This is a genomic window from Streptomyces sp. NBC_01571, assembly GCF_026339875.1.
Taxonomy (GTDB): Bacteria; Actinomycetota; Actinomycetes; order Streptomycetales; family Streptomycetaceae; genus Streptomyces.
Map to the genome: position 1 here is coordinate 6,508,005 of NZ_JAPEPZ010000001.1, position 57,671 is coordinate 6,565,675.

48 protein-coding genes (2 of these 48 cut by a window edge) are annotated in these 57,671 nt (G+C 70.3%); 27 read left to right on the forward strand and 21 right to left on the reverse strand.

What is annotated here, in order from left to right:
- Both OHB41_RS29470 and OHB41_RS29475 read right to left on the reverse strand, forming a co-directional pair.
- A protein-coding gene (locus OHB41_RS29470; RefSeq protein ID WP_266701131.1) for a type II toxin-antitoxin system antitoxin crosses the window boundary here: on the reverse strand, positions 1–69 show its start. The gene continues 183 nt to the left of window position 1, outside the view; only the first 69 of its 252 coding nucleotides appear in the window; the start codon lies at positions 67–69; its stop codon lies off the left edge, out of view.
- Positions 66–1,037 (reverse strand): SPFH domain-containing protein, encoded by a 972-nt coding sequence (locus tag OHB41_RS29475; RefSeq protein WP_266701132.1) that lies wholly within the window; start codon positions 1,035–1,037, stop codon positions 66–68. The genes OHB41_RS29470 and OHB41_RS29475 overlap by 4 nt, the downstream gene beginning before the upstream one ends.
- 315 nt (positions 1,038–1,352) lie before the next feature.
- On the opposite strand from OHB41_RS29475, the gene OHB41_RS29480 reads away from it, so the two are divergent.
- Positions 1,353–3,656, forward strand: coding sequence for a transglycosylase domain-containing protein (locus OHB41_RS29480; protein WP_266701133.1), 2,304 nt, complete (start codon positions 1,353–1,355; stop codon positions 3,654–3,656).
- Positions 3,657–3,776: 120 nt separating this feature from the next.
- On the opposite strand, the gene OHB41_RS29485 is transcribed toward OHB41_RS29480, so the two are convergent.
- From OHB41_RS29485 to OHB41_RS29515, 7 genes are all read right to left on the reverse strand, one after another.
- Positions 3,777–5,240 (reverse strand): catalase, encoded by a 1,464-nt coding sequence (locus OHB41_RS29485; protein ID WP_266701134.1) that lies wholly within the window; start codon positions 5,238–5,240, stop codon positions 3,777–3,779.
- 168 nt (positions 5,241–5,408) lie between these two features.
- Positions 5,409–7,559 carry a SpoIIE family protein phosphatase gene (locus OHB41_RS29490; RefSeq protein ID WP_266701135.1) on the reverse strand — a complete coding sequence of 717 codons (2,151 nt, stop codon included), beginning with the start codon at positions 7,557–7,559 and terminating at the stop codon, positions 5,409–5,411.
- A 316-nt stretch (positions 7,560–7,875) separates the two neighbouring features.
- Positions 7,876–8,568: a cytidylyl-2-hydroxypropylphosphonate hydrolase gene (gene fomD / locus OHB41_RS29495; protein ID WP_266701136.1), complete on the reverse strand. Its 693-nt coding sequence runs from the start codon at positions 8,566–8,568 to the stop codon at positions 7,876–7,878.
- 115 nt (positions 8,569–8,683) lie between these two features.
- Positions 8,684–10,087 (reverse strand): class II fumarate hydratase, encoded by a 1,404-nt coding sequence (locus tag OHB41_RS29500; protein WP_266701137.1) that lies wholly within the window; start codon positions 10,085–10,087, stop codon positions 8,684–8,686.
- Between the two features lie 189 nt (positions 10,088–10,276).
- Positions 10,277–11,119, reverse strand: a complete 843-nt coding sequence (locus tag OHB41_RS29505; protein ID WP_266701138.1) for a helix-turn-helix domain-containing protein — start codon at positions 11,117–11,119, stop codon at positions 10,277–10,279.
- Between the two features lie 244 nt (positions 11,120–11,363).
- Positions 11,364–11,861 carry an SH3 domain-containing protein gene (locus OHB41_RS29510; RefSeq protein ID WP_266701139.1) on the reverse strand — a complete coding sequence of 166 codons (498 nt, stop codon included), beginning with the start codon at positions 11,859–11,861 and terminating at the stop codon, positions 11,364–11,366.
- A 297-nt stretch (positions 11,862–12,158) separates the two neighbouring features.
- The gene (locus tag OHB41_RS29515) at positions 12,159–13,826 is read right to left on the reverse strand and encodes a fumarate hydratase (protein WP_266701140.1); all 1,668 of its coding nucleotides are present in this window, start codon (positions 13,824–13,826) and stop codon (positions 12,159–12,161) included.
- A 231-nt stretch (positions 13,827–14,057) separates the two neighbouring features.
- Between OHB41_RS29515 and OHB41_RS29520 the strand changes: the two genes are divergently transcribed.
- Together OHB41_RS29520 and OHB41_RS29525 are read left to right on the forward strand one after the other, a co-directional pair.
- Entirely contained in the window at positions 14,058–14,750 is a 693-nt protein-coding gene (locus OHB41_RS29520; RefSeq protein WP_266701141.1) for a DUF1707 SHOCT-like domain-containing protein, read from the forward strand.
- 200 nt (positions 14,751–14,950) lie between these two features.
- Complete coding sequence (locus OHB41_RS29525; RefSeq protein ID WP_148010269.1) at positions 14,951–15,322, forward strand: WhiB family transcriptional regulator; 372 nt, start codon at positions 14,951–14,953, stop codon at positions 15,320–15,322.
- A 171-nt stretch (positions 15,323–15,493) separates the two neighbouring features.
- Here the strand turns inward: OHB41_RS29525 and glpX are convergent, their stop codons facing one another.
- Complete coding sequence (gene glpX, locus OHB41_RS29530) at positions 15,494–16,525, reverse strand: class II fructose-bisphosphatase (RefSeq protein WP_153288832.1); 1,032 nt, start codon at positions 16,523–16,525, stop codon at positions 15,494–15,496.
- A 125-nt stretch (positions 16,526–16,650) separates the two neighbouring features.
- Here glpX and OHB41_RS29535 point away from each other — a divergent pair, with 125 nt between their 5' ends.
- Entirely contained in the window at positions 16,651–17,169 is a 519-nt protein-coding gene (locus OHB41_RS29535) for a DUF4245 domain-containing protein (RefSeq protein ID WP_266701142.1), read from the forward strand.
- 150 nt (positions 17,170–17,319) lie between these two features.
- Here OHB41_RS29535 and OHB41_RS29540 read toward each other — a convergent pair whose 3' ends face one another.
- The 3 genes from OHB41_RS29540 to xseA form a co-directional block, all read right to left on the reverse strand.
- A complete protein-coding gene (locus tag OHB41_RS29540; protein WP_266701143.1) occupies positions 17,320–17,910 on the reverse strand; it encodes a malonic semialdehyde reductase in 591 nt (196 codons plus the stop codon).
- Between the two features lie 592 nt (positions 17,911–18,502).
- Positions 18,503–18,736, reverse strand: coding sequence for an exodeoxyribonuclease VII small subunit (locus OHB41_RS29545; protein ID WP_266701144.1), 234 nt, complete (start codon positions 18,734–18,736; stop codon positions 18,503–18,505).
- A gap of 9 nt (positions 18,737–18,745) precedes the next feature.
- On the reverse strand, positions 18,746–19,954 hold the full coding sequence (gene xseA, locus OHB41_RS29550; protein WP_266701145.1) for an exodeoxyribonuclease VII large subunit: 1,209 nt from the start codon (positions 19,952–19,954) through the stop codon (positions 18,746–18,748).
- A gap of 238 nt (positions 19,955–20,192) precedes the next feature.
- On the opposite strand from xseA, the gene OHB41_RS29555 reads away from it, so the two are divergent.
- A complete protein-coding gene (locus OHB41_RS29555; protein ID WP_266701146.1) occupies positions 20,193–21,242 on the forward strand; it encodes a 4-hydroxy-3-methylbut-2-enyl diphosphate reductase in 1,050 nt (349 codons plus the stop codon).
- A gap of 29 nt (positions 21,243–21,271) precedes the next feature.
- Positions 21,272–22,021: a polyphosphate--glucose phosphotransferase gene (gene ppgK, locus OHB41_RS29560; protein ID WP_266701147.1), complete on the forward strand. Its 750-nt coding sequence runs from the start codon at positions 21,272–21,274 to the stop codon at positions 22,019–22,021.
- A gap of 130 nt (positions 22,022–22,151) precedes the next feature.
- Here the strand turns inward: ppgK and OHB41_RS29565 are convergent, their stop codons facing one another.
- Positions 22,152–22,763, reverse strand: a complete 612-nt coding sequence (locus OHB41_RS29565) for a DUF6542 domain-containing protein (RefSeq protein WP_266701148.1) — start codon at positions 22,761–22,763, stop codon at positions 22,152–22,154.
- A gap of 175 nt (positions 22,764–22,938) precedes the next feature.
- Between OHB41_RS29565 and ychF the strand changes: the two genes are divergently transcribed.
- From ychF to OHB41_RS29580, 3 genes are all read left to right on the forward strand, one after another.
- A complete protein-coding gene (gene ychF, locus OHB41_RS29570) occupies positions 22,939–24,027 on the forward strand; it encodes a redox-regulated ATPase YchF (protein ID WP_266701149.1) in 1,089 nt (362 codons plus the stop codon).
- Between the two features lie 195 nt (positions 24,028–24,222).
- On the forward strand, positions 24,223–24,504 hold the full coding sequence (locus OHB41_RS29575) for a type II toxin-antitoxin system Phd/YefM family antitoxin (RefSeq protein WP_266701150.1): 282 nt from the start codon (positions 24,223–24,225) through the stop codon (positions 24,502–24,504).
- Complete coding sequence (locus OHB41_RS29580; protein ID WP_266701151.1) at positions 24,501–24,755, forward strand: Txe/YoeB family addiction module toxin; 255 nt, start codon at positions 24,501–24,503, stop codon at positions 24,753–24,755. The genes OHB41_RS29575 and OHB41_RS29580 overlap by 4 nt, the downstream gene beginning before the upstream one ends.
- A gap of 144 nt (positions 24,756–24,899) precedes the next feature.
- On the opposite strand, the gene OHB41_RS29585 is transcribed toward OHB41_RS29580, so the two are convergent.
- Together OHB41_RS29585 and OHB41_RS29590 are read right to left on the reverse strand one after the other, a co-directional pair.
- Positions 24,900–26,009 (reverse strand): pyridoxal-phosphate dependent enzyme, encoded by a 1,110-nt coding sequence (locus tag OHB41_RS29585; protein WP_266701152.1) that lies wholly within the window; start codon positions 26,007–26,009, stop codon positions 24,900–24,902.
- Between the two features lie 9 nt (positions 26,010–26,018).
- A complete protein-coding gene (locus OHB41_RS29590) occupies positions 26,019–27,248 on the reverse strand; it encodes a serpin family protein (RefSeq protein WP_266701153.1) in 1,230 nt (409 codons plus the stop codon).
- Between the two features lie 195 nt (positions 27,249–27,443).
- Between OHB41_RS29590 and OHB41_RS29595 the strand changes: the two genes are divergently transcribed.
- From OHB41_RS29595 to OHB41_RS29620, 6 genes are all read left to right on the forward strand, one after another.
- Entirely contained in the window at positions 27,444–28,631 is a 1,188-nt protein-coding gene (locus tag OHB41_RS29595) for a DUF4190 domain-containing protein (protein WP_266701154.1), read from the forward strand.
- A 147-nt stretch (positions 28,632–28,778) separates the two neighbouring features.
- On the forward strand, positions 28,779–29,531 hold the full coding sequence (locus OHB41_RS29600) for a GntR family transcriptional regulator (protein WP_266701155.1): 753 nt from the start codon (positions 28,779–28,781) through the stop codon (positions 29,529–29,531).
- A gap of 407 nt (positions 29,532–29,938) precedes the next feature.
- Entirely contained in the window at positions 29,939–30,121 is a 183-nt protein-coding gene (locus tag OHB41_RS29605) for an SPOR domain-containing protein (RefSeq protein ID WP_028804678.1), read from the forward strand.
- 65 nt (positions 30,122–30,186) lie between these two features.
- Positions 30,187–30,630: a (deoxy)nucleoside triphosphate pyrophosphohydrolase gene (locus tag OHB41_RS29610; protein ID WP_266701156.1), complete on the forward strand. Its 444-nt coding sequence runs from the start codon at positions 30,187–30,189 to the stop codon at positions 30,628–30,630.
- A 187-nt stretch (positions 30,631–30,817) separates the two neighbouring features.
- The gene (locus OHB41_RS29615; protein WP_266701157.1) at positions 30,818–31,249 is read left to right on the forward strand and encodes an ATP-binding protein; all 432 of its coding nucleotides are present in this window, start codon (positions 30,818–30,820) and stop codon (positions 31,247–31,249) included.
- A 422-nt stretch (positions 31,250–31,671) separates the two neighbouring features.
- A complete protein-coding gene (locus OHB41_RS29620) occupies positions 31,672–34,437 on the forward strand; it encodes a SpoIIE family protein phosphatase (RefSeq protein ID WP_266701158.1) in 2,766 nt (921 codons plus the stop codon).
- Here the strand turns inward: OHB41_RS29620 and OHB41_RS29625 are convergent.
- Positions 34,400–36,217 (reverse strand): hypothetical protein, encoded by a 1,818-nt coding sequence (locus tag OHB41_RS29625; RefSeq protein WP_266701159.1) that lies wholly within the window; start codon positions 36,215–36,217, stop codon positions 34,400–34,402. The genes OHB41_RS29620 and OHB41_RS29625 overlap by 38 nt on opposite strands.
- A 105-nt stretch (positions 36,218–36,322) precedes the next feature.
- On the opposite strand from OHB41_RS29625, the gene OHB41_RS29630 reads away from it, so the two are divergent.
- Together OHB41_RS29630 and OHB41_RS29635 are read left to right on the forward strand one after the other, a co-directional pair.
- Entirely contained in the window at positions 36,323–37,624 is a 1,302-nt protein-coding gene (locus OHB41_RS29630) for a glycoside hydrolase family 18 protein (protein WP_526024976.1), read from the forward strand.
- A 127-nt stretch (positions 37,625–37,751) separates the two neighbouring features.
- Entirely contained in the window at positions 37,752–38,057 is a 306-nt protein-coding gene (locus OHB41_RS29635; RefSeq protein WP_266701161.1) for a hypothetical protein, read from the forward strand.
- On the opposite strand, the gene OHB41_RS29640 is transcribed toward OHB41_RS29635, so the two are convergent.
- The 4 genes from OHB41_RS29640 to OHB41_RS29655 are packed head-to-tail and all read right to left on the reverse strand — an operon-like array spanning position 38,038 to position 41,877.
- Positions 38,038–38,808 (reverse strand): succinate dehydrogenase/fumarate reductase iron-sulfur subunit, encoded by a 771-nt coding sequence (locus tag OHB41_RS29640; RefSeq protein WP_266701162.1) that lies wholly within the window; start codon positions 38,806–38,808, stop codon positions 38,038–38,040. The two genes, OHB41_RS29635 and OHB41_RS29640, sit on opposite strands and share 20 nt — an antisense overlap.
- Positions 38,805–40,748, reverse strand: a complete 1,944-nt coding sequence (locus OHB41_RS29645; protein WP_266701163.1) for a fumarate reductase/succinate dehydrogenase flavoprotein subunit — start codon at positions 40,746–40,748, stop codon at positions 38,805–38,807. Before OHB41_RS29645 ends, OHB41_RS29640 begins: the two co-directional genes overlap by 4 nt.
- Complete coding sequence (sdhC, locus tag OHB41_RS29650) at positions 40,748–41,569, reverse strand: succinate dehydrogenase subunit SdhC (RefSeq protein ID WP_266701164.1); 822 nt, start codon at positions 41,567–41,569, stop codon at positions 40,748–40,750. Before sdhC ends, OHB41_RS29645 begins: the two co-directional genes overlap by 1 nt.
- A 20-nt stretch (positions 41,570–41,589) precedes the next feature.
- Positions 41,590–41,877 carry an Rv0250c family protein gene (locus tag OHB41_RS29655; protein WP_266701165.1) on the reverse strand — a complete coding sequence of 96 codons (288 nt, stop codon included), beginning with the start codon at positions 41,875–41,877 and terminating at the stop codon, positions 41,590–41,592.
- Positions 41,878–42,832: 955 nt separating this feature from the next.
- On the opposite strand from OHB41_RS29655, the gene OHB41_RS29660 reads away from it, so the two are divergent.
- The 10 genes from OHB41_RS29660 to OHB41_RS29705 all read left to right on the forward strand — a co-directional run.
- Complete coding sequence (locus tag OHB41_RS29660; protein ID WP_266701166.1) at positions 42,833–45,112, forward strand: ABC transporter family substrate-binding protein; 2,280 nt, start codon at positions 42,833–42,835, stop codon at positions 45,110–45,112.
- Between the two features lie 229 nt (positions 45,113–45,341).
- Positions 45,342–47,249 (forward strand): translational GTPase TypA, encoded by a 1,908-nt coding sequence (gene typA / locus OHB41_RS29665; protein WP_266701167.1) that lies wholly within the window; start codon positions 45,342–45,344, stop codon positions 47,247–47,249.
- 789 nt (positions 47,250–48,038) lie between these two features.
- Positions 48,039–49,661, forward strand: coding sequence for a peptide ABC transporter substrate-binding protein (locus tag OHB41_RS29670; RefSeq protein ID WP_266701168.1), 1,623 nt, complete (start codon positions 48,039–48,041; stop codon positions 49,659–49,661).
- 150 nt (positions 49,662–49,811) lie between these two features.
- Complete coding sequence (locus tag OHB41_RS29675) at positions 49,812–50,738, forward strand: ABC transporter permease (protein WP_266701169.1); 927 nt, start codon at positions 49,812–49,814, stop codon at positions 50,736–50,738.
- Positions 50,731–51,669, forward strand: a complete 939-nt coding sequence (locus OHB41_RS29680) for an ABC transporter permease (RefSeq protein WP_266701170.1) — start codon at positions 50,731–50,733, stop codon at positions 51,667–51,669. Before OHB41_RS29675 ends, OHB41_RS29680 begins: the two co-directional genes overlap by 8 nt.
- An 11-nt stretch (positions 51,670–51,680) precedes the next feature.
- Positions 51,681–52,742, forward strand: coding sequence for an ABC transporter ATP-binding protein (locus tag OHB41_RS29685; RefSeq protein WP_451288942.1), 1,062 nt, complete (start codon positions 51,681–51,683; stop codon positions 52,740–52,742).
- Complete coding sequence (locus OHB41_RS29690) at positions 52,735–53,883, forward strand: ABC transporter ATP-binding protein (RefSeq protein WP_266701171.1); 1,149 nt, start codon at positions 52,735–52,737, stop codon at positions 53,881–53,883. Before OHB41_RS29685 ends, OHB41_RS29690 begins: the two co-directional genes overlap by 8 nt.
- Positions 53,884–54,171: 288 nt before the next feature.
- Complete coding sequence (locus OHB41_RS29695; RefSeq protein ID WP_266701172.1) at positions 54,172–55,809, forward strand: peptide ABC transporter substrate-binding protein; 1,638 nt, start codon at positions 54,172–54,174, stop codon at positions 55,807–55,809.
- A gap of 63 nt (positions 55,810–55,872) precedes the next feature.
- Positions 55,873–56,796 (forward strand): ABC transporter permease, encoded by a 924-nt coding sequence (locus OHB41_RS29700; RefSeq protein WP_266701173.1) that lies wholly within the window; start codon positions 55,873–55,875, stop codon positions 56,794–56,796.
- Positions 56,789–57,671, forward strand: the 5' portion of a protein-coding gene (locus OHB41_RS29705; RefSeq protein ID WP_266701174.1) for an ABC transporter permease. The gene runs 101 nt beyond the window's last position; 883 of the gene's 984 nt are visible here — the first part of the coding sequence; the start codon lies at positions 56,789–56,791; the stop codon falls past the right edge of the window. Before OHB41_RS29700 ends, OHB41_RS29705 begins: the two co-directional genes overlap by 8 nt.

Below are 57,671 nucleotides of genomic sequence, written 5' to 3' on the forward strand. Positions count from 1 at the left end.
CAACAGCACCTGCTTGCGCTGCTGCGGCGGCCGCCGCTGCGCCCCCGCCGCCCCGGATTGCTCCGTCACTGGTAGAGGGACCCCGCGTTCAGGACCGGCTGCGGAGCCCGGTCACCGCACAGCACCACCATCAGGTTCGACACCATCGCCGCCTTCCGCTCCGAGTCCAGCTCGACGATGTCCCGCTCGGTGATCCGGGCGAGCGCCGCCTCGACCATCCCGACCGCACCGTCGACGATCTGCCGCCGTGCCGCCACGACCGCCCCCGCCTGCTGTCGCTGGAGCATCGCGGAGGCGATCTCGGGAGCGTACGCGAGATGCGTGAAGCGCGACTCGATGATGGAGACGCCGGCCGCGTCCACCCGCGCGCGCAGTTCGACGGCGAGCTTCTCGGTGATCTCCTCCGCGTTGCCGCGCAGGGAGAGCCCCTCCTCGTCGTGGGCGTCGTAGGGGTACTCGATCGCGATGTGCCGGACGGCCGCCTCGGTCTGGGTGGCGACGAACTCCAGGAAGTCGTCGACCTCGAAGCTGGCCTGCGCGGTGTCCTCGACCCGCCAGACCACGACCGCGGCGAGCTCGATCGGGTTGCCGTAGGCGTCGTTGACCTTGAGGACCGCGGTCTCGTGGTTGCGTACCCGGGTCGAGATCTTCACCCGGGAGGTGAAGGGGTTCACCCACCGCAGGCCGTCCTGACGGATCGTCCCCCGGTACCGCCCGAAGAGCTGGACGACCCGTGCCTCGCCCGGCGCCACCGTGTTCAGCCCGCACATCGCGACGAACGCGGCGAGGCCGACCAGGATGCCGGCGACGATCAGCGCCGCTTTGCCCCCGGCCGCGGTGACCGCCGTGGCGCCCACGATCATCGCGGCCCCGAGCAGCAGTCCGACCAGCCCGAGCAACAGCGCGAGTCCGCCGCCGATGCTGTGCGCGGCGAACTCCCGCACCCGTGGGGCCGGTATCGGCGGCACGTCGGCGACGGCTGCGGGGCCGGCGGTGGAGCCGCGGCCGGAATCGTTCGTGGAGTCGTGCGTGGACATGGTGGGCCCCCGTCTCGTATGCCTTAGCGTTTGAATAGCTAAGTGATAACACTTTACCCCGCACGGCAACCTTCCACTCCTCTCGTACGTCGGTTCTGGTGGGGCTGATGCGCATTGCGTGCTGATTGTCACGTCCGTGGAAGTGCCGATCGGCGGGACTTTGTCCCAGCACGTGGTGTTAGTTTGCTGAGCTGACCTCAGCGACGAACCTGTGTGCGGCATCAGAACGAACGCGGCGCGGGACGCGTGAGTGAACCCGGCAGGACACGCGTACAAGAGAGCGCGACCCGAGACCGAAGCGGAGCGGACGGAGCCATGGGACGAGCGGACGAGAGACGAGCGCGGCAGCGCGGTGGCCGTCGCGCCGCGGCCGGGGGCTCCTCCGGGACCAAGCCCCGCCGCAGCGGCATACGCAGGTTCCTGAACTGGAAGACGATCCTCGGCACGTTCCTGGGCTTCTGCCTGCTGGGCATGGGCGCCTTCCTCGTGCTCTACATGGTCGTGTCCATACCCCAGGGCAACGCGGCGGCGCAGCAGCAGAGCAACGTCTACAAGTACAGCGACGGTTCGACCCTGGCCCGTACCGGCAAGGTCAACCGCGAGATCGTGGGTCTGGACAAGGTGCCCAAGCCTGTCCAGCTGACCTTCGTCGCCGCGGAGAACAAGTCCTTCTACAAGGACTCCGGCGTCGACCTGCGCGGCACGGCCCGCGGTCTGCTGAACACCCTGTCCGGCAAGGGCAAGCAGGGTGGCTCGACGATCACCCAGCAGTACGTCAAGAACTACTACCTGACCCAGGACCAGACCGTCACGCGCAAGCTGAAGGAACTGGTCATCGCGCTGAAGGTGGACCGTCAGCAGACCAAGGACGACGTCCTCGCGGGCTACATCAACACCAGCTACTACGGCCGCAACTCGTACGGCATCCAGGCAGCGGCGCAGGCGTACTACGGCAGGGACGCGAGCGACCTCACGGTCGAGCAGGGCGCCTACCTCGCCTCGCTGCTGCAGGCCCCGAGCCAGTACGACTGGGGTGCCGCCACCGACACCGGCAAGCGGCTGGTCACGGCGCGCTGGAACTACACCCTCGACAACATGGTCGAGGAGGGGTGGCTGGACGCGGCCAAGCGTCAGGCCATGAAGTTCCCGGTGCCGCAGGACCCCAAGGGCGTCCCCGGTATGCAGGGACAGACCGGCTATCTCGTGGACGCGGCGAACAGCGCGCTGGCCAACCGGCTCGTCGCCCAGGGCTCCGCCGCGAACTACGAGGACGCCAAGGCGATCGTCGACGCGGGCGGCTGGACGATCACGCTCAACATCGACAAGAAGAAGCAGACGCAGCTGGAAGTCGCCGTCAAGACGAAGCTGAGCAGCAAGCTGGACGGGAAGAAGCGGCGGGTCGACGGTGACGTCGAGGCCGGCGCCGCGTCCGTCGACCCCAAGACGGGCAAGGTCGTCGCGATGTACGGCGGCGAGGACTACTTCAAGCACTACGTCAACAACGCGACCCGCCCGGACTACCAGCCGGCGTCCACCTTCAAGCCGCTCATCTTCGCCGCGGCCCTGGAGGAGCAGGCCAAGACGCAGGACGGTCAGGACATCACGGCGAACACGATGTACGACGGTACGAGCGGCCGTGCCGTCAAGGGCAGCACCATCGGATTCGCGCCGCCCAACGAGGACAACCAGAGCTACGGGCCCGTCACCGTCCAGACGGCGATGAACAAGTCCATCAACTCCGTCTTCGCGCAGATGGGCGTCGACGTCGGCATGGACAAGGTCCTCAAGGTCGCGGGCGACCTCGGGATGCACACGGAGAAGCTGCAGCCGGTGCCCGCGCAGACGCTCGGCTCCATGGGCGCGAGTCCGCTGGAGATGGCGGGGGCCTACGCGACCCTCGACAACCACGGACGCAAGGTCACCCCGGCCGTCGTCGCCTCGGCCGAGCACAAGGACCGTCCGGTCAGGTTCCCGAACCCGGTGGGCGGCCAGGTCATCAGCTCCGAGGCGGCCGACACGGTGACCTCGGTGCTCACCGGCGTGGTCAACGACGGTACGGCCCAGGTGTCGGTGGCGCAGGCGTCCGACCGCGACGGTCAGCAGGTCGCGGGCAAGACGGGTACGTCCGACAACAACAAGTCCGCCTGGTTCACCGGCTACACGCCCAACCTGGTCACCTCGGTCGGCCTCTTCGGCGAGGTCCCCAAGGACCGCAAGGACTCGAGCGGCAAGACGGTCAAGCAGGGCACCCAGGTGTCGCTGAAGGGCGCGGCGGGCGGCGGTCGTGTCAACGGCGGTGGCTTCCCCGCGCAGATCTGGGCCGCGTACACCTTCAACGCGATGGGCAGGGTCACCGCCTTCGACCTGAACACCACCCAGGGCGCGGCGATGGAACCGACCCCGAGCGACACGCCGAGCCAGACGCCGAGCGAGACGCCGTCGGAGACGCCGACCACCGAGAAACCGACGACCCGGCCGCCGACCACCAGCAGCCCGCCGACCAGGACGTCCGAGCCCCCGACCGCCCCGACGACGACGGCCCCGGTCTCTCCGAGCGGAACCCCGACCGGCGAGAACTCGACGGACCCGTTCAACCCGGACGACCAGCAGCGGCAATAGGCGAGCCGACAGGCTCACGGCTCACGAGAAGGGCGCCCGGTGAACCACCGGGCGCCCTTCCCTCTCGTACGGGACTCGTACGGGACCGCGATCCGCCGTCCGTCGCCGGAGGCGGCCGGTTCAGCCGCCGTTGACCTCCTTGGCGATCCGGTCGCCGATCTCCTTGTCGACGTTGCGCCAGTACTGGACCGCGCGGTCCAGGACCGGGCGGGACACGCCGGCCTTCAGGTGCCCGCTGACGTTCGACACGAGGCGGTCGCGGGCCGCGGCGTCGAGGACCTGGCGGACCATCGTGCCCGCCTGTCCCCAGTCGTCGTCCTCGCGGTGCGGCTTGTACGCCTCGCGCACCAGCTCACCGGCGGTCTGCCAGCTCGCCGGGTCGCCGAAGCGGGAGAAGTCGGCCGCGGGCCCGCCGTAGGAGTTGGGGGCGTACGGCCGGGCCGCGTTCGACGGCTCGTAGCGCATCGGCCCGTCCTTGGCGTACGAGTTCACCGGGGAGTGCGGCCGGTTCGGCGGCAGCTGGGTGTAGTTCGGGCCGATCCGGTACCGGTGGGTGTCCGGGTACGAGAACAGCCGGCCCAGCAGCATCTTGTCCGGCGAGGGGCCGATGCCCGGCACCAGGTTGGACGGTTCGAAGGCGGCCTGCTCGATGTGGATGAAGTAGTCCTCCGGATTCCTGTCCAGAGTCATCCGGCCGACGTCGATCAGCGGGTAGTCCGCGTGCGGCCAGACCTTGGTCAGGTCGAAGGGGTTGAAGCGGTAGTCCGCCGCGTCCTCGAACGGCATGATCTGGACCTTCAGGCTCCAGGTCGGCGCGTTCCCGGACTGGATCGACTCGAACAGGTCCCGGCGGTGCTTGTCCGCGTCCGACCCGGCCAGCTCGTCGGCCTCGGCCTGGGTGAGGAACTCGATCCCCTGGTCGGTCTTGAAGTGGTACTTGACCCAGAACCGCTCACCGGCACCGTTGATCCACATGTACGTGTGCGAGCTGTACCCGTTCATGTGGCGGTAGGTCTTCGGGACACCCCGGTCGCCCATCAGCCACGTCACCTGGTGCGCGGACTCGGGGGAGAGGGTCCAGAAGTCCCACTGCATGTCGTTGTCGCGCAGTCCCGTCACAGGGCTGCGCTTCTGCGAGCGGATGAAGTCCTGGAACTTGATCGTGTCACGGACGAAGAAGACCGGCGTGTTGTTGCCCACCATGTCGTAGTTGCCGTGCTCGGTGTAGAACTTCAGCGCGAAACCGCGGGGGTCGCGCCAGGTGTCGGGCGAACCCTGTTCGCCGGCGACAGTGGAGAACCGGGCCAGCATCTCGGTACGTTTGCCCGGCTGGAACAGGTCAGCCTTGGTGAACTGGCTGACATCATTGGTGACTTCGAAGAATCCGTACGCGCCGCTGCCCTTGGCGTGCACCACACGCTCGGGGACCCGCTCCCGGTTGAACTGGGCCATCTTCTCGATGAGGTAGTGGTCCTGGAGCAGAATCGGGCCGTCGGGGCCGACGGTCAGCGAGTGTTCGTCGCTCTCCACCGGAATTCCGACGTTGTTCGTGGTGTACGGAACCTTCTGGGGTGCCTGCGTCACGAGCGTCCTCCCGTCGAATAAGAGGCTCTTTAGGTCGCTTCGTCCACCCCAGCAGTCAACTCCGCCGACGGGATGTCGGCAACATCTGGACACGGTCCAGCTCTGGTCCGGTTCCGGAGCCTGTACCGAAACGGGCCGCCCCTGGGGTGAGGACCGGCGAGTACCCCCTCAGCCCCGGTTCAACTCGAACCAGACCACCTTTCCCGTGCTCAGCCTGGTCGCACCCCACCGTCTGGCCAGTTTGTTGACCAGGTAGAGGCCACGACCGCCCTCGTCCGTGGCGCGCGCCTGCCGCAGCCGCGGCAGCTGGGGCACGTCGTCGCCGACCTCGCAGCGCAGCACATCCGTCCGCAGCAGCCGCAGCGTCACGGGGCGCGAGGCGTAGCGGACGGCGTTGGTCACGACCTCGCTGACCAGCAGCTCGACGGAGTCGCTCATGTCCTCCATGCCCCAGCGGGAGAGCGCGCGGCGGGCGAGGCGCCGGGCCCGTCCGGGGGCCGCGTCCTCCGGCTCCAGGTACCAGTACGCCACGTCGCTCGGCGCGATCCCGTCGAAGCGGGCGGCGAGCAGCGCGATGTCGTCGTCCCGGTCGCCCGGACCGAGCATGTCCAGCACCTCGTCGCACAGGGCTTCGAGGGGCGGCGGATGGTCGGGTCCGGTCAGCTGCGCGGTGGCGGCGAGCTTCTCGCGCAGCTGTTCTATCCCGGTCCAGACGTCCCTGAGCCGGGACTCGACCAGACCGTCGGTGTAGAGCAGCAGAGTGGCCCCGGCGGGCGCGTCCAGCTCGACGGCCTCGAAGTCCACCCCTCCTACGCCGATGGGGGCACCCGGCGGCACCCGCAGCACCTCGGCCCGGCCGCCCAGGTGCAGCAGGACCGGTGGCGGATGGCCCGCGTTGGCGATGGTGATCCGGTGCGAGACCGGGTCGTAGACGGCGTACAGACAGGTCGCCATGCGGTCGGTGCCCAGCCGCTGCGCCTGTTCGTCCAGGTGGTGCAGCACCTCCTGCGGCGGCAGGTCGAGCCCGGCGAGGGTCTGCGCGGTCGTCCGTAGCTGGCCCATGATCGCGGCCGAGGTCATCGAGTGGCCCATGACGTCCCCGACGACCAGGGCGACACGGCTGCCCGGCAGCGGGATCGCGTCGTACCAGTCGCCGCCGACCCGTGCGGTCTCCGCGGCCGGCAGATAGCGGGACGCGAGCCGTACGCCCGTAGGCCGCGGCAGGGTCTCGGGCAGCATCGTGCGCTGCAGCTCGTCGGCGATGTAGGCCTCGCGGCCGTACAGCACCGCCTTGTCGATGCCGAGCGCGCTGTGCGTGGCGAGCTGGGCCGCGACGAGCAGGTCGTCGGGCTCGAAGGCCATCCGCTCGGGACGGCGCACGAAGAGCGCGGCCCCGATCACCCGGCGCCGCCCCCGCAGCGGAGCCAGGATCGCGCGCTGGCCGCTGGGCACGGCCAGCTCGTCGCCCAGCAGCTCGGGCAGCGCGGCCCGCGCGGCGGGCGCGTCCGCGAAGACGGGACGTACCCCGCGCAGCACCTCGGCCAGCGCGCCACCGGGACGCACCTCGCACAGCTCGGCCGTCATCGCCGACAGCTCGCTGGGCTCGGGCCGCAGCGCGGGCATGAAGCCGTTCTCGGTGTCGCGCTCCTCAGGGATCCGGTCGGTACGCCGCAGCCGCAGCACCAGGGGCCCGGTGGGCCGCTCGTCGCCGACCGGCAGCGGATCGCGCAGATAGACGAGGATCGCGTCCGAGAAGGTCGGCACGGTGGCGCGGCACAGACCCATCACGATCTCGTCGAGATCGATGCCGCGGGCGATGCGCCGGGTCGCCGCGCCCACGAAGCGCAGCCGGTCCCCGTCGCGCCGCATCGGCATCGGGCCCGCGTGCGGCAGGCCCTGCCCGGTACGCCGGTCCTTGCCGCCGCTCCCGGGCGCGCGGTCCTTGTCGACCGGCTGGGCCGGGATGCCCTCGGGCGCGGGGCGCGGGCGGTGCGGATCGGGCTCCGCGGCCGACGGCTGGGAGTGCTCGGGGCCGGGGGATGCGGGCGGTGTCGGCGCACCGGTGCCGGAGGGCGACGGTACGTCGGTGCTCGCGGACGTCTGGTTGCCCGGCGTCCCGTGCTGGCCGTAGGGCGCACCCGATCCGGCCGAGGCGTCACCCGTGCGGGCCGGCTGCGCGGGTAAGGCACCCGGCGCGCGCAGCGCCTCCGGGGTGTGCAGGAGCGCCCCGCGGGGGTCCGCTGGGGTGGAGGGCCGGCCGGCGCCGCTCTGGCGGCGCTCGTGTGAGGTGGGGTGCTCCGTCACGCGTGTCGAATCCATCCGTCCGGGGCTGCGCGCCGTGCGTGCAGTTCGTCCCGCAGCCCCGATACCCGGAATGTGTGCCCCAGGAACGGAATCTGCGCGTCGTGCGAGCCGGGCCCGGCATGTGCCGACGGGAACGCCGTCGCCCCAGCGGGTCCGCGCGACCCGTCGGGCCGTCCGCCGACCGTACCGCCGTGGCTCTCGTACCCCTCGCTCACGTCCTGCCGCCCCTCGGTGACGTATGGTCAAGCCCAGCGCATACTGCGGTAGTTGCTGCTGTGCGCCCTTGCGGAGGACGATCCTACGGTTGTACCACGGGGGCGCATCAAGGGTCTCATGAGGACACGTGCGCGGGCGTACGGTCCCAGTCATCGGGCAGGGCGGGAACCGGCCACGACGGATCCGGGCGCCAGTGCTGCCAGCCGTCCGCGAACGGCGGGCCCCAGGCACGGATCACCTCCACCGCGCGCAGACCCGCCTCCCTCACCTGCGCGGCCAGTCGAGTATCCATCAGTCCGGCCCGCTGCGCCTGTGCGAACTCGTCCTCGTCGAGCCAGCACCAACTGCGGTCCGGGTGCACGGAGATGTCCAGGAAGTGGTCCTCGGAGTCGACGCCGCCCTCCCAACGGGTCAGCGGTGCCTCCAGGTTCACGTACCAGTTCTTGAAACGCCACCCCGGTTCCCAGAACAGCCACACCGACCAGGGGTCGCCGGGCCGCGCCAGCTTCAGCACCCCGGTGCCGAACCACCGGTCCCGGAGCACCGAACGAGCCTTGGTGTAGCGCGACTCCAGGGGTTCTCCGTGCACCGGGGTGCCGTCGGCGAGCACGGGCTTGACGCACTCCGTGCCGGGCGCCATCCACACCGCGAGGAGTTCCGCGTCGTCTTGTACGACGGTCACGGGGCGGCAGATGTGGACGCGCTCGCCGGCGTTCTCCCGGTACCGCCACAGGATGTGACTCCCGGGGGCCCAGTACGCCGTCGACCCACCCGTTGTCACTCGTCTCACCGCTCCGCCCTCTGCCATGAACAGATATTAGGTGCCCCAGGCATACGACGCTGCGGTGCGTGTCACGGTTCGCGCCATGGCGCGAATGACGTAACGGAGGTGTCATCCGGCGTTCGCCGGTGCGGGCGCGGTGTCACGGATGCGTCATCCGCAGGACATCCAGCGCCTCGTCCAGCTGCTCCAGGGTGAGGTCGCCCCGCTCCACGTACCCGGACTCGAGGACGACCTGGCGGATGGTCTTGCGCTCCGCCAGTGCCTTCTTGGCCACCTTGGCGGCCTCCTCGTACCCGATGTACTTGTTGAGCGGTGTCACGACGGACGGTGACGACTCGGCGTACTCGCGGGCCCGTTCGCGGTGCGCGACGATCCCGTCGACGGTGCGGTCGGCCAGCAGCCGGGAGACGTTCGTGAGCAGCCGGACGGACTCCAGGACGTTCTTCGCGATGACCGGGAGCATCACGTTGAGCTCGAAGTTGCCGGCGGCCCCGGCGACCGCGACCGTCGCGTCGTTGCCCATCACCTGGGCCGCGACCATCAGCACGGCCTCGGGAATGACGGGATTGACCTTGCCCGGCATGATCGAGGAACCCGGCTGCAGGTCGGGGAGGCTGATCTCGGCCAGACCGGTCCGTGGCCCGGACGCCATCCAGCGCAGGTCGTTGGAGATCTTCGTCAGCCCGACCGCGATGGTCCGCAGCTGGCCGCTCGTCTCGACGATCCCGTCCCGCGCGCCCTGTGCCTCGAAGTGGTCGCGGGCCTCGGTGAGCGGCAGCCCGGTGTCCCGTGCCACCTCCGCGATCACGGCGGCGGAGAACCCGGGGGGCGTGTTGATCCCGGTGCCCACGGCCGTCCCGCCCAGCGGCAGTTCGGCCAGCCGGGGCAGCGAGGCGTTCAGACGTTCGATCCCGTAGCGCACCTGGGCCGCGTAGCCGCCGAACTCCTGTCCGAGTGTGACGGGGGTGGCGTCCATGAGATGGGTGCGCCCCGACTTCACTACGTCGGCGAACTCCTGCGCCTTGCGCTCCAGGGCGGCGGCGAGATGGTCGAGCGCGGGGACGAGGTCCCGGGTCACCGCGGCGGTGGCGGCGATGTGGATCGAGGACGGGAAGACGTCGTTCGACGACTGCGAGGCGTTCACGTGGTCGTTGGGGTGGACGTCGCGGCCGAGCCGCTCGGTGGCGAGCGTGGCGATGACCTCGTTGGTGTTCATGTTCGAGGACGTGCCGGAGCCCGTCTGGAAGACGTCCACCGGGAAGTGCGCGTCCCAGCGCCCCTCGGCGACCTCGGCCGCGGCCTCCTGGACCGCCTCGGCCACGTCCTTGTCGAGCACCCCGAGCCGGGCGTTGACCTTGGCGGCCGCTCCCTTGATCCGTGCGAGTGCCTCGATGTGCGCGCGTTCGAGCCGCTGCCCCGAGATGGGGAAGTTCTCCACGGCCCGCTGGGTCTGGGCCCGCCACTTCGCGTCCGCGGGCACCCTGACCTCACCCATCGAGTCGTGCTCGATCCGGTACGGGGCTGCTGCCTGTTCATCGGCCATTGCCGGTCACCTCCAGTGGGGACAGCATCGCGGACGTGCCCGGTGTTCCCGGATGTCCGGGGCTGTGTCCCCCGTGTGCCCCGCGTGCCCCGCACGGCCCGCGCGGCCGGTGCTCCGGGCGTGCCCGTTGCGGGTGTTCCCGGTGCGGGGTTCCTGTGTACCCGGTAGTGCCCTCGTTCGCGGCGGGAGTCAGTGCTGTGCGCCGCCGACGGGGGCGGTGCACGCGAACCGCCCGGCCACCTCGGCACAGGCCTCCGCGCCGCGCGGGCTCGCCGCGGCCAGCATCGGACTGCTGTAGCCGTCCGCCGGGTCGCCCGGGTAGGCCGCGGACAGTTCGTCCCGCCCTGCCCGGACCGAGATCTCCCGCGCGCCGCCGGTCCGGGTGCGGACCTCGGACCAGACCGTCGCGCACGACGCGGAGAAACGCAGCACTACGACCTCTCCCGCGCGCGCGACCGCGGCCTCCGTACGCGCGTCACGGCCGCAGGTCTCGGAGGTCGGGAACTGTCCCTGGCAGCCATGGCCGCGGCAGGAGGAGGCGGACGCCGCGGGCGCCGGGGCGAGGTCGGTGTCGAGGACCTCGGCGGCGCCCGCGGTGACGGCCATGGTGGCGGCCGCCACCGCCGCGAGGGCGATGACGGCCCGGTTCGGCGGCCGGACGCGCCGGCCCCGAACCGGCGCGTCCGGGGCCGGGCCCTGTGCGGACGGGACCCGTGGGGGCAGGGCCTGCGCGGGCAGGCCGACCGCCCCGCACCGGCTCCTGGACACGGCGTCCCACAGGGAGAGAAGGGGACCGGGATCGGTCTGCGCGAGCCGGCCGAGGGACTCGACCGCCGAGCGCGGCGGGAACTGCTCGCCGTTCAGATAGCGGTGCCAGGTCGACTTGCTGAACGGGGTGACGGCGGCCAGCGCGGCCAGGCTCAGCCCCGTCCGCTGCCTGAGGCCGCGCAGCCGCTCCACCAGGAGATGTTCCTCGTCGAGTCGTTCCGCGTGGTCCAACGAGTCGGGCAGCGGCTGTCTCTTGACCGTCACGTGGCTCTCCATCTCGCTCCCTCGCCGTCCGGGGTGGCCGCCTGATCCGTTCCCTCTCCGTGCGCCCGCGCACACCCGGATCGCCCGAATGCGAACGGGATGATGAGAGGGAGTTGACCTGCGGTTCCGGCACCGGTGGGGTGGTCGGGTGGTCGGCTGATCGACTCGTAGGACCTCCTGACGGGGTGGACCCCGACCCCGTCAGGAGGCGTCGGAACTCAGGAGCCGGGCGCCGGCGCGCCCGTCAGCACCAGCGGACGGCGCCGCCGGTGCGGACGTAGTGCGCGGACACGTACCCGCGGTGGTGGGCCAGGCGGTACCAGTGATGGTTGCCCCGGACGGCGGAGCCCCGCTTCTTGCAGGAGACGACCACCACTCGTCCGTGCGGACGCGAGCCGACGATCCGGTAGGCCGTGCCCGGTCCGGAGCGGACGAGCAGCCGCATGTGGTGGGTCGTCACCCGGCCCCATACGTGACGGACGACGTGGTGCCGGGCGTGGTGGCGGGTGATGACGCGGTACCGGTGGGTGGTGACGTGGTGCCGGGCGCGGGCCGGCACATGGCGCCGGACGCTGCCCTGCGACGGCACCTGGTACCAGCTCGACGTGGCGGCCGGTGCGGGCACGGAGCCCTGGCCGGGAATGTGCGCGGCCGGGCCGGCGGAGGCGACGGCCGTCACCGGGAAGACGGCGACAGCCGCGATCGCGGCCACGATGCCGTTGCGCAACAGGCGACTCATCATGCTATTTCCCTCCGAGATGACCTGCGGATCACAGGCTGTGATCCGGTCATTGCGGAGTGTTCACGGCAAAGGGCGCAAAGATGCCGTCCCGCTGTTCCTGGGACGAAGTGGGACATCGGGCCGGTGGGCGGACGACGTGGCGCGGCCGTCCCGGGACGACCGCACGGGCGGTTCCGGCGGCGTGGGACGACACCGGTCGGGCCGTTGGAGCGGAGCTTCCGGGACGGCGCGGCCAAGGGCGGCGGGGGCGACTTCCACCCCGACCGCCCCTGAGGAGCTCTGACCGCCCCGGAGGTGCTACGCCAGCCCGGGGCCCCGCACCGGGATGTGGGTGAACGTCGGCTCGGGGGCCGGGTTCTGGAAGAAGTCGTTGCCCTTGTCGTCGACCACGACGAACGCCGGGAAGTCCTCGACCTCGATCTTCCAGACGGCCTCCATGCCGAGCTCCTCGTACTCGACGACCTCGACCTTCTTGATGCAGTCCTGGGCGAGACGGGCGGCGGGGCCGCCGATCGAGCCGAGGTAGAAGCCGCCGTGCGCGTCGCACGCCTGGGTGACCTGCGCGGAACGGTTGCCCTTCGCGAGCATCACCTTGGAGCCGCCCGCCGCCTGGAACTGCTCCACGTAGGAGTCCATGCGGCCGGCCGTCGTCGGACCGAAGGAGCCGGACGCGTAGCCCTCGGGCGTCTTCGCGGGACCGGCGTAGTACACCGGGTGGTCCTTCAGGTACTGCGGCATCTCCTCGCCCGCGTCGAGCCGCTCCTTGATCTTGGCGTGCGCGATGTCACGGGCCACGACCAGCGGGCCGGAGAGCGAGAGGCGGGTCTTCACCGGGTACTTGGTCAGCTCGGCGAGGATGTCGTCCATCGGCTGGTTGAGGTCGATCCGGACGACGTCGCCCGACTCGTCGAGGTGCTCGTCGGTCGTCTCGGGCAGGAAGCGCGCCGGGTCCGTCTCCAGCTGCTCCAGGAAGACGCCCTCGGCGGTGATCTTCGCGACGGCCTGGCGGTCCGCGGAACACGACACCGCGATCGCCACGGGGCAGGACGCGCCGTGCCGGGGGAGGCGGACCACGCGCACGTCGTGGCAGAAGTACTTGCCGCCGAACTGCGCTCCGATGCCGATCTGCTGGGTCAGCTCGAAGACCTTCTGCTCCAGGTCCTTGTCCCGGAAGCCGTGGCCCAGCTCGGAGCCCTCGGCCGGGATCTCGTCCAGGTAGTGCGCGGAGGCGTACTTCGCGGTCTTCAGGGCGTACTCGGCGCTCGTCCCGCCGACGACGATCGCCAGGTGGTACGGCGGGCAGGCGGCCGTGCCGAGCGAACGGATCTTCTCCTCCAGGAACTTCATCATGGAGGACTCGTTGAGGACGGCCTTCGTCTCCTGGTACAGGAAGCTCTTGTTCGCGGAGCCGCCGCCCTTGGCCATGAAGAGGAACTTGTAGGCGCCGCCGTCGGTCGCGTACAGCTCGATCTGCGCCGGCAGGTTCGAGCCCGTGTTCTTCTCCTCCCACATGGTGAGCGGAGCCATCTGCGAGTAGCGCAGGTTCAGGTTCTTGTAGGCGTCGTAGATGCCATGGCTCAGGGCCGACTCGTCGCCGCCCTCGGTGAGGACGTTCTGGCCGCGCTTGCCCATGACGATCGCCGTGCCGGTGTCCTGGCACATGGGCAGGACGCCCGCGGCCGCGATGTTCGCGTTCTTCAGCAGGTCCAGGGCGACGAATTTGTCGTTGGCCGACGCCTCGGGGTCGTCGATGATCCGGCGCAGCTGGGCCAGGTGCGCGGGCCGCAGATAGTGCTGGATGTCGTGGATGGCCTCCGCGGCGAGCTTGCGCAGCGCCTCCGGCTCGACCTTGAGGAACGTCCGCCCGTCGGCCTCGAAGGTGGAGACACCCTCGGAGGTCACCAGCCTGTAGGGGGTGGTGTCCTCTCCCTGGGGGAGCAGATCGGTGTACGCGAACTCAGGCATCTTCGCCCATTCCTCACTTGATTTCTTGGGGCTCGGTTCGCCTCCGGGCGCCGAGACCCTTGCCGGGAGCCCGACCACGCTCACTCGGCGGAGGCCGGCCTCCGTCGGCGGGCGTCCACCAGCCTAGGACCTGGTGCGGACAGCGGGCCTGTGAGGTAGGGCTCAGTTCGCTGTCCACATCTTTATCCACACCCCTAGTCGCGATCTATCGCGTTTGGGTACGCTGCTGCCGTGGACCTTCAGAAGCGCACCGAAACCCGTGCCGCCGACGCCGAACTGCGCGCGTCGGACGCCGACCGCGACCGGATCGCCGACATCCTGCGCGAGGCCCTCGCCGAGGGGCGCCTCACGGCCGACGAGCACGCCGAGCGGGTCGAAGGGGTGCTGGCCACCAAGACGGTCGGTGAGCTCGACCAGTTCGTCCGGGACCTGCCGGCCGCCCACGCGGGCCGCGCGGTGCCCGCGTACGCGAGCGCGCCCAACCGCCCCCGGCTGGGCGCCATCCCGGCGGAGGCCGACGAGAACGTGGTGGCGGTGTTCAGCACCGCGACGCGCAAGGGCCGCTGGCGGGCGGGCCGTCGTGTTCATGTGTACGCCGTCTTCGGCAGCGTCGAGATCGACCTCAGTGAGGCGATCTTCGAGTACCAGCAGGTCGCGATCAGGGTGATCTCGGTCTTCGGCAACGTGGAGATCCGCGTCCCGGAGAACGTGTCGCTGCGCAGCAGCGGAGGCGGGGTCCTCGGCAACTTCGAGGCGGACACGCTGGATTCGGGCGACCCCGACGCGCCCGTGATCTACGTCGAGGGCCTGGCGATCCTGGGCAACGTCGAGGCGCGGCCCAAGCGCGGCAAGCTGGTCGCGGACATCCTCGACCGTGCGATGGACCGGGTGGACCGGAGTCTGCGCAAGCACCTGGATCGTTGACGCCCGTGCATCCGACGGCGTCCGGGGCGCACCGGCGCAGTGCCGCGTGCGCTCCGTCGTGAACGACGGGCTCCGCTCTTGGAACTCAGTGCATAGGCGCGCGCACAGCGGGTAGGCCTTGCTGCATCGTCTCTTGGAGGGCGCTGCGGGAGTTCCCGCGGTGCCCGGCACGCTCGCGAAGCCGTCGTCAGGAGTAGACCGTGCTGCAACCGCCGCATCAGTCCCTGCAGGTAGCTGCCGTTCCGGCCCAGCGGGCGCCAGTGCGGGACAGGGATCAGGAAGCCCCATGGCACACGGAGGCGGTGTGCCGGCGGGACGAGGCCGGCCTGTTCTTCGCGCCTTCCAAGGAGCCCACGGCGTCCCGGCTGTCCCGCGAGGAGGCGGCCAAGCGCGTCTGCGCCCGCTGTCCCGTGATGGTCGAGTGCCGTGAACACGCGCTGCTGCAACCCGAGCCGTACGGAGTGTGGGGCGGCCTCACCGCCGCCGAGCGCCGGGTGGTGCTGGCCCGGCGGCGCCGCCGTGACCTGGAGCTCAAGAAGGCCGCGCGCGGCCCGATAGCCGCGGCCGGCTAGCCGGCACGCACGGGAAAGGGGCGTCCCCTCCGCACAGGGGGCGCCCCTTTTCCGTATGTACGGCTCCGGTCTCCGCATGTACCGCTCCGGACCTCCCGCGTGGGCACCGCCCCGGACGTGTCCCGTAATTCCCGGGCACGTCCGGGCGGGGCGGTCCCGCGGGCCGCGGGACTACTTCGCGCGGTCGAAGTCGATCGCGCTGTACGCCCGCAGCTTGCTCAGCCGGTGCTCGGACGTGATCTGCCGGACCGTGCCGGACTTGGAGCGCATGACGATCGACTCGGTCGTCGCCACCTCGGCGCGGTAGCGCACACCGCGCAGCAGCTCGCCGTCGGTGATGCCGGTCGCGACGAAGAACACGTTCTCGCCGGAGACCAGGTCGTCGGTGAACAGCACACGGTCGAGGTCGTGGCCCGCGTCGAGCGCGCGCTGCCGCTCCTCGTCGTCCTTGGGCCACAGCTTGCCCTGGATGGTGCCGCCCAGGCACTTCACGGCGCAGGCCGAGATGATGCCCTCGGGCGTACCGCCGATGCCGAGCAGCAGGTCGATGCCCGTCCCCTCGCGCAGCGCGAGGATCGAGCCCGCGACGTCGCCGTCGGAGATCAGTTTGATCCGGGCGCCGGTCTCGCGGATCTCCTTGATGATCCCCTCGTGACGCGGCCGGTCGAGGATGACGACCGTGACGTCCTCGGGGGTGGACTTCTTGGCCTTGGCGACGCGGCGGATGTTCACCGACACGGGCGCGTTGATGTCGACGAAGTCGGCGGCCTCCGGGCCGGTGACCAGCTTGTCCATGTAGAAGACCGCAGACGGGTCGAACATGGTTCCGCGGTCCGCGGCGGCCAGTACGGCGATCGCGTTGGTCATGCCCTTGGCGGTCAGCGTGGTTCCGTCGATCGGGTCGACGGCGATGTCGCACTCGGGACCGGTGCCGTCGCCGACACGCTCCCCGTTGAAGAGCATCGGGGCCTCGTCCTTCTCGCCTTCACCGATGACGACGACGCCGTTCATCGAGACGGTCGAGACGAGGGTCCGCATGGCACGTACGGCGGCGCCGTCGGCGCCGATCTTGTCGCCGCGGCCGACCCAGCGGCCCGCGGCCATCGCGGCGGCCTCTGTGACCCGGACGAGTTCCAGGGCGAGATTTCGGTCGGGGGCCTCGGAGGGCACCTCGAGTTCGGACGGCAGATGATGCTCGGTCATCGGAGCGCACCTTTCTGATACGACGACGGCCGGATGAGGGTGTGCCCCGACTCTATCGCCAGACCGACAAAATGAGCAGGGGGCCCCACGGATGAGCAGGCCAGGGCACCTGCGACGATAGGGGGGTGGCAGGTACGAAAGGCAAGCAGACGGTCCGGGACATGCTCCTCTCCCTGGGCCTGATCGGGATCATGGCGGGCGTCATCTACATCTTCATCCCGCACGACGACTCCGAGCCTCCCCTCAAGCGCGTCGACTACCGTGTCGAGCTGCTCACGGCGCGTCGCGCGGCGTCGTATCCGGTGGCGGCCCCCGAGGGGCTGCCCGGCACGTGGAAGGCGACGTCGGTGCGGTACGACGGCGCCGAGTTCGACGCCTGGCACCTGGGCTTCCACGACCCCGAAGGTCAGTACGTGGCGATCGAGCAGTCCACTCAGCGGGCGCCCGTCTTCATCGACGCGGCCAGCCAGGGCGCCGCGGCCACGAAGGTCACCGAGCGGATCGGCGACCGGACGTGGCAGCGGTACAAGGGCGACAAGTACGACGCCCTCGTGCTGCAGGGCAGGGGATCGACGACGGTGGTGACCGGGACGGCGTCCTTCGGACAGCTCGCGAAGATGGCCGGGGCGCTGAAGATGTCGTAGTGACGCAGTCATGACGGGAGCGTCTCCGCCGACGCACGAGAGCGCGGACGCATGAGAGCGGACATACGAGAAGGGCCCCCGGCGCCATTGGCGGGGGCCCTTCTCGTATGTCCGCGCCAGGCGGACGGTCACGACGGAGTGGTCGACCGATCAGACGGTCGTGACGACGTCGTCGAAGCCCAGGCGCGGGGAGCGGGGGAACCAGGCGTCCTCGCCCGGCTTGCCGATGTTGACGACCATCAGCGGGGTGTGGTCGTCGTCCAGGAACTCCTTCTGGACGCCCGCGAAGTCGAGGCCGGTCATCGGGCCGGCGGCGAGACCGGCGGCGCGGACGCCGATGATGAAGTACGCGGCCTGAAGCGCGGCGTTGAGGGCGGCGGCACCCTCACGGGCCGGACGCTCGGCGTAGAAGACGTCCTTGGCGGCCGGGAAGTGCGGGAAGAGGGCCGGCAGCTCCTCGTGGAACTCGTTGTCCGCGGAGAGGATCGCGACGAGGGGGGCGGTGGCGGTCTTCGGCTGGTTGCCCTCGGCCATGTGCTGCACCAGGCGCTCGCGGGCCTCGGCGGAGCGGACCAGGGTGATGCGCAGCGGCGACTGGTTGAAGGCGGTCGGGCCGTACTTGACCAGGTCGTAGATCGCCTGGACCTGCTCGTCGGTCACCGGCTCGTCGGTGAACGTGTTCGCGGTGCGGGCCTCGCGGAACAGCAGGTCCTGGGCGGCGGGGTCAAGGACAAGAGACATGGGGGAAACCTTCTCGGAGCGTGCGGTGGATCCGTGGGGATCAGCTGGCAATGACGACAGTACCCGAGAATATTTAAGCTTCAACCAAAAAGGTGGCCGGGTGATCCGCTTCACAAGATCGAGAAGCCCCGCGAAAGGTCGCAGCGGTGAGCGAGAAAAGGGTGCCGCGGCGCTCTCACCAGGGAGAATCACCGGACCTGCGCGGCGTGTGGCGCCCGGCGCGCGACGTGGTGCCGGCGAGGGGGCCATGGCGCCGGAGGGGTGACTGGGGCGGCGCCCGGAGGTGCGACCGCGGCGGGGCGGCAGCCGGCGGGTCGGCACCTGGCGGGGCGGCACCCGGAGGGACGGCTACGGGGCGGCGGCAGCCGGAGGGACGGCTACGGCGCGGCGGCAGCCGGACGCCGGGCCCGGTGCCGCTCCCAGGTGTCGGACGTCACGCGCGAGAACCCGGCAGCACTCGCGTCAGCGCCTCGGTCGCGCCCACGGGCCCCGCGTCACGCGCGGCGGCCAGTGCTGGGCACGGTGGGTCCTGCCGTCCCGGGCACGGCGGGTCCGGCCTTCCCTCGTGGGCGTCCTGCGTGGCGGCCCGGCGTCACTCGGCGCCCGCGTCCCCGTCCTCCGACTCCTCCTCCGCCAGGGCCGCGTCCAGCCGCGCCCGGGCGCCCTCCAGCCAGCGGCGGCACACCTTCGCGAGTTCCTCGCCGCGCTCCCACAGGGCGAGGGACTCCTCCAGGGTCGTACCGCCCGCCTCCAGGCGGCGTACGACCTCGATCAGCTCGTCCCGTGCCTGCTCGTACCCGAGCGCCTCGTCCACCTTGCCGGTCATACGCCCACCCTATGCATCCACTCGTACGGAGAATTCACCCTCGGCGACCCGCGCCCGCAGCGCCTCGCCCGCCGTCACCTCGTCCGGATCCCGGACCACCTGCCCGTCGGCCTGCTGCAGCACCGCGTACCCCCGCCGGAGGGTCGCGGCGGGGGAGAGGGCCACCACGCGCGCGTGGGTGTGCGTCAGCTCCGAGTCCGCGCGGTCCAGGAGGTGCCCGACCGTGCGCCGCCCGCGGTCCAGGAGCGACGCGACCTGGGCCGCCCGCTCGTCGACCATTCGGTGCGGATCCTCTATCGAGGGCCGGGCCAGCGCCTGCGCGAGCCCGCGCTCCTCGCGCTCGACGAAGGACCGGACGCTGCGCCGCGCCCGGTCGCGCAGGAACCGCACCCGCTCGTACTCCTCGCCGACGTCCGGCACGACCTTCTTGGCCGCGTCGGTCGGCGTGGACGCGCGGAGGTCGGCGACGAGGTCCAGCAGCGGGTTGTCCGGCTCGTGCCCGATCGCCGAGACGACCGGCGTACGACAGGCCGCGACCGCCCGGACGAGCTGCTCGTCCGAGAAGGGCAGCAGATCCTCCACACTGCCGCCGCCCCGCGCCACGACGATCACGTCCACGCCGTCGAGCGCGTCGAGCTCCTTCACGGCCTGCACGACCTGCGGTACCGCGTGCACCCCCTGGACGGGGACGTTGCGCACCTCGAAGCGGACGGCGGGCCAGCGGTGCCGCGCGTTCTCCAGCACGTCCCGCTCGGCCGCGGAGGCCCGCCCGCACACCAGGCCGATGAGCTGTGGCAGGAAGGGCAGCGCCTTCTTGCGCTCGGCGGCGAACAGGCCCTCGGCCGCCAGGGACTTCTTCAACTGCTCCAGCCGGGCCAGCAGTTCACCGACGCCCACCGGCTTGATCTCGGTGGCGCGCAGCGACAACTGCCCGCGCGGCGCGTACCACTCGGGCTTCGCGAGGACGACGACGCGGGCGCCCTCGCTCACCACGTCCGACACGGCGTCGAACACCTGCCGGTAGCAGGTGACGCTCACCGAGATGTCGTACGACGGGTCGCGCAGCGTCAGGAAGACGACACCCGCGCCGGGGCGCCGCGACAGCTGTGTGATCTGACCCTCGACCCACACCGCGCCGAGCCGGTCGATCCATCCCCCGATGAGCCGCGACACCTCGCCGACGGGCAGGGGAGCGTCCGCGGACGTGTTCAGAGCCATGCGCCCGAGCGTAGTGGCAGGGTCGGACAACCCGGCCGGGCGCGGGTGCGCGGCCCGGGCTTTCCGACCGGCGCTGTGGGGTTTCGGGGCCGCGGCCGGGACCGAGCTCTCCGGCCCGTCCCTCCAACTCCCCGTACCGGCTTCCCGCCTGCTCGGGCCGGCTCTCCTTCCCGCTTTCCCGTTGCTCCGTCACGCTCGCCGAGGAGGCGATCTTCGACCTGTCGGGCGCGGCCTTACGATGGGGTGCATGACTGCTTCGCCTGGCCGCCGTGTCCTGCTCGCCGCCCCCCGTGGCTATTGCGCGGGTGTGGACCGCGCCGTGATCGCCGTCGAGAAGGCCCTCGAGCAGTACGGGGCCCCGATCTATGTCCGCCACGAGATCGTCCACAACAAGTACGTCGTGCAGACCCTGGAGAAGAAGGGCGCGATTTTCGTCGAGCGGACGGCGGAGGTCCCCGAGGGGTCCATCGTCATGTTCTCGGCGCACGGAGTCGCCCCGGTCGTCCACGACGAGGCCGCGGCCGGCAGGCTCGCCACCATCGACGCGACCTGCCCGCTGGTCACCAAGGTCCACAAGGAAGCGGTCCGCTTCGCGAACGAGGACTTCGACATCCTGCTGATCGGGCACGAGGGCCACGAGGAGGTCATCGGCACCTCCGGCGAGGCGCCCGACCACATCACGCTCGTGGACGGCCCCGGTGACGTCGCCAAGGTCGAGGTCCGTGACCCGTCCAGGGTCGTCTGGCTCTCCCAGACCACGCTGTCGGTCGACGAGACGATGGAGACGGTCGACGCCCTGAAGGAGAAGTTCCCGCAGCTCATCTCCCCGCCCAGCGACGACATCTGCTACGCCACGCAGAACCGTCAGCTCGCCGTGAAGCAGATGGGCGAGGAGGCGGACCTCGTCATCGTGGTCGGCTCGAAGAACTCCTCCAACTCCGTACGCCTCGTCGAGGTGGCCAAACTCGCGGGTGCGCGCGACGCGCACCTCGTGGACTTCGCCGGTGAGATCGACGAGGCCTGGCTGGACGGAGTGACCACCGTCGGCGTCACCTCCGGCGCCTCCGTCCCCGAGGTCCTGGTCGAGCAGGTCCTGGAGTGGCTCTCCACCCGCGGCTTCGAGGACGTGGAGATCGTCAAGGCGGCCGAGGAGTCCATCACCTTCTCGCTGCCCAAGGAGCTGCGCCGCGACCTGCGCGCGGAGGCGGCGGCGCTGGTGGACCGGCGGACGAACGGGGTGTCCGGTTCCTCCGCGGTGTCCGCGGTTCCCGATATTTCCGAGAAGTGACTGTCAGTCGTACGACGTAACGTAGGGCCATGCAGATCTTCGGTGTGGACATCGGCGGATCCGGGATCAAGGGCGCCCCTGTGGACCTGGACCGCGGCGAATTGACGGCGGAGCGCCACAAAGTGCTCACTCCTCATCCGGCGACGCCTGACGCGGTGGCGGACGGTGTGAAGGAGGTCGTCGGGCACTTCGGCTGGACAGGGCCCGTCGGTATCACCTTCCCCGGGGTGGTCGCCGACGGCGCCACCATTCGTACGGCCGCGAATGTCGACAAGGCCTGGATCGACACCGACGCGCGCGCCCTGCTGGGCGACCGGCTCGGCGGCCTCCCGGTGACGGTGCTGAACGACGCGGACGCGGCGGGCGTCGCCGAGATGCAGTTCGGTGCCGGCCGCGACCGCCGGGGCACGGTCCTTCTGCTCACCTTCGGCACGGGAATCGGCAGCGCGCTCTTCATCGGCGGCGAGCTGGTCCCGAACACGGAGCTGGGCCACCTGGAGCTCGGCGGCCACGAGGCGGAGAAGCGTGCCTCCACGAAGGCCAAGGAGGACCACGAGCTGACCTGGGAGCACTGGGCACGCCGGGTCACGAAGTACCTCGCCCACGTGGAGATGCTCTTCTCGCCCGAGCTGTTCATCATCGGCGGTGGCGTCAGCCGCAAGGCGGACAAGTTCCTGCCGCTGATCGAGGGCATCAAGGCGGAGATCGTCCCGGCACAGCTGCAGAACAACGCGGGGATCGTGGGCGCGGCGATGAGAGCGGCGAAGAAGGCGTCGTAGGCCCGGCATCCGGGGTGCGGGCTTGTGGGGGCGCGGGGTGCGGGAGCGCGGGGTGCGGGTCGTCCGCCCCACCCGCCTCCCGGAGCCCCTACAGCCCGCTGCCCCCTACCGCCCCACCGCCCTGCCGCTCCTAGCCGAGCTGTCCGGCCGACCTCGACCGAGGGGTGGTGGCGGGGGTGCCGTCCCGGCCGGACGTGGCGGCCCGACTCCGTCGCTGCGCGGCCCGGCGGGTCATCTGCCGTGCCTTGCGCACGGTCGCGATGACCCCCGCGACCAGCGTCCCCCCGTACAGCCAGCCCGCCTGGGTGGCCAGCGCGGTGACGAGCCCCATCAGGCGGCCACTGAGCCCACCGCCCCCGCCGGCCAGGGGCAGCAGCCCGAACGTGAACGCGATCGGCACGACCACGGGCGCGCTGACGAGGTCTCCGCGCCGCACCCAGAGCGCGGTCAGCGCGCAGACGGGCAGGAACAGCACGCCGTAGAGGGCGGGCGACGCCCCGAACAGCAACTGGTCGACGCAGGCCAGGACGAACATCGACACACCGCAGAACAGTCCGCTGCCGAGCCCGGTCAGCCTGGGGTTCGGCAGCCGCGGTCCGCCCCGTGCGGGCACCGGCGCGGGCCGGCGTGCGGGCGGGCCGCCCTTCTGAACGCCGACGGACGCGCGCCGCGCGGCCTGGGCGGGAAGAGGCGCGTTGCGTCGCTGCCGGTACTGAGGGGGGCGCGTCCTGTGTTGCTCCACTGGACCAACTTAGGTCGGTTTATGTGCGGAATGGCTCCTCAGACACGCCGATGAGCGGACCTTGGCCATGCGTTCGACAGGTCGCCGGTACGGGAGCGCGCACGCCGTAGACTGGTGGATCGGCCCGAGCAGTCCCAGGGCCCTTCGCCCATCCTCACGTACGGGAAGTCGCAACGTGTCGCTCACGATCGGAATCGTCGGTCTGCCCAATGTCGGCAAGTCGACCCTGTTCAACGCCCTGACCAAGAACGACGTGCTCGCGGCCAACTACCCGTTCGCCACGATCGAGCCGAACGTCGGCGTGGTCGGCGTCCCCGACGCCCGGCTGACCAAACTGGCCGAGATCTTCGCCTCGCAGCGCGTCCTCCCGGCCACGGTGGACTTCGTCGACATCGCGGGCATCGTGAAGGGCGCCTCCGAGGGTGAGGGCCTGGGCAACAAGTTCCTCGCGAACATCCGCGAGTCGGACGCCATCTGCCAGGTCATCCGTGCCTTCAAGGACGAGAACGTCGTGCACGTCGACGGCAAGGTCTCGCCCAAGGACGACATCGAGACGATCAACACCGAGCTGATCCTCGCGGACCTCCAGACGATCGAGAAGGTCCTGCCGCGCCTCCAGAAGGACTCGCGCATCAAGAAGGACATCGTTCCCAAGGTCGCGGCGGTCGAGGCGGCGAAGGAGATCCTGGAGAAGGGCGACACCCTCTTCTCGCAGGGCATCGTCCAGGGCTCCGGCAACGAGGAGCTGCTGCACGACCTGCACCTGCTCACCACCAAGCCGTTCCTCTACGTCTTCAACGTCGACGAGGACGAGCTCGTCGACGAGGACTTCAAGACCGAGCAGCGCGCTCTGGTCGCCCCCGCCGAGGCGATCTTCCTCAACGCCAAGCTGGAGCAGGACCTCGCCGAGCTCGACGAGGAGGACGCGATGGAGCTCCTGGAGTCGGTCGGCGCCGAGGAGCCCGGCCTCGCGACCCTGGCCCGCGTCGGCTTCGACACCCTCGGCCTGCAGACCTACCTGACGGCCGGCCCCAAGGAATCCCGCGCCTGGACCATCAAGAAGGGCGCCACCGCCCCCGAGGCCGCCGGAGTCATCCACACCGACTTCCAGAAGGGCTTCATCAAGGCCGAGGTGATCTCCTTCGGCGACCTCGTCGAGACCGGTTCGGTCGCCGAGGCCCGCGCCAAGGGCAAGGCCCGCATGGAGGGCAAGGACTATGTGATGCAGGACGGCGACGTGGTGGAGTTCCGCTTCAACGTGTAGTGGGTGACATGCCGCCACATCGCTGATCCGGCAGAAGTGCAGGTCGGAAGGGGTCCACTCTCCTGGGAGTGGACCCCTAGCTCTTCCCGTGCCGGATCGGTGCCGGCGTGGCTGATCGTCCATCAGTCGCTTCCTCCTCCTGGAGGCATCGAGAGTGGTACGTTATTAGGTACCACTTGATGGAGAGGTCAGGTCATGTCCATAACCGCGAGTGAAGCCCGCAAGGAACTCTTTCCGCTGATCAAGAAGGTCAACGAGAACCACGAGGCTGTCGAGATCGTCTCGAAGCATGGCAACGCCGTGCTTGTCTCGGCCGAGGACTACGCGGCACTGCGCGAGGGCTCGTACTTGCTGCGCTCGCCGGCGAACGCCCGGCGGCTGCTCAAGGCGTACGAGAATGCCCTGTCCCGCATCAACGTGTCGGAGCGTGAGCTGATCGATCCGGACCCGGCGGACGCCGGTGCGGGCGCCGCGTGAGGCTTGCCTTCGAGGACCAGGGCTGGGAGGACTACACGTCCTGGCTCAAGAACGACCGCAAGACGCTTGCTCGGATCAACAAGCTCATCGAAGACGTCAGGCGTGATCCCTTCTCGGGAATCGGCAAGCCTGAGCCGCTGAAGTACCACTTGCCGGGGGCTTGGTCGCGACGGATCGACGACGAGCACCGCCTCGTCTACTTGGTAACGGACAAGGAGATCGTCATCCTCGCAGCCCGGTACCGCTACTGATCGGTGAGTGTTCGGTGTGTGCTGGGATGCCCCTCCCGTGATGGGATGGCCTCCTCGAACCTCCGTTTCCGCAGGTGCCGGGTGTTGCGACGTGGCGAGCGTCGACTGTCGCGGCATTAGTCGGCCGCATCCCCGCAGGCGGCCCTACTCCCCGGCCAGTCCCGTCTTCGCCCCCGCCCCGCACAGCGGTACCACCGCCGTCCGTGTTCCGAGGACGCCGTCCCGTACGGCCGCCCAGCACGCCACGCCCGTCGACTCGACGTAGAGGCCCTGCGACGCCAGGTCCCGTTGGGCGTGCCGGATCTGGTCCTCCGTCACGGTCAGGAAGGCGCCGCCGGAGTCACGGACCGCACGCAGGATCTGGCGGGCCCGCGGCGGGCGCGGTACGGCGATGCCCTCGGCGAAGGTGGGGGCCGTCGGGGTGGCCTCCATGAGGTCGTCCGCGCCCTCCTCCCAGGCGTGCGCCAGCGGTGCCACGGCGGCGGCCTGGACCGCGTACAGCGCGGGCCGCCGGTCGATGAGGCCCGCGCCGTGCAGCTCGGCGACGGCGAGGGCGGCGCCGAGGAGCAGCGTCCCGTTGCCGACCGGGACGACGAGGACCTCGGGGAGACGCCCGCCGAGGTCCTCCCAGAGCTCGTGCACGTACGTCTTCGTGCCGTGCAGGAAGTACGGGTTGAAGACGTGCGAGGCGTAGAAGGTCCCGGGCTCGTCCGCCGCCTCGCGCGCCGCCAGGGCTGCCGTCTCCCGGTCCCCGTCCACGACGCGCACCTGTGCCCCGTGCGCGTCGATCTGCTCCAGCTTCTTCGGCGACGTTCCTTCGGGGACGTACACCGTGCAGGGCAGCGCGGCCCGCGCGCAGTAGGCCGCGATCGCCGTTCCCGCGTTGCCGCTGCTGTCCGCGAGCACCCGCTGGGGCTCCAGCCGCAGCGCCAGTTCGGCGAGCAGGACGGCGCCGCGGTCCTTGAACGACAGCGTCGGCATCAGGAAGTCCAGCTTGGCCGAGACGGCGCCCTCGTGCAGTGTCACCAGGGGAGTGCGGCCCTCGCCCAGACTGACCGTGGGCGCCGACAGCGGCAGGCACTCCGCGTACCGCCACAGCGAGTTCACCCGCCCGGTCAGGGACTTGAGCGGCGCGGGGGTCGGTGCGAAGTCCAGGTCGAGCGGGCCGCGACAGACCGGGCAGCACCAGTCGAGCGAGCCGCCGGGGACGCGCGTACCGTCCGCCGGGCAGAAACAATCCGGCAAAGCTGTCATGACCGCAGGTTATGTGCGCACGACGGCCGGTCGCGGCAGGGCTCTCGCACCGTCCCCGTCCTCCTCGAACGGCTCCGGTTCGGTGACCCACCCGGCCGCGAGGACCAGGCGTGAGGTGCGGTGCAGGGCGAGGAAGCCGAAGGGGCGGTCGAACACGGCCTCGATGGTGGTGGTGACGTGGCGCAGGTCGGGGACTCCCGCCGCCACTCCGGTGACGGCCGTCGCCGCCGCGGCGCGGAAGCCGAGGGCGCCGAAGACCGCGGTGGCGGACTGCCGGGCCGCCCCGACGCACAGCGGCCGGTCGCTGATCCCCGGGAAGTGCGGGCGCAGGTCGTCCCTCGCCGAGCCGAGGCCGAACAGCTCGTGCAGGTCCAGGAGATCGTGGTGCGCGGAGAGGCCGAAGGCCACGGTCCTGACGTCCAGGGACGGCGGGCGCGGCACCGTGGACCGCTCACGTGCCACCCGCAGACCGGGGCCCGCCTCGCCGTACGGCAGGTCGTGCCCGGGAACGGTCGCGAGCCGGCGTGCCAGGACGTCCACGCCCGCGCCCAGGACCTGACCCGGGCTCATCCGCTCCTCGCCGAGCAGGAGATGGACGTCGATGCCGGTGGTGCCGAGGACCTTCAGCTCGGTGACCGCGCCGTTCGGTGTGTCGGCGACACCGACCCGGTCCAGTAGGGCGGTGTCACGGTGGAGCCCGTGCAGCGTCCGGTCCCGCCACGGGCCGGCACAGGGTTCCAGGAATCCGTCGGCGAACGGCCGGAACCACTCGGTGCGCAGAGCGAGCGCGCTCGCGACCACCAACTCGGTGGACTGACCGAGGCCGACCGGCAGCCGGGAGATCCGCCCGTCCGTACGCTTCCGCACCCAGGCGTCCAGGGCCGCCGCGTCGGCCTCGGGCCGGCCGGTGAGCACCCCGTGCGCCTCCGCGGGCAGGCCCGCCTCCCACTCCTCACGCAACTCCAGGGTCCGCTCGGTCCACAGCCCGAGCGCCGAGTCGAGGCCCCGCATCTCCCGCAGCCCGGCCAGCAACTCGCGCCCCGCGGCCGCCGCTTCACCGGCCGGCAGTCCCACCGCCTCCGCCAGCTCCGCGCGCGCCGCGCCGCCCGCCCCGTCCGCGAGGAAGGCCAGCAGCGGCCAGACCCCGGCCGCCGAGAACACCGTTCCGTCGGACACCGCCCCCGCCCAGCGGGCCGTCAGCCCGTTGACCGCCCGGATCGTCGTGTTCGTGATCCGCATTCCGCCCCCGCCCCCGCGCCGCTTACGATGCGCCCAGCCGCTGTACGCCGGTCATATGTTCCTCGGACATCAGTACTGCGGTGGCTCGGTTTTTCACGGTCATCGGTTTTTCGCGCCACTTCCCGCGTCGGCTCTGCCCGACTTCCCCCGCGTCGGCTCTGCACGACCTCGTCCGGACAAGGAGCAACGTCACCCGTGGCCATACCCCCGCCGCCCGGGCCCCATCAGCCCGAGGGCCCGTATCCACCGCCGGGCCAGGGGCCGTACCCGCCTCCCTACCCTCAGAGCCCGTATCCGACCTGGGGCCAGGGCTACTCCCCGTACAACCGTCCCGCGCCCTTCAACGGGCTCGCGATCTCCGCCCTCGTGCTGGGCGTCCTGTGCTTCCTGCCGGCCGTCGGTCTGGTGCTCGGGATCGTCGCCCTCGTGCAGATCAGGAAGCGGGGCGAGCGGGGCACGGCGATGGCGGTGACCGGCATGGTGATGTCCACGCTCGGCATGGCGGTGTTCGTGCTCGCCCTCGCCACCGGCGGACCGCGCGACTTCTGGGACGGCTTCAAGGAAGGCGTGGGCGACTCGGCGGGCAGCGCCTTCTCACTCCAAAAGGGCGACTGCTTCGACGCGCCGGGCGGCTCCCTGGAAGGGGTGGCGTACGACGTCGACAAGGTGCCCTGCGCCGGGCGGCACGACGCCGAGGTGTTCGCGGACTTCCGGATGAGCGGCGGGAGCTACCCGGGCGACAGTGAGGTCGTCGACGCGGCCGACACCAGGTGCTACGCGCTCCAGGCCTCGTACGCGATGGACAGCTGGGCCGTCCCGGACAACGTCGACGTGTACTACTTCACGCCGACCCGGGAGAGCTGGAGCGGTGGCGACCGCGCGGTCACCTGTCTGTTCGGCAACACGGACGGCAAGAGCGGCCTGACCGGCTCGCTGCGCAGGGACGCCCTGACGCTGAACGCCGATCAGACGGCGTATCTGCGGGCCGCGGACATACTCGACCAGGCGATGGACACGGCACCGGACAAGGCGTACGTCGAGGACGACCTGCCGGGTCACAAGGCATGGGCGGTCAGGGTCTCCGGCGCGCTCGACGAGCAGGCGCGCCTGCTGCGCGGCCACGGCTGGTTCCCCGCCGCGGGCAAGCCCGTCGCGGCCCTCGTCGAGGACATCGAGGCGTCGCGCAAGGAGTGGACGAAGGCGGCGGCCGCCCCCGACGCGGACACCTTCTACGCCCACTACGAGAAGGGCCTGAAGCTCATCGACCCGAGCAGGACGGTCACGGCACGCAAGGTTCTAGGTCTGGCCACCACTCCGCCGTCGGACGGTACGAACGGGGACGGACGGGGCGACGAGCCGGGCGGCAGCGGTGCCGAGGTGTGACACGGGCTGCAGCGGGGAGAAAGTGCCTGGGTAAAGCCCTCGGCAGTGACAGGTAATCACATCGAGTGATTCTCTGGCCTTCGCTTGCATGGCACAACCCACGGTTGCCAGGCTGTTGCTGTCTGTACAATCTGATGGGAGCGGCCAGTGACTTTCGGTGAGCAGCCGGCGTACCTGCGCGTCGCGGGTGATCTCCGCAAGAAGATCGTCGACGGTTCACTTCCACCACACACCCGTCTCCCGTCGCAGGCCAGGATCCGCGAGGAGTACGGGGTCTCGGACACCGTCGCGCTCGAGGCGCGCAAGGTGCTGATGGCGGAGGGCCTGGTCGAGGGGCGCTCGGGGTCGGGGACGTATGTGCGGGAGCGGCCGGTGCCGCGCCGGGTCTCCCGGTCCGGGTACCGGCCGGACAGCGGCGCCACCCCGTTCCGTCAGGAACAGGCCGACCTGACCGCGCGCGGCACCTGGGAGTCGCGCAGCGAGCAGGCCGAGGCGAGCGGGGCGATCGCGGAGCGGCTCTCGATCCGGCCCGGCGACCGCGTGATGTGCACGAAGTACGTGTTCCGGGACGCGGGTGAGGTGATGATGCTCTCCACGTCCTGGGAGCCCCTCGCCGTCACGGGCCGTACGCCGGTGATGCTTCCCGAGGAGGGCCCGCTCGGTGGCATGGGCGTCGTGGAGCGGATGGCGGCCATCGACGTGATCGTGGACAACGTCACGGAGGAAGTGGGTGCCCGCCCCGGTCTGGCCGAGGAACTCCTCGCGCTGGGCGGAGTGCCCGGGCACGTGGTCGTCGTCATCCAGCGCACGTACTTCGCCTCGGGGCGGCCGGTCGAGACGGCCGACATCGTCGTGCCGGCGGACCGTTATCGCGTCGCGTACCACCTGCCTGTGAAGTAGCCGGAGCCGGAACCGGAGCCGCAGCCGGAGCCGGAGACGCGTCAGCCGCACCAGCCATCAGCCGCAGCAGCCGAACGGCCTCCGTCTCCGTCCGCCTCGCCGCCGCCGCCTCCGCAACCGCGGCCGTGCCCGTCGCCAAATGGCTTCGGCGCGGCGCCGGTTGGAATCTGGCCGTTCTCAAATGCCGTGCCGGGGGCGGCGTTCGCGCTGCCTGACGGGCGCACGGAGGGCGGTCGACGGCGCACCCGCAGGCACGCGCCCCCTCCGTACTGGCCGGTTGCGTACCTCTTTGTGAAAAGCCGTATTCGCTGCGTGAAGGTTAGGCGTAGGCTCGGGCATATGCGGAGTGCGGTTTCGTTGGGGTGCGGATTGCGGCGCGGGCCGGGGGCGGGAAGTGGAGGGGCTCGATGAACGACGGCACGATCACTCTTCCCTGGCTCGTCATACGACAGGACGACAACGGCAACCGCTATCGCGTCGGCAGGTACGCGACCAGGGCCGAGGCCCAGAAGATCGCGGACAGCCTCGACGACCGCGGACACAAGCAGCTCTACTGGGTCGAGCGGATCGGGCAGAACGGGAGCAGGTGACGGCCCGTCCCCGGCGCTGATCCGCACCGCCCGGGGCCGGTGTGACCTGTCGTAGGCTCCGGCGCATGGACGAAACGATCGTGGTCGTGGGGGGTGCCCTGCTGCGCGACGGACGCCTTCTCGCCGCGCGCCGTAGTGCGCCCCCCGAGCTGGCCGGACGCTGGGAACTGCCCGGCGGCAAGGTCGAACCGGGCGAGGCGCCCGAGGCCGCGCTCGTGCGCGAGCTGCGCGAGGAACTCGGTGTCGTGGCCGAGGCCGTGGAGCGGGTCCCGGGGGAGTGGCCCCTTCGGATGCCGTACGTGCTGCGGGTGTGGACCGCGCGCCTGCTGCCCGGCTCGGACGACCCCGAGCCTCTGGAGGACCACGACGAACTGCGCTGGCTGACCCCGGACGAGATCTGGGACGTGGACTGGCTGGACCAGGACGTCCCCGCCGTGAAGGCCACGCTGCCCCACTGGGCCGGAGCCTCCGCCTCCGCCGACGGTCCCCACGCCGACCGCCGGTCGTAGCCCGCCGCCCCCGCTACCCCGGCGTCGGCCGCTGTACGGGCTGGGTGAGGGGGCGTGGGGAGGCGCGGTGTGTGAGACGTCTTGATCGGTTGGGATTCCGTACGCCGTTTGTGCCACAGTGCTCCTGCCCGAGCGGTAAGCAGCCGTGGATATCGGGTATGTGCCCATTAACCCCACGAAACCGGACATGCGTGGGTTCCTGTCCTGGGAAGTGATCGGCGTGATCGACACCGTAGGCGACTGCGCCGAGTGGACCTTTCCCGCGGAACCGGGTGCCGTCCGCACGGCCCGCGCGGTCGTCCGCGGCCAGCTGCGCACGTGGGAGCTGGACGTCCTCGGTGACGTGACCGCGCTCCTGGTCAGCGAACTGGTGACCAACTCCCTGCGGTATGCCACCGGCCCCATCGGCGTTCGCCTCGTCAGGCCCGCGGGCGTGCCGGACGCCCTTCTGGTGGAGGTGTCCGACCCGCTGCCCGACCCGCCCCGCGAACGGGCCGCGGGCGCCGACGACGAGAGCGGGCGGGGTCTGCAACTGGTGGCCGGTTCCTCCCGCCGCTGGGGCACCCGCCCCGGGGACACCGGTAAGACCGTCTGGTTCGAGCTCACGGTCCCCGGCTGAACCTGCCGCGCTGAACGTGTCCCGCCGAACATGCCGAGCTGCACGTGCCCTGCCGAACGTGCCGAGCTGAGCGTGTCCGGCTGAGGGATCGTCGGAAAGCTCCTCCGACGGCCTCTCGGACATCCGTCCGAGAGGCCGTGCGCCACCCGTCCGACGGGCCTGTCGGTCGTCCATCTGAGGGTCCGTCGGACGGGGGACGGGGCGGTCGATCGATTCGGGCCACGAGTGTTGTCCGGACTCTTTGATTCGATGGGGCGCCACCTGGTTAGAAGACTGGGAGTATGTCGCGGCCGGTCCAAAAACCATCGGGACCGTGCTGTGATCGTGAACACCGTGTTGTGCGGCGCCGTAGTGCTGGATACTGCGGGCAGCCGCCCCCGGTGACCGGTGCCGGGCGCGGTGAGCTGGAGGGGACGGTTCGCGTGAGCGAGATACCAGCGAAGGCCACGGAGTCCGAGGACCCGTCGGACCGCGCGAGGGCTGAGGCCGCGGGCGATTCCGCCATGGCCGCGGCGTCGGACGGCCCGAGCGACGGCGAGTCGGACGACGCGACGAACGGTGCGTCAGGCGGCGCCACGGGCGGAGCCGCGGGCGACGCTTCGGCCGGGACACCGGTCCTGGCGACGTCCGGGACGTCCGTCGAGGTGCCGGTCGAGGCACCCGTCGAACCCCTGGCCGAGGCGGTCGGCGACGTGGTGTGGCAGAGCAGTCCACCCGGCTCCATGTACGACTACATCAAGGTCGCGTCGTTCTCCATCGGCGCCGACGGACTCGTCGACCAGTGGAGTCTGCGCGCCGAGCAGCTGTTCGGCATATCCGCGGAGCGCGCCGTGGGCATGGACCCCATCGAGGCCTTCGTCGCCGCCGACCGGCGCGAGTTCGGGCAGCGCAAGATGGCGGAGATCCTGGACGGCCGCGAGTGGACCGGCGTGGTCCCCTTCCGGATGCCGCCCTCCGACGCCGGCGACGAGGGCGCCGAGGGCCTCGCCGAGGTCTATGTGATGCCCACCACTACGGAGGACGGTGAGCGGGCCGCCGTATGCATCGTCGTTGACGTCCGGACCCTGCGCCGGATCGAGACGGACCTCGCCGCTTCGCAGGCGATTTTCGGTCAATCTCCGTTCGGCTTCCTCCTGATCGACACGGATCTCCGGGTCCGTCGCGCCAACCAGCGCTTCGCGTCGGTGTTCGGCGGCGACGTCGACGGCCACCGAGGCCGCACGGTCCACGACTATCTGCCGCGCTCCGAGGCCGAGCGCGTCGCCGCGACACTGCGGCGGGTCCTGGAGACCGGCGACTCCATCACGGACATGCACGTCGCCGGGTTCGTGCCCGGCTCCGAGGAACGCCGTCACTGGTCGGTCAACCTCTACCGCGTCCACAGCGGCAGCGGCCGCCCCATCGGCATCGCCTGGCTCGGAACCGACATCACCAGCCGTCGTGCCGCGGCGCGTGAAGCGGCCGCCGCGCGCCGCAACCTCGCCCTTCTGAACGAGGCCGGCGCCCGCATCGGCAACTCCCTCGACCTGGAGACCACCGCCCGCGAGCTGCTGGACGTCGTGGTGCCCGGCTTCTGCGACCTCGCGACCGTCGACCTCTACCAGGGCCTGCTGGCCGGCGAGGAGACGCCACCCGGGTTCGCCGACGGCAGCGCGGAGCTGCGCCGGGTCGCCTTCGCCAGCGCCGTCTCCGACGCGCCGTTCGTCGGCGGACCCGCCCCGGTCGCCGTCGGCGCCGTCCACCACTTCCCGTTCAACTCGCCCTGCGCGGACGCCCTGCGCACCGCCCGCCCCCAGCACGTCCCCGCCGAGGAGGGTGGGCTCATCCAGTCCACGCTCGCCGTGCCGATGGTCGCGCACGACACCGTCGTGGGACTCGCGCAGTTCTCCCGCACGAAGGGCAGCGAGCCGTTCGGCGACCGCGACCGCTCCCTCGCGGTGGAGCTCGCGGCACGCGCCGCGGTCTGCATCGACAACGCCCGCCTGTACCGCCGCGAGCACGAACGCGCCCTGATCCTGCAGCGCTCCCTGCTGCCGCCGGGCGACCCGGAGGCCTCCGGCCTCGACATCGCCTGCCGCTATCTGCCCGGCAACGCGGCCACCGAGGTCGGCGGCGACTGGTTCGACGTCATCGAACTCCCCGGTCACCGCACGGCGCTGGTGGTCGGCGACGTCATGGGCCGCGGGCTGCGCGCCGCCGTGGCGATGGGTGAACTCCGCACGGCCGTAAGGACCTTGGCGCTCCTCGACCTCGAACCTGCCGAGGTACTGTCGGCGTTGGACGAGATCGCTCGTGGCCTGGGCACACCCGGCGGCGTCCAGCAGGCGACCCGCGCGGCCCGCCAGCCCCGCGACGCGGACCTCTCCGAGGTGTATCTCGCGACCTGCGTGTACGCGGTCTACGACTCCGTGACCCGCAGGATCACCTTCGCCAACGCGGGCCATCTGCCGCCCGTCCTGGTGGAGCCCGGCGAGAGCGCGCTGATGCTCGACGTGCCGCCGGGCATGCCGCTGGGTGTGGGTGGCGAGCCCTTCGAGGAGGTCGAGGTCGAACTACCCGAAGGTGCTCTTCTCGCGCTCTACACGGATGGACTGGTCGAATCGCGCGACCATCCCCTCGACGAGGGCCTGCAGGCCTTCGTCGGAGCGCTGACCGATCCCTCGCGCCCCCTGGAGGACGTCTGCGACCACGTCCTCAACACCCTCGACACCCACCACGGTGAGGACGACATCGCACTGCTGATGGCGCGCGTCCAGGGGCTGCCCGCCGATTCCGTCGGCGACTGGACCCTGCCGCGTGAGCCGCGCAGCGTGGGCCGGGCCCGCGAGTACGCCCGTACCCAGCTCACCGCCTGGGACCTGGAGCCGCTCGTCGACACCGCCGAGTTGCTGGTCAGCGAGCTGGTGACGAACGCCCTGCGCTACGGCGAGGGCGAGATCCGGCTGCGGCTGCTGCTCGACCGGACACTCGTGTGCGAGGTCTGGGACGCGGGCCTCGTGCAGCCGCGCCGCCGCCGCGCCCGGGACACGGACGAGGGCGGCCGGGGCCTTCAACTCGTCGGCCTGCTCTCCGCCGCGTGGGGCTCACGGCGCACGCCACGGGGCAAGACGGTCTGGTTCGAACTGCCCCTCCCCGACGCCGGGACGACGCTCACGGATCCGGCGGAGGCGTTGCTGAGCCTGTTCTGACCGGTGCGGGTGCGGACACCGCCCGGCGGTAGCGCGTGCGCGGGCCACCGAAGCTCGCGACGCCACCGGAAGCGACGCCGCTGGGAGCGGCACCACCAGTAGTGGCACTGCGGGTAGCAGCGTCACCGGTAGCAACGCCGCCGGAAGCACCACCACCGAGAGGGCCACCGCCGGTAGCAACGCCGCTGGCCGTGTCACCTCTGGCCGTGTCACCTCTGGCCGTGTCGCCGTCCGGGACCGAGTTCCCGTCCGGGACCGTGTCCCCGCGCAGGATCCCGCCGAGCACGGCGCCGCGGACTCCGTCGCCCTCCGGTCCGGCGTACGGATTGCCGTACGTCCGTACGTCCTGCTCCGCGAGCTGCCGGGCCTCCCGGGCGAGCGCGTCGGCCCGCTGGACGTCGGGGAAGGTGAGGGGCGAGCGCGCGAGATGGCGTTGCGCCTCCGCCAGCCGGGTCCGGGCCTCGGGGCCCACCACCGCCCGGTGCGTCGCGACGAAGTCGTCCGCCGCCGTGACGGCGCTGCCGGCCACCGGACACGCGTCGTCGAGCAGGACCCCGTCGCGTTCCTCGTCCCGGCCGAGGGCAGGGATGCCGGCCAGGGCCGCGGCCGCCCGGACCGACCGGCGCAGGGCGTCGAGGGGGTCGTGCGGGCCGCTCGCCATCTCCCGGCGCACGTCCGCGACGACCGAGCGGGTGTGCGCGACGCGACCGGACAGCGCCCCGCCGACCGCGCCGGCCGGAACCGCGCGGGCCCGTTCGAGGTCGGCGTCGGCGCCGGCCAGCGCGGCGGGCAACCGGTCGGCCGCGGTGTCGAGTTCGGCGGCCAGCCGGTCGACGCCGGTCAGCAGGACGTCCGCCTGCCCGATGGCGCCCTCGGCGGCCCGCAGATACGCCGTGGCCCGCGCGGACTCGTTCCGGTCGAGCGACTGCCGGGCCCGGTTGAGGTGGGTCGTGGCGAACACGAGCCTGTCCTTGGCCTGTTCGACGTGTCCGGCGGCGGGCAGGGAGGCGGACGGCGCATACCGCTCGTGCAGGCCCGCCAGCGTCGCCTGCGCGGCGGGCGCGCGGTGGGCGAGTTCCCGGAAGCGGGCCTCCGCCGACTCCAGCGCGGCGGGCGTGGAGCGTTCCAAGGCGCGCAGCAGGTCGAACCCGGCGGCCTCCGCGTCCAGCCGCCGCCCCGCCTCCGCGCAGCGGGCGCGGATCTCCTCCAGGGTCCGCCGCCGGACCTCCTCGTCGTCCGGCGCGGTGTCGTCCAGCCGCTGCCGCAGCCGGAAGGCCACCATCAGCTCGGATCGCGCGAACGCCACCGCCTCCGCGTAGGCTCCGACCGCCTCCCGGCCGAACAGGGCCGCCGCGGAGCCGAGTTCCTCGGCACTGGTGCGCACGCAGTCGTCGGCCACGACGAGCGACTGCCGGGCGAGCCGGTCGAGTTCGGCGAGCGGCACGGTTCCCGGGACGGCCTTGCCCGGGGTCGTACGGGTCCGCGCGCGCCGTATTCGTCGGACGGAGGCGTACGCGGCCAGCGAGCCCGCGACGACCACCGCGACGACGGGCAGCACCAGATCGTCGGCGGACGTACCGCCCTGCCCGGGCGCCGCCGACACCTCCTCGACGACCGCGCCCTTCCCCGTCCGCTCCGGGGGATCCCCGGCGAACGGCCGGGTGACGGGCAGCAGCAGCCACCCCAGCGCCATCAGCCCCCCGAGCACGGCATGCGCCACCCGCACGGCTATGGAGGACGTGGCTCGGCGAGACCGGGTCCGGCTCAGGGGCGACGTCACATTTGGGAGCGTATGGCCGCTCGCCCGCGGGCGCGACCGGGGTGCGCCGAGCCGGGCGCACCTAAGGTACGGGGGATACAGGGGCATACGGAGGGGGCGCAGGGGATGGGCGCGGGGCGGACGGAACCGGGGACGGGGCGGGGCGAGGAACCGGGCACGGAGGGCGGACCGGCACCGGCAGTGGCACCACCCGAGCCGGACATACGAACGGGAGCGCCGGACGCGTCGGCCGGAGCGCTGGACGCGTCGAGCGGAGGGCCGGACTCGACCGGAGGGCCGGACACGTCGGCCGGAGGGCCGGACGCGTCGACCGAAAAGCCGGACCCGCGGACGGCTTCCGCGCCCACCTCCACTCGCCGCGCCGCGACCCCGCTCCAGCGCCTGGCCGGTGTCTGGCGGCGGCCCGCTCTGCGATGGCCCCGGCGCATCGCGTCGGCGCTCGTCCTCGTCCTGCTGCTCCCGCCGCTCGCCGCGGGCATCGCCCTGCGCGTCAACTACGGCGGAGACCCGGCCGCCGGTACGTACACGAGGCACCGCGACGCCCTGTGGATGGGCCACGCCTGGGTCGACGGCCGGAAGAAGGACGCGGACGTCAGGGCGCTGGCGGCGCGGCTGCGCACGACCGGCGTCCGGGACCTGTACGTGCACGCGGGCCCCCTGGAGCACGACGGGACGCTGCCCGCGTCCGCGTACCCGAAGGCGCGCTGGCTCATCGGGGCGATCCACCGGGAGCTGCCGGGCGTCCGCGTCCAGGCCTGGCTGGGCGACGAACTCGCGACCGAGGGCCCGGTCGGACTGCGCCTGGAACGCGCCGCGACCCGGGCCGCCGTGGTCCGCTCGGCCGGGCAGGTCCTCGACGCGGGATTCGCCGGCGCGCACTTCGATCTGGAACCGCTGCACTCCGGCGACGCCGGCTATCTCTCCCTCCTCGGCGACCTGCGCCGCGTCACCCGCGTCCACGGCGCCCTGCTCTCCGTCGCCGCCCACCAGATCGACCCGCTGCCGTCGCTGCACTCCCTCTGGGGCACCGTCACGGGACACCCCAAGTGGTGGTCCCAGGAGTTCTTCGGCCAGGTCGCCCGCCGGGTCGACCAGATCGCCGTGATGTCCTACGACACGGCGCTGCCGCTGGAGAGCCTGTACGGCGGCTACGTCGCCCAGCAGACCTCGCTCGCTCTGGAAGTCACCCCGGCGAAGACCGACCTGCTGATGGGCATGCCCTTCTACTACGAGGACAACATGGACCATCACGGCTCCGCCGAGACCGTCGCGGCGGCCGTCCGGGGCGCCCGCCTCGGCCTCTCCCGCACCGACCGCACCCGCGAGAACTTCGGCGTCGCCGCGTACGTGGACTTCGCCGCCCGCGAGAAGGACTGGACGGCGTACGAGCGGGGCTGGGTCCGATGACCGACGGCGGACCTCGAACCGGGAGTCCGGTCAGCAGGCGGTCAAGTGCCTGGAGGTCCGGGACCCCCGCGTGCCATGATCGGAACGCGTGCCGGATGCGTACGCCAGGGGGACGGAACCGATGGACATGACGTGGGTGACGGTGGGCGTGCTCGTCCTGGGCGCCCTGGCGGGAGCCGGAATCGTGGCGATCACGACGGGCCGGCTGCCGCCGCTCGGCCGCGACCGAGTCCTCCGGCCGCGGCTGTGGGGGTACGGAGCACTGGTGAGCGCCGTCGGCCTCGGTGTGTTCTTGTTCCTCGGTCCGTTCCACGGGCCCGACCTCCGCATGGCGCCCTACGCCCTGTCCGGCACGGCCGTGTTCCTGGTGGGCTCGGCGCTCCAGATGGCGGCCCGCCGCCCGGGCCGTCCCGCTACGCCTCCCGCCTCCTGATCTTCGAGCCCAGCCACACCAGCGGGTCGTACTTGCGGTCGACCGCCCGTTCCTTCAGGGGGATCAGGGCGTTGTCCGTGATTCTGATGCCCTCGGGGCAGACCTCCGTGCAGCATTTGGTGATGTTGCAGTAGCCGAGGCCGTGTTCGTCCTGGGCGGTGCGTTTGCGGTCCAGGCCGGTGTCGGCCGCGGCGTCCAGCGGGTGCATGTCGAGCTCCGCCACCCGCATCAGGAAGCGCGGCCCCGCGAACGCCGGTTTGTTCTCCTCGTGGTCCCGCACGACATGGCAGGTGTCCTGGCACAGGAAGCACTCGATGCACTTGCGGAACTCCTGCGAACGGTCCACGTCCTCCTGCTGCATCCGGTACTCGCCGGGGGCCAGCCCGGCGGGTGGCACGAAGGCGGGCACCTCCCGCGCCTTCGCGTAGTTGAAGCCGACGTCCGTGACGAGATCCCGGACGACGGGGAAGGCGCGCAGTGGCGTGACGGTGATCGTCTCCTCCCGGGTGAACACCGACATCCGGGTCATGCACATCAGCCGGGGGCGTCCGTTGATCTCCGCCGAGCACGAACCGCACTTGCCCGCCTTGCAGTTCCAGCGGACGGCCAGGTCGGGGACCTGGGTCGCCTGGAGGCGGTGGATGATGTCGAGCACCACCTCACCGTCGTTGACGTCGACCGCGAAGTCCTCCAGGCCGCCGCCCTTCACGTCCCCGCGCCACACCTTGAAGCGGGCCTCGTAGCTGCTCACTCGTAGAGCTCCTCTTCGGCGAGGTACTTGACCAGCTCCTCCTTCTCGAAGAGGGCGAGCAGGTCGGGGCGGATGGGCTCGGTGTTCTCGCGGGTGAGGTCGATCTGGCCGCGCACCGGGTCGGTGGCCGCCAGTCCGCCGGTGGGATCCGTCAGCCGGCACAGCAGGTTGACGCGGCGCCAGACCCGTTCCATCACCGGATGGTCCTCGCGGGTGTGACCGCCGCGGGACTCCGTGCGCTCCAGGGCGGCACGGGCCACGCATTCGCTGACCAGCAGCATGTTGCGCAGGTCGAGGGAGAGATGCCAGCCGGGGTTGAACTGCCGGTGCCCCTCGACGCCCGCCCGGCGGGCCCGTACCCGCAGGTCCGCGAGCTTCTCCAGGGCCTGTTCCACCTCGGCCTCGCGCCGGATGATGCCGACCAGGTCGTTCATGGCCTGCTGGAGTTCCTGGTGCAGGGTGTACGGGTTCTCCGGCGGCCGGCCGTTCTCCTCGCCGGGTACCGGGCCCTCCGCGGAGAAGGGCCGCAGCGCCTCCGCGGCAGCCGTGTCGACCTGGACGTCGTCGACGGGCGGGCGGTCCCCGGCCAGGCCGGCGGCGTACTCGGCGGCGTGCAGTCCCGCCCGCCGTCCGAACACCAGGAGGTCGGAGAGGGAGTTGCCGCCGAGCCGGTTGGAGCCGTGCATACCGCCCGCGACCTCGCCGGCCGCGAACAGACCCGGGACGCCACGGGCCGCCGCCGACTCCGAGTCGACCGCGATGCCGCCCATGACGTAGTGGCAGGTGGGCCCGACCTCCATCGCCTCGGCCGTGATGTCGACGTCCGCCAGCTCCTTGAACTGGTGGTACATGGACGGCAGTCGGCGCCGGATGACGTCGGCGGGCATGCGTGTCGACACGTCCAGGAAGACGCCGCCGTGCGGCGATCCGCGGCCGGCCTTCACCTCGGAGTTGATGGCGCGCGCGACCTCGTCACGGGGCAGCAGCTCGGGAGGACGCCGGTTGTGGTCCGGGTCCTCGTACCAGCGGTCGCCCTCTTCCTCGGACTGCGCGTACTTCTCCTTGAAGACGTCCGGGATGTAGTCGAACATGAACCGCTTGCCGTCGGAGTTGCGCAGCACGCCGCCGTCGCCGCGGACGGACTCGGTGACCAGGATGCCCTTCACCGATGGGGGCCAGACCATGCCCGTCGGGTGGAACTGCACGAACTCCATGTTGAGCAGCGGGGCGCCCGCCAGCAGCGCGAGCGCGTGGCCGTCGCCGGTGTACTCCCACGAGTTGGACGTCACCTTGAAGGACTTGCCGATGCCGCCGGTGGCGATGACGACGGAGGGCGCCTCCAGGACGAAGAAGCGTCCGGACTCGCGCTCGTAGCAGAAGACCCCCGAGACGCGGTTGCCGTCCTTGAGGACCCGGGTGACGGTGTACTCCTGATAGACCTTCAGGCGGCTCTCGTAGTCGCCCGTCTCCCTCATGTCCTCCTGCTGGAGTGAGACGATCTTCTGCTGGAGGGTGCGGATGAGTTCGAGTCCCGTCCGGTCGCCGACATGGGCGAGCCGCGGGTACTCGTGTCCGCCGAAGTTGCGCTGGGATATCCGCCCGTCCGCCGTGCGGTCGAAGAGAGCACCCCAGGTCTCCAGCTCCCAGACCCGGTCGGGGGCCTCCGTGGCGTGCAGCTCGGCCATCCGCCACTGGTTGAGGAACTTGCCGCCCCTCATGGTGTCGCGGAAGTGGACCTGCCAGTTGTCACCGGAGTTGACGTTGCCCATCGCGGCCGCGATGCCGCCCTCGGCCATCACCGTGTGCGCCTTGCCGAACAGCGACTTGCAGATCACGGCCGTACGGGCGCCGCGCTCGCGTGCCTCGATGGCGGCCCGCAGCCCCGCGCCGCCGGCGCCGACCACGACGACGTCCCACTCCTGTCGATCGACCACGGACATCAGAAGAACCTCGGATCGTCGAAGGCGCCGGACGCGACCAGGAACACATAGAAGTCGGCGAGCGCCACACTCACCAACGACGCCCAGGCGAGCAGCATGTGACGGGCGTTCAGCTTTCCGACCCACTGCCACATCCGGTACCGCACGGGATGCCTGGAGAAATGTTTGAGCTTTCCGCCGACGATGTGCCGGCAGGAGTGGCAGGAGAGGGTGTACGCCCAGATCAGCGTGATGTTGAGCAGGAAGACCAGGGTGCCCAGGCCCATGTGACCCCAGTGGTGGTGCTCGTCGCGGAAGGAGAGCACGGTGTCGTACGTGAGGGTGCCGGCGACGAGGATCGCGGCGTAGAAGAAGTACCGGTGGATGTTCTGGAGGATCAGCGGGAAGCGGGTCTCGCCGGTGTACTTCTTGTGCGGCTCCGCCACCGCGCAGGCCGGGGGAGAAGCCCAGAAGCCCCGGTAGTAGGCCTTGCGGTAGTAGTAGCAGGTCAGCCGGAAGCCCAGCGGGAAGACCAGGATGATGATCGCGGGGGAGATGCCCCACCAACTGCCGAACAGGTCCGCGTTCGGCCCCGCGTCCATGGTCCGGCAGCGTTCCGCCAGGCACGGCGAGTAGAACGGCGAGACGTACGGCGCCGCGTAGTAGTCCGTGTCCGCGAAGGCCCGCCAGGTCGAGTACACGATGAAGGCCAGCAGCCCGGCCGCGGTCGCGGCGGGTGCCAGCCACCAGCGGTCGGTGCGCAGATGCGGGGCGGCGATCGCGGCGCGCGTACCGGTCCGTACGCCGCCGCTGTTCGGATGGGGTTCCGTACCAGTGGCCAACTTATGACTCTCCGGTCGGGTCAGGGGGCGTGCCGGTCCCGGGCGCCGAGACCTTCGTCGTCCGAGTCCGTCCACAGGGAGTTGTCGTACGGGGTGTCGGGGATGGAGACGAGGTCGGGGCGCAGGGGTTTCGCGAGCCCGGGTGCGGATTCGCGCAGCAGCGCGACGCTTTCCCGCAGGTGGTCGGCGTCGGCGCGGACGCGGCGCATGTCGAGGCCGCCGCCGATCTGCTGCTCCAGGCGTCCCATCGACCTCAGCAGGTCGTCGAGACAACGCTGGACGGACGTCAGTTCATCGTGCACGGACATGACTTGCCCTCACTTCCACGGGCTCGGTGGCCCAAGGCGGCAACGTTCATGCGCCTGCGAGTGTTGCGCGTCACATGAGCCCCTGTGAAGGCGTATGCACGGATTCCCGGATCGAACCTTTGCGAGCGCGCCCCCGCACGCTCCGAACGCGCCGGGCTTGCCGGGGTGCCGGTCCACTGCCGTGATCCACCGGTTCGGCTCCACCCCGAATCCGCAGACCATGCCGTGCCCCCGTCCCCGGACCACCTCCGGCCCGGCCAGTCCGGTACCTCCGGCTCCCGCCCGTCCGGTACCGCCGACCCCCGCCCGTACCGAATTCTCGGACCCCGGCCGCCCCGGATCCTCGGACCTCGCCCGCACGATCCAGTCCGTCCGGCGCTTGAGGACGAGCCCTTGGGGCGAGGGGCCCCGCCCTGCTCCGGCCGGTTCCCCGGCCGTTCCTCCGGTTCCCCGGGGCCTCGCCCCGCCCGGTGCCCTCGGGCCTCGCCCTTCCCGGTTCTGTGGGCCCCGCCCCGCTCGTGCCGCCGGGCCCGCCCGCACCATTTAGCCCGTCCGGCGCTTGAGGACGAGCCCTTCGGGCGAGGGGGCCCCGCCCGGTTCCCCGGCCCCGCTCCTCGGGTCCCTCGGGCCTCGCCCTTCCCGGTTCCGGACCCCTGTGTCCCCGGGCCAGCCCGCACGATCCAGCCCGTCCGGCGCTTGAGGACGAGCCCTTCGGGCGAGGGGGGCGGGGGCACAGCTCCGTGAGGAGGGGGCACGCACGGGAGGCGCAGGGGGCCGCGAACCCGCCGGAAGGCACCCGCTCATTGCGCCGCACGGGTGGTCTTCCGCACGCCCCCGCCGTGTCGGCGCCCCCACGCACTCCCCCTCCCGTTCAGTGGGCGCATACATCTGATCAACCGCATATCCGACCAAAAATGATCAGATCCGGCCTGTTCCCCCACCGGAGGTTGCAGTGATGTCCCACGACGGCGTCGGACTGCGCGCGGTGATGCGCTCGGTCGCGTTCCTGACCGCGGGCGCACTCGCGGTGCCCGTCCTGACCGCGTGCAGCGCGGACGACGAGGAGAGGACCAGCCCCGTCGCCGCGCAGGACATCGCGCCCGCGGGCCGCAACCTGGTCACGGACGGCGGAACCCTGCGATGGGCCGTCGACGCCGTCCCGGCAACCCTCAACACCTTCCAGGCCGACGCCGACGCCACGACCTCACGGGTCGCCGGCGCCGTGCTTCCCTCCCTGTACCGGCTCGACCGCAACGGCCGCCCACAGCTCAACCCCGACTACCTCGAATCGGCCAAGGTCGTCGACGAGGAGCCGAAGCAGGTCGTCCTCTACAAGCTCAACCAGCAGGCGGTCTGGAGCGACGGCCGCGAGATCGGCGCCGACGACTTCGCGGCCCAGTGGCGCGCCCTGTCCGGCAAGGACAGCGCGTACTGGACCGCCCGCAACGCGGGGTACGACCGCATCGAGAAGATCGAGCGCGGCAAGAACAACCTGGAGGTGCGCGTCACCTTCAGCCGCCCGTACGCCGACTGGAAGTCGCTGTTCTCGCCGCTGTACCCGAAGGGCGTCATGGGCGCCGCGGCCACCTTCAACGACGGAGCCCGCCGCAAGCTGAACGTCACTGCCGGCCCCTTCGCCCTGCAGAGCATCGACAGCAAGGCCGGCGAGATCCACCTCACCCGTAATCCCCGCTGGTGGGGCCGCCCCGCCAAGCTCTCGGAGATCGCGCTGGTCGCCGTCCCGCGCGACCAGCGCGCCACCGCCCTCGCCGCGAACAAGATCGACATGGCCGACGTCGATCCCGAGGAGGCCGGGCGGATCACGCTCGCCGCCGCCGCCAAGGGCAGCGCCCCGCTGCAGGGCCCGACCACCCCGGGCAGCACGCTCAGCCCCGCACGGGCACTGCACTCCTGGGCCGTCGCACACGGCTCCGACACGGACGCCGCCCGCGACGAGGCCGGAGCCCGCGAGAAGGCGCGCCAGGCCGCCGCGCAGTACACCTCTGAGCAGAACAGCCTGAGTGGCTTCGTCGTCCGCAAGTCCCTCGAACCCGCGTACACCCAGCTCGCCCTGAACGGCTCCGAGGGCCCCCTCGCCGACGAACGCGTCCGCCGCGCCGTAGCCCGGGCCCTCAACCGCGACGAACTCGCGCAGGCCGTGCTCAAGCCGCTGGGCCTGCCCGCCGTACCGGTGGGCAGCCACCTCGCGCTCGCCGGCCAGCAGGCGTACGCCGACAACAGCGGCGCGCTCGGCGGCCAGGACACCAAGGAGGCGCAGGCGCTGCTCGTGGACGCCGGCTGGGTGCCCGGGGGGCCGGTGAAGGAGGAGAAGAAGGACAAGGAGAAGGAGAAGGGCAAGGCGGCCGGGTCCGAGGGCAAGAAGGCGGCCCCCGGTGCCGAGCCGGACTCCGACGACGGGAACTACAACGTCGGCGAGGACAACAAGCCGGCCGGGACCGACCGGGCGAAGGCGGACCCGGCTGATCAGCCCGAGCAGCCCGAGCAGCCCGAGCAGCGCGAGGAGCACGGGACGCAGCGCTCGGGCGAAAAATCGGCCACGCGGTTCGACGGCAAGCGGTACGCCCACCAGGACACCCGGCAGGGCGGGGCTCCCGGCGCCTACGCGCCCAAGGGCACGGCCGCCCCGGCGGGCGCGGCGTCCGGTGTGCTCGCCAAGGACGGCAAGCCGCTGACGCTCCGCTTCGTGCTGCCCTCCGGCCCCGGCTCGGAGACGCTGAGCACCGTCGCCGACCACATCTCGCGGATGCTGGAGCGCATCGGCATCCGTACGGAGACGACCAAGGTCGCGGGCGACAGCTACTTCAAGGACCACATCGCCTCCGGTCAGTACGACCTGGCGCTGTACTCCTGGCCCGCCTCCGCCTTCCCGGCCACCGACGCCCGCCCGATCTTCGCGAAGCCGGTCCCGGCCGCCGACGGCTCCCTCTCCGTCGAGCAGAACTACACCCGGGTCGGCACCGACCAGGTGGACCAGCTGTTCGACCAGGCCATCGGCACGCTGGACGAGGACGAGGAGCGGGCCCTGGTCCGCAAGGCCGACGCCCGGATCTGGGCCGCAGCAGGATCGATTCCTCTCTACCAGCGTCCCCAGCTCACCGCCGTCCGCCCGAACCTCGCCAACGCCGGCTCCTTCGGATTCCAGACCCCTCTCTACGAGGACATGGGCTTCCTGAAGAAGGGCGCGAAGCCGTCGGCGACTCCCAGCTCCCCCTGAGGGGGGTACGGGGCGCCGACGTCGAGCGGCTGCCCGCGCACCCGCGTATCCGCGGGTTTGCGCAGGGCCCCGCCGACCGCGCCCGCAAGCCGCCCCCGCCGGGCTCAAACCCCCGGCGGGGGCGGCCTCCGTCAGGGCCACGTACCATGGGGTAAGGCCGTGGCGTGTTCAGCCCGGCAGGCCCCGCGCTGCGGAGGCCGTCCACTCACTCCGGGAGAAGCGCCTCAATATGGCCACGCGCCACGACATCCGCAACGTCGCCATCGTCGCCCACGTCGACCATGGCAAGACCACCCTGGTCGATGCCATGCTCAAGCAGGCCGGTGCCTTCGCCGCGCACGCCGCCGAGTCGCTTGACGACCGCATGATGGACTCGAACGACCTGGAGCGTGAGAAGGGCATCACGATCCTGGCCAAGAACACGGCCGTGAAGTACCACCCCAAGGACGGGGGCGAGGTCATCACGATCAACATCATCGACACCCCCGGCCACGCCGACTTCGGCGGCGAGGTCGAGCGCGGTCTGTCGATGGTGGACGCGGTCGTCCTCCTCGTCGACGCCTCCGAGGGTCCGCTGCCGCAGACTCGCTTCGTGCTGCGCAAGGCGCTGCAGGCCCGCCTGCCCGTCATCCTGTGCATCAACAAGACGGACCGGCCCGACTCGCGCATCGACGAGGTCGTGAACGAGGCGTACGACCTCTTCCTCGACCTCGACGCCGACGAGGACCAGATCGAGTTCCCGATCGTCTACGCGTGTGCGCGGGACGGCGTCGCCTCCCTGACCAAGCCCGAGGACGGCACGGTCCCGCAGGACAGCGACAGCCTGGAGCCGTTCTTCTCCACGATCCTGTCGCACGTCCCGGCTCCCGAGTACGACGAGGACGCCCCGCTCCAGGCGCACGTCACCAACCTGGACGCCGACAACTTCCTCGGCCGTATCGCGCTCCTCCGCGTCGAGCAGGGCGAGCTGCGCAAGGGCCAGACCGTCACGTGGATCAAGCGCGACGGCACGATGTCCAACGTCCGCATCACCGAGCTGCTGATGACCGAGGCGCTCACCCGCAAGCCCGCAGAGAAGGCGGGCCCCGGTGACATCTGCGCCGTCGCCGGTATTCCGGACATCATGATCGGCGAGACCCTCGCCGACACCGAGAACCCGATCGCGCTGCCGCTCATCACGGTCGACGAGCCGGCGATCTCGATGACCATCGGTACCAACACCTCGCCGCTGGTCGGCCGTGGTGGCACCGGCAAGGGCGCCGAGAACAAGGCCGCGGTCAAGGACCGCAAGGTCACCGCCCGCCAGGTCAAGGACCGCCTGGACCGCGAGCTGGTCGGTAACGTCTCGCTGCGGGTGCTCGACACCGAGCGCCCGGACGCGTGGGAGGTCCAGGGCCGTGGTGAGCTCGCGCTCGCCATCCTGGTCGAGCAGATGCGCCGTGAGGGCTTCGAGCTGACCATCGGCAAGCCGCAGGTGGTCACCCAGGAGATCGACGGCAAGGTCCACGAGCCCGTCGAGCGCATGACGGTCGACGTGCCCGAGGAGCACATGGGCGCGGTCACGCAGCTCATGGGCGTCCGCAAGGGCCGGATGGACAACATGTCGAACCACGGCTCGGGCTGGGTCCGCATGGAGTTCGTCGTCCCCTCCCGCGGCCTCATCGGCTTCCGTACGGAGTTCCTGACCGGCACGCGGGGCACGGGTATCGCCCACTCCATCCACGAGGGCCACGAGCCCTGGTTCGGCGTGCTGGCCACCCGTAACAACGGCTCGCTGGTCGCCGACCGCGCCGGCGCCGTCACCGCGTTCGCGATGACGAACCTGCAGGAGCGTGGCGTGCTGTTCACCGACCCCGGCACCGAGGTGTACGAGGGCATGATCGTCGGCGAGAACTCGCGCGCCGACGACATGGACGTGAACATCACCAAGGAGAAGAAGCTCACGAACATGCGGTCGTCCTCGGCCGACTCGTTCGAGGCGATCGTCCCGCCCCGCAAGCTCTCCCTGGAGCAGTCCCTGGAGTTCTGCCGCGACGACGAGTGCGTCGAGGTGACCCCGGAGGCCGTTCGTATCCGCAAGGTCAACCTGGACGGCCGCGAGCGCGCCCGCGCCGCGAGCCGCGCCAAGAACGGCTGATTCGCCGTGCGGTGACGGCCGGCCCGCGGTCCGCCAGGACCGCGTCCGCCGGCCCACCGAGCCAGGGTGCCCCCGTCACGGGGGCACCCTGGCTTTTTTGCTGGCCCTGGTCCAGGAGGTGGCCGGGAGGGGGCGAACGGGGCGCGTGGGAGCCCGACCGCCGCCCCTTACCGCGATGTGCTCGGAAACGGTAGGGAAAACCCTCGAAGCACAGGGGGAGACCCCATCGGTTGGCCGATTCCCACTACTCTGCTGACCGGACAGGTCATTGCTTCGGCCGGATGGCGCGACGTCGTCCGCGAGTCGTGTCGCGGCGTGGCGCGTGTGCGCGCTTGATCGTCGAACGGCCTTGGCGCGGGCACTCGTTGCGTCGCGCAACGGGCCGCTGCCCCGCAGGTTTCCCGGTGCGAGGGCACGCCAAGGGCGCCCCTGCATGGCGACAACGATAGTCGCAACTGAATTTCTTGCCCCTTGCGTCCGGAATACGGACAGCCACAACCGATAGATGTGTAACAAGTCCGTTTCGCAGGGATCTTTCGTGAAACCCTTTGTCCGGATTTTGGAAGATGTGAGCGTCAGGTGTGATCGAACCGAGACCTTGTGAGTGTGGTTCGGGCACTGACCCATGGCAGATAGTTAGGCGCGTAGAGCTCGGATCAACGGGTCATGCGCTGCTGGTGGCGCCGACTCACGAGCGCGGGGGCACTTGACCGTTTCAGGCGCCGGTGACGGTGATGTGTCATGTGCCCTTCCAAGTGGTGAACCAATGGACTCATGAGGAGGAGCCCCATGCGTGGTGCCAAGAGCGCCAAGTGGGTTGCGATAGCCGCAGTTGTGGCGCTGGGTGCGACGGCCTGTGGCGGTGGCGGGGGCGACAGCAGCTCGGGCAGCGGCAAGGGCAACGGCGTCGTGTCGGTGGAGATCGGCGAACCGCAGAACTCGCTGGTTCCCTCCAACACGTACGAGACCGAGGGCGGCCAGGTCATCAACGCCCTCTTCACGGGTCTGACCAAGCTTGACGCCAGCAACAAGGTCGTCAACGCCATGGCTGAGTCGATCGAGACCAAGGACAACAAGGTCTGGACGATCAAGCTGAAGTCGGGTTACACGTTCCACAACGGCGAGAAGGTGACGGCCCAGTCCTTCATCGACGCGTGGAACTACGGCGCGAACCAGACCAACGCGCAGCAGACCAACCCGCTGTTCAGCCACATCGCGGGCTACAGCGACCTGAACCCGGGCGAGGGCAAGAAGCCGACGACCGACAAGCTGTCGGGTCTGAAGGCCGTCGACGACAGCACGCTCCAGGTCACTCTGAGCGGCGCGTTCTCGGCGTTCCCGTCGCAGCTGTCCTTCACGGCGTTCGTTCCGCTGCCCAAGGCGTTCTTCAAGGACCCGAAGGGCTTCGGCGAGGCCCCGATCGGCAACGGCCCCTTCGAGATGAAGGGCAAGTTCAAGCACAACGAGCAGATCGACACCACGAAGTACGACAAGTACCCGGACGCCTCGAAGATCGAGGTCAAGGGTGTCAACTTCAAGATCTACTCGAACCCGGACACCGCCTACAAGGACCTCGTCGCCGGCAACCTCGACAGCCTGCTGACGATCCCGACCTCGGGCCTGCCGACGTACAAGAAGGACCTGCCGAACCGCACGATCGACGAGGCCGACTCGGCCGTCGGTTACATCGGCTTCCCGATCAAGTACAACAAGGCGTTCCAGAACGCCGACCTGCGCAAGGCCATCTCCATGGCCATCGACCGGCAGACGATCGCCGACAAGGTCTTCCTCGGGGCCCGTACGCCCGCGGACGACTACATCAGCCCGATCATCGACGGTTACCGCAAGGGCGCCTGCGGTGACGCCTGCACCCTGAACGTGGCCAAGGCCAAGGAGCTCTACAAGCAGAGTGGCGGGCTGCCGGGCAACAAGCTGGAGCTCGGCTACAACGCCGACGGCGGCCACAAGGAGTGGATCGAGGCGGTCGCCAACCAGCTCCAGCAGAACCTGGGCCTGAAGGTGACGGCCAAGCCGTTCGAGCAGTTCCAGACCATCCTCAACGACCTGGACGCCAAGAAGTACCAGGGCGCCTTCCGTATGGCGTGGAGCATGGACTACCCGGACGCCGAGGACTACCTCCGCCCGGTCTTCTCGAAGGAAGCCATCGCCAACGGCTCGAACTACTCGGGTTACGTCAACGAGGACTTCGAGAAGCTCCTCGTCAAGGGCGACCAGGCTCCGACCCACGAGGAAGCGGTCAAGAACTACCAGCAGGCCGACGACGTCCTTCTGAAGGACATGCCCTACATCCCGGTGTACTTCTACACCCTGAACGCGGGCTTCAGCGACAAGATCAAGTCGATGAAGGTCGCCGGCCACCAGATCCTGTGGGACACGGTCAAGCTCAGCTGAGCCGTATCTGAGCAGGTCCGACACACGGACAGGGGGTGAGCAGGGGAGGAGCTCAAAGCCTTCCCCTGCTCACCCCTTCTGCCGTCTTCCGTCCGACAGTGCCGCCGCCCCGGCCACCGGGCGGGTTGAGCACCCCCCTCTGGAGTACCCATGGGCCGATACGTCGTGCGCCGCCTCCTGCAGGTGATCCCTGTGGTGATAGGCGTCACGTTCATCATCTTCTGCTTGGTCTTCGCGTTGCCCGGCGACCCGATCCAGGCACTGGCCGGCGACAAGCGCGCCGACCCCAACATCGCGGCGATCCTCCGCGCGCATTACCACCTGAACGAACCGCTGTACCAGCAGTACTGGCACTACATCAGCGGCGTCTTCACCGGTGACCTCGGTGAGACGTACAACGGACGTGCCATCTCCGACATCGTGTCCGAGCGGTTCCCGGTCACCCTGAAGCTGGGCCTGACCGCCTTCGCCATCGAGGCCGTCATCGGCGTCGTCGCGGGCATCCTCTCCGCTCTGAAGCGGGGCAAGTTCCTCGACAACGTGGTGCTGGTCGCGACCCTCGTACTGATCTCGATCCCGGTCTTCGTGTTCGGTAGCGTGCTCCAGCTCGAGTTCGGCATGAACCTCAAGCTCACCCCGGTCGCCGGCATCGAGAAGGGCTGGCCGCAGAGCTACATCCTTCCGGCCGTCGTGCTCGCCGCGACCTCCATGGCGTACATCGCGCGACTGGTGCGGTCGAGCATGACGGAGTCGATCCGTGCCGACTACGTCCGTACCGCGATCGCGAAGGGTCTGCCCCGGCGCCGCGTCATCGGCGTGCACGCCCTGCGCAACTCCATGATTCCGGTCGTCACCTTCCTGGGCTTCGACCTCGGCGCCCTCATGGGCGGCGCCATCATCACCGAGCGCGTGTTCAACATGCCCGGTCTCGGTGGCCAGCTGGCTCAGTCCTTGTATCTGCGCGAGCGACCCGTCGTGGTCGGCCTGGTGACCCTGCTGGTGCTGATCTACCTGGTCGCCAACCTCGTCGTAGACCTGATGTACGCCGTGCTCGACCCGAGGATCCGTTATGAGTGAGAAGACGATAGAGAGGCCCACCACCGACGAGGCCGCCCTCGCCAAGGAGACCGAGGCCGAGGAGAAGGCGGCGGCCCGTCAGGCGAGCCTCCTCAAGGACGGCTGGTCGGACCTGCGCAAGCGGCCGATGTTCATCGTGACCGCCTTGGTCATCGTGTGCCTGCTCGCGCTGGCGATCGCGCCCAGCCTGTTCACGGCGCGCTCCCCGTTCTCGGACGGCTTCTGCCAGCTGCAGAACTCCATGAGCGGGCCGTCGTCCGGGCACCTGTTCGGCTTCGACGTGCAGGGCTGCGACATCTACACGCGGACCGTGTACGGCACGCGCAACTCGATCGTCGTCGGTGTGGTGACCACCATCGCCACCACCTTGATCGGCGGCCTGGTGGGCATGCTGGCCGGCCTGATCGGCGGCTGGGCGGACGCGGTGCTGTCCCGGATCACCGAGGTGTTCGCGGGCCTGCCGCTCCTCATCGGTGGTCTGCTGATCATGTCGGTCTGGGGTGGCGGTGACGTCTGGTCGGTGTCGCTCATCATGGCGATCCTCGGCTGGCCGCAGGTCTTCCGGATCATGCGCGGCGAGGTCATCGCGAACAAGTACAACGACTACGTGATGGCCGCCCGCGCGCTGGGCGCGGGTTCGTGGCGGATCGCGTTCCGGCACATCCTGCCGAACACGCTCGCCCCCGTCATCGTCATCACCACGATGAACCTCGGTGTCTACATCGGTGCCGAAGCCGCCCTGTCCTACCTGGGCATCGGCATCCAGTACCCGAACATCTCCTGGGGCGTGATGATCAGTGACGCCCAGGACCGGTTCCTGACCTCGCCGCACGCCCTGCTGTTCCCGGCCGGTGCCCTGAGCCTTACCGTGCTGGCGTTCATCATGCTCGGCGACGTGGTTCGCGACGCCTTCGATCCCAAGATGCGCTGAGGGAGGCGTACGTGACCGACATCGACACCAAGGACGCCATCCCGGCTCCGCGATCCGGCGACGGCGGCAAGACCGCCCCGCTGCTCGAAGTGCGTGACCTGCACGTCGAGTTCCAGACCCGTGAGGGTGTGGTCCGCGCCGTCAACGGCGTCAACTACTCGGTGAACTCCGGGGAGACGCTCGCCGTGCTCGGCGAGTCCGGCTCCGGCAAGTCCGTGACCGCGCAGGCGATCATGGGCATCCTGGACATGCCGCCGGCCCGCATCCCCAAGGGGGAGATCCGCTTCCACGGCCAGGACATGCTCACCATGTCCAACGAGGAGCGGCGCAAGCTGCGCGGTGCGCGGATCGCGATGATCTTCCAGGACGCGCTGTCCTCCCTCAACCCCGTGCTCAGCGTGGGCTACCAGCTCGGTGAGATGTTCCGCGTCCACCAGGGGCTGTCGCGCAAGGAGGCCAAGGCCAAGGCCGTCGAGCTGATGGACCGGGTGAAGATCCCGGGCGCCGCGGCCCGGGTGAACGACTACCCCCACCAGTTCTCGGGCGGTATGCGTCAGCGCATCATGATCGCCATGGCGCTGGCGCTGGAACCGGACCTGATCATCGCCGACGAGCCGACCACGGCCCTCGACGTGACGGTCCAGGCCCAGGTGATGGACCTGCTCGCGGAGCTCCAGCGCGAGTACCACATGGGTCTGATCCTCATCACCCACGACCTCGGTGTCGTCGCCGACGTCGCCGACAAGATCGCGGTGATGTACGCGGGGCGGATCGTCGAGACGGCGCCGGTGCACGAGCTGTACAAGCGCCCGGCCCACCCCTACACCAGCGGCCTGCTCGACTCGATCCCGCGCCTGGACCAGAAGGGCCAGGAGCTCTACGCGATCAAGGGCCTGCCGCCCAACCTGCTGAAGGTGCCGAGCGGCTGCGCCTTCAACCCGCGCTGCGAGATGGCACAGGACATCTGCCGCACCGAGCGTCCCGCGCTGGTCCAGGTGACCGAGCGGGACGGAACGGAACTGCCGGGCCGCGCCAGCGCGTGCCACTTCTGGAAGGAGACGATCCATGGCTGACCCGACCAAGTCCGCCGAGCCGACGGACGCGACGCCGAACGTCTCCGAGGTGGAGATCGCCGACGCGCACTCCGTGGAGGAGGAGATCGCCGCCCTGGACGCGCCGGTCGACCGCGGTGAACCGATCCTGCAGGTGCGCAACCTCGTCAAGCACTTCCCGCTGACGCAGGGCATCGTCATCAAGCGGCAGATCGGCGCGGTGAAGGCCGTCGACGGCGTCTCCTTCGACCTGTACCAGGGCGAGACCCTGGGCATCGTGGGTGAGTCCGGCTGTGGCAAGTCGACGGTGGCCAAGCTCCTGATGAGCCTGGAGCAGGCGACGGCCGGCGAGGTCTTCTACAAGGGCCAGGACATCACCAAACTGTCCGGGCGTGCCCTGAAGGCGGTCCGCCGGAACATCCAGATGATCTTCCAGGACCCGTACACCTCGCTCAACCCGCGTATGACGGTGGGCGACATCATCGGGGAGCCCTTCGACATCCACCCCGAGGTGGCCCCGAAGGGTGACCGGCGCCGCAAGGTGAAGGACCTCCTGGACGTCGTCGGTCTCAACCCCGAGTACATCAACCGTTACCCGCACCAGTTCTCGGGCGGCCAGCGCCAGCGCATCGGCATCGCCCGTGGTCTCGCGCTCAACCCCGAGATCATCATCTGCGACGAGCCGGTGTCGGCCCTCGACGTGTCGGTGCAGGCACAGGTCATCAACCTGATGGCGCGACTGCAGGACGAGTTCAACCTCTCCTACATCTTCATCGCGCACGACCTGTCGATCGTCCGGCACATCTCGGACCGGGTCGGCGTGATGTACCTCGGCAAGATGGCGGAGATCGGCTCCGACGAGCAGATCTACGAGCACCCGACGCACCCCTACACCCAGGCGCTGCTGTCGGCCGTGCCCGTGCCGGACCCGGACGCCCGCGAGCAGCGCGAGCGGATCATCCTGACCGGCGACGTGCCCTCCCCGGCCAACCCGCCGTCCGGCTGCAGCTTCCGCACCCGTTGCTGGAAGGCGCAGGACAAGTGCGCCGAGCAGGTGCCGCTCCTCGCTGTGCCCGAGGTCTTCCAGGGCGTGGACACCCCGGCGGCGCACGAGTCGGCGTGCCACTTCGCCGAGGAGAAGGACATCGTGCACGCCGCCTGAGCCGCGCGTCGTCCGATCCCGCCGGTTCCCGGCACCGCCAGTCCGGTGCCGGGAACCGGCTTTTTCCATGTCATGGCGGGCCTTTTCCATGTCATGCCGGGCCGTGGCGGGAAGAAGGGGCGTGATCCGCCGATGGGGCCGGACGCCGGACGCCGCGCCCTCCTCCGAGTGTGTTGTTCCACGTACGGGTGGGCTGAATGTGCGTGATGTCTGTTACCGGTTGATATTGACTGGTAATGGAACAGCGCCCCGGCGCTGGCGGCACAGCGCACTTAGAGGAGGCACTCCATGCGTGGAGCCACGCACGCCAAATGGGCCGCTGGCGCGGCGGCGATCGCCCTGGCGGCGACCGCCTGCGGAAGCGGCGGCGGCGGTGGCGGCGGTGGCGGCGGCAGCGGCTCCGGAATCGTGAGTTCCTCCTGGGGCGACCCGCAGAACCCGCTGGAGCCGGCCAACACCAACGAGGTGCAGGGCGGCAAGGTCCTCGACATGATCTTCCGGGGTCTGAAGCGGTACGACGCCAAGACCGGCGCGGCCCAGGACATGCTGGCGCAGAAGATCGACACCTCGGACTCGCAGAACTTCACGATCACGGTCAAGAGCGGCTGGAAATTCAGCAACGGCGAGGCCGTCACCGCCCAGTCCTTCGTGGACGCCTGGAACTACGGCGCGAGCCTGAAGAACAACCAGAAGAACGCGTACTTCTTCGGGTACATCGACGGGTACGACAAGGTCCACCCCGACACCGGCACACAGAGCGCGGACAAGCTGTCCGGGCTCAAGGTCACCGGCACCGACACCTTCACCGTGAAGCTCAACCAGAAGTTCTCGACGTTCCCCGACACCCTCGGATACGTCGCCTACGCGCCGCTGCCCAAGGCGTTCTTCAACGACCACGCGGCCTGGCTGAAGAAGCCGGTCGGCAACGGACCCTACTCCGTCGACTCGTACAGCAAGGGATCCTTGATGTCCCTGCGGAAGTGGGACGGCTACCCCGGCACGGACAAGGCGCAGAACGACGGGGTGGACCTGAAGGTCTACACCGACAACAACACCGCCTACACCGACCTGATCGCCGGCAACCTCGACCTCGTCGACGACGTGCCCGCCTCCCAGCTCAAGAACGTGAAGAGCGACCTCGGGGGCCGCTACATCAACACACCGGCCGGCATCATCCAGACACTCGCCTTCCCGTTCTACGACAAGAACTGGGACAAGAGCGGGTCGGAGAAGGTCCGCAAGGGCCTGTCCATGGCGATCGACCGCGACCAGATCACGAACACGATCTTCCAGAAGACCCGCACCCCGGCCACCGACTGGACCTCACCGGTGCTCGGCAAGGACGGCGGCTTCCAGGACGGACTGTGCGGCGGTTCCTGCACGTACAACCCGACCGAGGCCAAGAAGCTGATCCAGGAGGGCGGCGGTCTGCCCGGCGGCCAGCTCAAGATCTCCTACAACGCGGACACCGGCTCCCACAAGGAGTGGGTGGACGCCGTCTGCCACTCCGTCAACAACGCCATGGGCAACGACAAGGCCTGCGTCGGCAACCCGATCGGCACCTTCGCCGACTTCCGCAACCAGATCACCCAGCACAAGATGTCGGGCCCCTTCCGGGCCGGCTGGCAGATGGACTACCCGCTGATCCAGAACTTCCTGCAGCCGCTGTACTACACGAACGCCTCCTCCAACGACGGCAAGTGGTCCAACAAGGACTTCGACAAGCTCGTCGACCGGGCGAACGCCGAGACCGACCGGGCCAAGGCCGTCTCGCTCTTCCAGCAGGCCGAGGGCGTCGTGCGGGACAACATGGCCGCGATCCCGCTCTGGTACCAGAACGGCAGCGCGGGCTACTCGGACCGCGTCTCCCACGTGGCGCTCAACCAGTTCAGCGTCCCCGTCTACAACGAGATCAAGGTCAGCTGAGCCGAAGGGCGGGCAGTCCCGGGCAGTCCTGGGCGCCCGCCCGCACCTATCTCCGGAGCCCTCATGGGACGGTACGTGATCCGGCGCCTGCTGCAGATGATCCCGGTCTTCATCGGTGCCACGCTGTTGATCTTCCTGATGGTGAACGTGATGGGCGACCCCATCGCGGGTCTGTGCGGCGAGCGGCAGTGCGATCCCGCCACCGCCACCCAGCTGCGCAAGGAGTTCGGTCTCGACCAGCCGGTGTGGCAGCAGTACCTGACCTACATGGGCAACGTCTTCACCGGCGACTTCGGCACCGCCTTCAACGGACAGCCCGTCACGGAGCTGATGGGGTCCGCGTTCCCGGTCACCATCCGGCTGACGATCGTCGCGATCCTCTTCGAGATCGTCATCGGCATCACGCTCGGCGTCATCACGGGTCTGCGCCGCGGACGGCCCGTCGACTCGGGGGTCCTGCTGCTGACCCTCGTCGTCATCTCGGTGCCCACCTTCGTGACCGGCCTGCTGCTCCAGCTGCTGCTGGGCGTCGAGTGGGGCTGGATCAAACCCTCGGTCTCCCCGGACGCCGCCTTCGGCGAACTGATCGTGCCCGGCCTGGTCCTCGCCTCCGTGTCGCTCGCCTACGTGACCCGCCTGACCCGGACCTCCATCGCGGAGAACAGGCGGTCCGACTACGTCCGTACGGCCGTCGCCAAGGGCCTGCCCCGGCGCCGGGTCATCACCAAGCACCTGCTGCGCAACTCGCTGATCCCCGTGGTCACCTTCATCGGCACGGACATCGGCGCCCTCATGGGCGGCGCGATCGTCACCGAGCGGATCTTCAACATCCACGGCGTCGGCTTCCAGCTCTACCAGGGCATCCTGCGCCAGAACACCCAGACCGTCGTCGGTTTCGTGACCGTCCTGGTCATCGTCTTCCTGGTCGCCAACCTGCTCGTAGACCTCCTCTACGCCGTACTCGACCCGAGGATCCGCTATGCCTGAGCAGCCGCCGTTCGACCAGCAGGGCGCCATCGCCGCGACCGGGATGGGCGGCGCCATGGACCTCGCCGCCAGCGAGGCCGAGACCCTGGAGAGGACCCCCGGAGGACCGCTGGGCACGGGCCCGCAGGAGAAGCCCAGGAGCCTGTGGTCCGACGCCTGGCGGGACCTGCGGCGCAACCCCGTCTTCATCGTCGCCGGACTGGTCATCCTCTTCCTGGTCGTCATCTCCATCTGGCCCTCGTTGATCGCCGGCCAGAACCCCCTCAAGTGCGACCTCGCCAAGGCCCAGCAGGGCTCGCAGCCGGGCCACCCCTTCGGGTTCGACGGACAGGGCTGCGACGTCTACACACGGACGGTGTACGGGACCCGGGTCTCGATCACGGTCGGCGTCTGCGCCACCCTCGGCGTCGCGATCCTCGGCTCCGTACTCGGCGGCCTCGCCGGGTACTTCGGCGGGGCGTCGGACGGGGTCCTGTCCCGGATCACCGACATCTTCTTCGCGATCCCCGTCGTGCTCGGCGGTCTGGTCCTCCTGTCCGTGGTGACCAGCAACACGGTCTGGCCCGTCATCGGGTTCATGGTGCTGCTCGGCTGGCCCCAGATCTCCCGGATCGCGCGCGGTTCCGTCATCACCACCAAGCAGAACGACTACGTACAAGCCGCCCGCGCCCTCGGCGCCTCCAACTCCCGGCTGCTGCTGCGGCACATCACGCCCAACGCGATCGCGCCGGTGATCGTCGTGGCGACCATCGCGCTCGGCACGTACATCTCGCTGGAGGCGACGCTCTCCTACCTCGGGGTCGGCCTCAAGCCCCCGACGGTGTCCTGGGGAATCGACATCTCCTCGGCGTCCGCGTACATCCGCCAGGCCCCGC

What these genes read in the sequence shown, in the direction of transcription:
- OHB41_RS29475 (WP_266701132.1), bottom strand. Translation starts at nt 1,037, where the DNA reads ATGTCCACGCACGACTCCACGAACGATTCCGGCCGCGGCTCCACCGCC.
- OHB41_RS29540 (WP_266701143.1), bottom strand. Translation starts at nt 17,910, where the DNA reads ATGTCTCTTGTCCTTGACCCCGCCGCCCAGGACCTGCTGTTCCGCGAG.
- OHB41_RS29545 (WP_266701144.1), bottom strand. Translation starts at nt 18,736, where the DNA reads ATGACCGGCAAGGTGGACGAGGCGCTCGGGTACGAGCAGGCACGGGAC.
- OHB41_RS29510 (WP_266701139.1), bottom strand. Translation starts at nt 11,861, where the DNA reads ATGATGAGTCGCCTGTTGCGCAACGGCATCGTGGCCGCGATCGCGGCT.
- OHB41_RS29490 (WP_266701135.1), bottom strand. Translation starts at nt 7,559, where the DNA reads ATGGATTCGACACGCGTGACGGAGCACCCCACCTCACACGAGCGCCGC.
- OHB41_RS29635 (WP_266701161.1), top strand. Translation starts at nt 37,752, where the DNA reads ATGACGTGGGTGACGGTGGGCGTGCTCGTCCTGGGCGCCCTGGCGGGA.
- OHB41_RS29610 (WP_266701156.1), top strand. Translation starts at nt 30,187, where the DNA reads ATGGACGAAACGATCGTGGTCGTGGGGGGTGCCCTGCTGCGCGACGGA.
- OHB41_RS29630 (WP_526024976.1), top strand. Translation starts at nt 36,323, where the DNA reads ATGGGCGCGGGGCGGACGGAACCGGGGACGGGGCGGGGCGAGGAACCG.
- OHB41_RS29555 (WP_266701146.1), top strand. Translation starts at nt 20,193, where the DNA reads ATGGGGTGCATGACTGCTTCGCCTGGCCGCCGTGTCCTGCTCGCCGCC.
- OHB41_RS29655 (WP_266701165.1), bottom strand. Translation starts at nt 41,877, where the DNA reads ATGTCCGTGCACGATGAACTGACGTCCGTCCAGCGTTGTCTCGACGAC.
- OHB41_RS29605 (WP_028804678.1), top strand. Translation starts at nt 29,939, where the DNA reads ATGAACGACGGCACGATCACTCTTCCCTGGCTCGTCATACGACAGGAC.
- OHB41_RS29695 (WP_266701172.1), top strand. Translation starts at nt 54,172, where the DNA reads ATGCGTGGAGCCACGCACGCCAAATGGGCCGCTGGCGCGGCGGCGATC.
- OHB41_RS29615 (WP_266701157.1), top strand. Translation starts at nt 30,818, where the DNA reads ATGCGTGGGTTCCTGTCCTGGGAAGTGATCGGCGTGATCGACACCGTA.
- OHB41_RS29575 (WP_266701150.1), top strand. Translation starts at nt 24,223, where the DNA reads ATGTCCATAACCGCGAGTGAAGCCCGCAAGGAACTCTTTCCGCTGATC.
- OHB41_RS29500 (WP_266701137.1), bottom strand. Translation starts at nt 10,087, where the DNA reads ATGGCCGATGAACAGGCAGCAGCCCCGTACCGGATCGAGCACGACTCG.
- OHB41_RS29585 (WP_266701152.1), bottom strand. Translation starts at nt 26,009, where the DNA reads ATGACAGCTTTGCCGGATTGTTTCTGCCCGGCGGACGGTACGCGCGTC.
- OHB41_RS29670 (WP_266701168.1), top strand. Translation starts at nt 48,039, where the DNA reads ATGCGTGGTGCCAAGAGCGCCAAGTGGGTTGCGATAGCCGCAGTTGTG.
- OHB41_RS29660 (WP_266701166.1), top strand. Translation starts at nt 42,833, where the DNA reads ATGTCCCACGACGGCGTCGGACTGCGCGCGGTGATGCGCTCGGTCGCG.
- OHB41_RS29675 (WP_266701169.1), top strand. Translation starts at nt 49,812, where the DNA reads ATGGGCCGATACGTCGTGCGCCGCCTCCTGCAGGTGATCCCTGTGGTG.
- OHB41_RS29680 (WP_266701170.1), top strand. Translation starts at nt 50,731, where the DNA reads ATGAGTGAGAAGACGATAGAGAGGCCCACCACCGACGAGGCCGCCCTC.
- OHB41_RS29690 (WP_266701171.1), top strand. Translation starts at nt 52,735, where the DNA reads ATGGCTGACCCGACCAAGTCCGCCGAGCCGACGGACGCGACGCCGAAC.
- ppgK (WP_266701147.1), top strand. Translation starts at nt 21,272, where the DNA reads ATGCAGATCTTCGGTGTGGACATCGGCGGATCCGGGATCAAGGGCGCC.
- OHB41_RS29515 (WP_266701140.1), bottom strand. Translation starts at nt 13,826, where the DNA reads ATGCCTGAGTTCGCGTACACCGATCTGCTCCCCCAGGGAGAGGACACC.
- typA (WP_266701167.1), top strand. Translation starts at nt 45,342, where the DNA reads ATGGCCACGCGCCACGACATCCGCAACGTCGCCATCGTCGCCCACGTC.
- glpX (WP_153288832.1), bottom strand. Translation starts at nt 16,525, where the DNA reads ATGACCGAGCATCATCTGCCGTCCGAACTCGAGGTGCCCTCCGAGGCC.
- OHB41_RS29645 (WP_266701163.1), bottom strand. Translation starts at nt 40,748, where the DNA reads ATGTCCGTGGTCGATCGACAGGAGTGGGACGTCGTCGTGGTCGGCGCC.
- fomD (WP_266701136.1), bottom strand. Translation starts at nt 8,568, where the DNA reads ATGGCAGAGGGCGGAGCGGTGAGACGAGTGACAACGGGTGGGTCGACG.
- OHB41_RS29480 (WP_266701133.1), top strand. Translation starts at nt 1,353, where the DNA reads ATGGGACGAGCGGACGAGAGACGAGCGCGGCAGCGCGGTGGCCGTCGC.
- OHB41_RS29700 (WP_266701173.1), top strand. Translation starts at nt 55,873, where the DNA reads ATGGGACGGTACGTGATCCGGCGCCTGCTGCAGATGATCCCGGTCTTC.
- OHB41_RS29590 (WP_266701153.1), bottom strand. Translation starts at nt 27,248, where the DNA reads ATGCGGATCACGAACACGACGATCCGGGCGGTCAACGGGCTGACGGCC.
- xseA (WP_266701145.1), bottom strand. Translation starts at nt 19,954, where the DNA reads ATGGCTCTGAACACGTCCGCGGACGCTCCCCTGCCCGTCGGCGAGGTG.